Annotated in this window: 32 protein-coding genes and 5 pseudogenes (2 of these 37 only partly in view); 13 read left to right on the top strand and 24 right to left on the bottom strand. The window is 65.5% G+C overall.

From position 1 onward, the window contains the following. Positions 1–343, bottom strand: the 5' end (the start) of a protein-coding gene (locus MPSD_RS12530; RefSeq protein WP_420811907.1) for an ISAs1-like element IS2404/ISMul1 family transposase. Its footprint begins 860 nt before the window's first position; only the first 343 of its 1,203 coding nucleotides appear in the window; it begins with the start codon at positions 341–343; its stop codon lies off the left edge, out of view. A 196-nt stretch (positions 344–539) separates the two neighbouring features. Here MPSD_RS12530 and MPSD_RS12520 point away from each other — a divergent pair, with 196 nt between their 5' ends. The 4 genes from MPSD_RS12520 (at position 540) to MPSD_RS12490 (ending at position 6,342) form a co-directional block, all read left to right on the top strand. Next, complete coding sequence (locus MPSD_RS12520; RefSeq protein ID WP_020787629.1) at positions 540–716, top strand: hypothetical protein; 177 nt, start codon at positions 540–542, stop codon at positions 714–716. A 342-nt stretch (positions 717–1,058) separates the two neighbouring features. After that, positions 1,059–2,894 carry a PE family protein gene (locus tag MPSD_RS12515; protein WP_086085909.1) on the top strand — a complete coding sequence of 612 codons (1,836 nt, stop codon included), beginning with the start codon at positions 1,059–1,061 and terminating at the stop codon, positions 2,892–2,894. A 155-nt stretch (positions 2,895–3,049) separates the two neighbouring features. Then, a complete protein-coding gene (locus MPSD_RS12505) occupies positions 3,050–4,252 on the top strand; it encodes an ISAs1-like element IS2404/ISMul1 family transposase (RefSeq protein WP_420811906.1) in 1,203 nt (400 codons plus the stop codon). A gap of 887 nt (positions 4,253–5,139) precedes the next feature. Next, entirely contained in the window at positions 5,140–6,342 is a 1,203-nt protein-coding gene (locus tag MPSD_RS12490) for an ISAs1-like element IS2404/ISMul1 family transposase (protein ID WP_420811871.1), read from the top strand. Positions 6,343–6,491: 149 nt separating this feature from the next. On the opposite strand, the gene tyrS is transcribed toward MPSD_RS12490, so the two are convergent. Then, a complete protein-coding gene (tyrS, locus tag MPSD_RS12485) occupies positions 6,492–7,784 on the bottom strand; it encodes a tyrosine--tRNA ligase (protein ID WP_020787630.1) in 1,293 nt (430 codons plus the stop codon). A gap of 11 nt (positions 7,785–7,795) precedes the next feature. Beyond that, positions 7,796–8,407, bottom strand: coding sequence for a DNA-3-methyladenine glycosylase (locus MPSD_RS12480; RefSeq protein WP_015355943.1), 612 nt, complete (start codon positions 8,405–8,407; stop codon positions 7,796–7,798). A gap of 59 nt (positions 8,408–8,466) precedes the next feature. Here MPSD_RS12480 and MPSD_RS12475 point away from each other — a divergent pair, with 59 nt between their 5' ends. The 6 genes and pseudogenes from MPSD_RS12475 (at position 8,467) to MPSD_RS30240 (ending at position 14,623) form a co-directional block, all read left to right on the top strand. Continuing rightward, positions 8,467–9,234, top strand: a complete 768-nt coding sequence (locus tag MPSD_RS12475; RefSeq protein WP_020787631.1) for an ABC transporter ATP-binding protein — start codon at positions 8,467–8,469, stop codon at positions 9,232–9,234. 2 nt (positions 9,235–9,236) lie between these two features. Next, positions 9,237–9,986, top strand: coding sequence for an ABC transporter permease (locus tag MPSD_RS12470; protein ID WP_232022877.1), 750 nt, complete (start codon positions 9,237–9,239; stop codon positions 9,984–9,986). A gap of 1 nt (position 9,987) precedes the next feature. Further along, positions 9,988–10,611 (top strand): TetR/AcrR family transcriptional regulator, encoded by a 624-nt coding sequence (locus MPSD_RS12465; RefSeq protein WP_119571727.1) that lies wholly within the window; start codon positions 9,988–9,990, stop codon positions 10,609–10,611. Positions 10,612–11,281: 670 nt separating this feature from the next. Beyond that, positions 11,282–11,521, top strand: a pseudogene (locus MPSD_RS12460) (antibiotic resistance ABC transporter efflux protein); the annotation flags it as partial. A 1-nt stretch (position 11,522) separates the two neighbouring features. Then, entirely contained in the window at positions 11,523–12,146 is a 624-nt protein-coding gene (locus tag MPSD_RS12455; RefSeq protein WP_036426655.1) for a TetR/AcrR family transcriptional regulator, read from the top strand. Between the two features lie 395 nt (positions 12,147–12,541). After that, positions 12,542–14,623: pseudogene (locus MPSD_RS30240) on the top strand (PE family protein). Between the two features lie 185 nt (positions 14,624–14,808). Here MPSD_RS30240 and MPSD_RS12445 read toward each other — a convergent pair. From MPSD_RS12445 to lpqS, 5 genes are all read right to left on the bottom strand, one after another. Beyond that, a complete protein-coding gene (locus MPSD_RS12445) occupies positions 14,809–15,246 on the bottom strand; it encodes a VOC family protein (protein WP_015355946.1) in 438 nt (145 codons plus the stop codon). A 109-nt stretch (positions 15,247–15,355) separates the two neighbouring features. Continuing rightward, the gene (locus tag MPSD_RS12440) at positions 15,356–15,589 is read right to left on the bottom strand and encodes a Trm112 family protein (protein ID WP_011739775.1); all 234 of its coding nucleotides are present in this window, start codon (positions 15,587–15,589) and stop codon (positions 15,356–15,358) included. Then, positions 15,582–18,566, bottom strand: coding sequence for an acyl-CoA synthetase (locus MPSD_RS12435; protein ID WP_086085345.1), 2,985 nt, complete (start codon positions 18,564–18,566; stop codon positions 15,582–15,584). Before MPSD_RS12435 ends, MPSD_RS12440 begins: the two co-directional genes overlap by 8 nt. A gap of 146 nt (positions 18,567–18,712) precedes the next feature. Continuing rightward, positions 18,713–19,825, bottom strand: coding sequence for an FAD-dependent oxidoreductase (locus tag MPSD_RS12430; protein ID WP_086085346.1), 1,113 nt, complete (start codon positions 19,823–19,825; stop codon positions 18,713–18,715). A 161-nt stretch (positions 19,826–19,986) separates the two neighbouring features. Continuing rightward, positions 19,987–20,415, bottom strand: coding sequence for a putative copper homeostasis (lipo)protein LpqS (lpqS, locus tag MPSD_RS31040; protein WP_036426656.1), 429 nt, complete (start codon positions 20,413–20,415; stop codon positions 19,987–19,989). Between the two features lie 450 nt (positions 20,416–20,865). Between lpqS and MPSD_RS12420 the strand changes: the two genes are divergently transcribed. After that, complete coding sequence (locus MPSD_RS12420) at positions 20,866–22,635, top strand: ABC-F family ATP-binding cassette domain-containing protein (RefSeq protein ID WP_086085347.1); 1,770 nt, start codon at positions 20,866–20,868, stop codon at positions 22,633–22,635. A gap of 14 nt (positions 22,636–22,649) precedes the next feature. Then, the gene (locus MPSD_RS12415) at positions 22,650–23,933 is read left to right on the top strand and encodes a cytochrome P450 (protein ID WP_086085350.1); all 1,284 of its coding nucleotides are present in this window, start codon (positions 22,650–22,652) and stop codon (positions 23,931–23,933) included. Here the strand turns inward: MPSD_RS12415 and MPSD_RS12410 are convergent. From MPSD_RS12410 to MPSD_RS12325, 16 genes and pseudogenes are all read right to left on the bottom strand, one after another. Then, positions 23,916–24,977, bottom strand: coding sequence for a type III polyketide synthase (locus MPSD_RS12410; RefSeq protein ID WP_015355952.1), 1,062 nt, complete (start codon positions 24,975–24,977; stop codon positions 23,916–23,918). The two genes, MPSD_RS12415 and MPSD_RS12410, sit on opposite strands and share 18 nt — an antisense overlap. A 154-nt stretch (positions 24,978–25,131) precedes the next feature. Next, complete coding sequence (locus MPSD_RS12405; RefSeq protein WP_086085351.1) at positions 25,132–28,221, bottom strand: type I polyketide synthase; 3,090 nt, start codon at positions 28,219–28,221, stop codon at positions 25,132–25,134. A 5-nt stretch (positions 28,222–28,226) separates the two neighbouring features. Further along, positions 28,227–34,572, bottom strand: a pseudogene (locus tag MPSD_RS12400) (SDR family NAD(P)-dependent oxidoreductase). A 20-nt stretch (positions 34,573–34,592) separates the two neighbouring features. Further along, a pseudogene (locus MPSD_RS12395) lies at positions 34,593–40,955 on the bottom strand (SDR family NAD(P)-dependent oxidoreductase). A 134-nt stretch (positions 40,956–41,089) separates the two neighbouring features. Further along, positions 41,090–42,151: pseudogene (locus MPSD_RS12390) on the bottom strand (type III polyketide synthase). 103 nt (positions 42,152–42,254) lie between these two features. Continuing rightward, the gene (argH, locus tag MPSD_RS12385; RefSeq protein ID WP_015355957.1) at positions 42,255–43,667 is read right to left on the bottom strand and encodes an argininosuccinate lyase; all 1,413 of its coding nucleotides are present in this window, start codon (positions 43,665–43,667) and stop codon (positions 42,255–42,257) included. A 94-nt stretch (positions 43,668–43,761) separates the two neighbouring features. Then, entirely contained in the window at positions 43,762–44,958 is a 1,197-nt protein-coding gene (locus tag MPSD_RS12380; RefSeq protein WP_020787650.1) for an argininosuccinate synthase, read from the bottom strand. A gap of 48 nt (positions 44,959–45,006) precedes the next feature. After that, on the bottom strand, positions 45,007–45,507 hold the full coding sequence (locus MPSD_RS12375; RefSeq protein ID WP_011739767.1) for an arginine repressor: 501 nt from the start codon (positions 45,505–45,507) through the stop codon (positions 45,007–45,009). Next, positions 45,504–46,430 (bottom strand): ornithine carbamoyltransferase, encoded by a 927-nt coding sequence (argF, locus tag MPSD_RS12370; RefSeq protein WP_015355959.1) that lies wholly within the window; start codon positions 46,428–46,430, stop codon positions 45,504–45,506. Before argF ends, MPSD_RS12375 begins: the two co-directional genes overlap by 4 nt. Next, complete coding sequence (locus MPSD_RS12365; protein WP_020787651.1) at positions 46,427–47,617, bottom strand: acetylornithine transaminase; 1,191 nt, start codon at positions 47,615–47,617, stop codon at positions 46,427–46,429. The genes argF and MPSD_RS12365 overlap by 4 nt, the downstream gene beginning before the upstream one ends. Beyond that, positions 47,614–48,495: an acetylglutamate kinase gene (argB, locus tag MPSD_RS12360; RefSeq protein WP_086085348.1), complete on the bottom strand. Its 882-nt coding sequence runs from the start codon at positions 48,493–48,495 to the stop codon at positions 47,614–47,616. The genes MPSD_RS12365 and argB overlap by 4 nt, the downstream gene beginning before the upstream one ends. Continuing rightward, positions 48,492–49,706, bottom strand: a complete 1,215-nt coding sequence (gene argJ, locus MPSD_RS12355; protein WP_086085349.1) for a bifunctional glutamate N-acetyltransferase/amino-acid acetyltransferase ArgJ — start codon at positions 49,704–49,706, stop codon at positions 48,492–48,494. Before argJ ends, argB begins: the two co-directional genes overlap by 4 nt. 72 nt (positions 49,707–49,778) lie before the next feature. Beyond that, positions 49,779–50,831, bottom strand: a complete 1,053-nt coding sequence (argC, locus tag MPSD_RS12350) for an N-acetyl-gamma-glutamyl-phosphate reductase (protein ID WP_012394204.1) — start codon at positions 50,829–50,831, stop codon at positions 49,779–49,781. A gap of 91 nt (positions 50,832–50,922) precedes the next feature. Next, entirely contained in the window at positions 50,923–53,757 is a 2,835-nt protein-coding gene (locus MPSD_RS29255; protein WP_232022827.1) for a beta strand repeat-containing protein, read from the bottom strand. 12 nt (positions 53,758–53,769) lie between these two features. Continuing rightward, complete coding sequence (locus tag MPSD_RS12335) at positions 53,770–54,828, bottom strand: PE family protein (RefSeq protein WP_232022826.1); 1,059 nt, start codon at positions 54,826–54,828, stop codon at positions 53,770–53,772. 807 nt (positions 54,829–55,635) lie between these two features. Continuing rightward, the gene (locus tag MPSD_RS12325) at positions 55,636–57,480 is read right to left on the bottom strand and encodes a PE family protein (RefSeq protein ID WP_020787656.1); all 1,845 of its coding nucleotides are present in this window, start codon (positions 57,478–57,480) and stop codon (positions 55,636–55,638) included. Between the two features lie 64 nt (positions 57,481–57,544). On the opposite strand from MPSD_RS12325, the gene MPSD_RS30785 reads away from it, so the two are divergent. Continuing rightward, positions 57,545–57,671: the 5' end (the start) of a transposase family protein gene (locus MPSD_RS30785; protein ID WP_420811849.1), read on the top strand. It continues 380 nt past the right edge of the window; 127 of the gene's 507 nt are visible here — the first part of the coding sequence; it begins with the start codon at positions 57,545–57,547; its stop codon lies off the right edge, out of view.

The following is a 57,671-nucleotide window of genomic DNA, read 5'->3' as shown; positions in this document are numbered from 1 at the left end:
TGGCGTTGAGGTCGGCGGGGTCTAGCCGAGACAAAACAGCGCGGAAGGTCTTCTCACTGGGCCGCCGGAACCGGACCCCTAATTGGGCCAACACATCATCGGGAGCGGTGGCCGCCCATGTGGCAAAACCAGCATAGCCGCGCATCCCCGCGGCAGTGGCCAGAACCGCGATCGCCAACAAAGCCATCAGCGAATACCTCCGACCGCGTGGGCCCCTCGGGTCTGGCATCGAGGCCAACACATCGAGAAACTCCGATCCGATGAGCTCGCTGCGCTCACCAGGACTCCAGCGGTCGAACACCTCTGGAACCGACGACACACGCAATACTGAAACGGTAGGCACGGGCAACTCCAGACCAACGACGAACAGTAACCAACTCGATCGTTCTCCAGATAGCCCGTGCCTACACTCCGGCCCCAATAGCGCGGCACCAAAGATCATCAACCCAGCTCACAAGCCTGCTAATCAACAACGCCGGAGCCCTGGGGCACCCACGACCAAGACCCTGCAGAGTGAGAAATTCCAGCAGGCAGCGTCGATGAACTACACCGCGGATTTCTCGGCACAGCTGGGCATTACCCACCTCATCGGAGTGTTCATGGAGTTGTTGAACACCTCGAACCATCAGTCGGCGTTCATCGACTACCGGGAGACCAGCGACGTGAGCGCCAGCTATGTGGGTGCGGCCCAGATGATGATTGACTCCATGCTCTGAACGCGCGAAGGCAACCCAGACTGTCGAAGTGCGACGCAGTGCCAATGACCGGCCATGCCCGGAAACACGCCGCGATGTGCGCGCGATAACCAAAAAAAACAAATTCATCCGATGGTGGTTTTAGAAAATGTGTGCACATGAACACAAGAAAAGGCCGTGAGCAATTCATCATAGGGTGAATTCGAGAGGCCCGCCCGGTTGGTCTAAATTGACCATTGCGCTGAAATCGCAGCAATAGAGCGCGTATCTTTATATCGTGTTGCAGTCGGCTGTCGTGGCCATTCTCGAGGGCGCCGTCGGCAATTTTTTTCCTGGGGCGTCATGAACCGATGGGAGCGCACTGTGTCGTTTGTCATCACAGCGCCGGAGCTGATTTCGGCGGCAGCAACCGATCTGGCCGGGATCGGTTCGACGATCAGCGCCGCCAATGCGGCGGCGTCGGCGTCGACCACCGCGGTCGCCGCCGCGGCCGCCGACGAAGTGTCGACCGCCGTGGCCACGTTGTTCGGGGCACACGCCCAGCAATGCCAATCGCTGGGTTCCCAGATGGCCGCATTTCACGACGACTTCGTGCGGATTCTGGCCAGCGGTTCAAACCTGTACGCGACGGCCGAAGCCACCAATGCCTCGCCACTGCAACCACTGCTCGACCTCATCAATGCGCCCACCCAGGCCATCCTTGGGCGTCCGCTGATCGGCAACGGCTCCAACGGCACCTACCCCGGACAAGACGGCCGAGACGGCGGACTCTTGATCGGCAACGGCGGCAACGGCGCGGCCGGCGATTTCGGCCAAGCCGGCGGCGGCGGTGGGTCCGCGGGGCTATTCGGCGATGGCGGTAACGGTGGAACCGGCGGCGCCGGTTCGGCCGGGGGCAATGGCGGCACCGGCGGGCTGCTGTTCGGCAACGGCGGCAACGGCGGAATGGGCGGCACCGCCACACTCGGCTTCAACGGCGGCATGGCCGGAGCTGGAGGCAACGGTGGTAGCGCCTTGCTGTTCGGCAGCGGCGGCGCCGGCGGACAAGGCGGCACCGGTGTGGCCGGAACGAACGGCTCCAACCCCCTGGTCTTCGACACCGCAAACTCCGGCGCAGCCGGCCAAGATGTGACCACCACCGACGATCCCGCCGCCAACCCCCTCACCGGGGGCAACGGGTCGGAAGGCGCCGCGGGCAGCACCATCCAAAACGGCGGCGTTGGCGGGCAGGGTGGCGGCGCAACCTCCACCAACCAGAACAGCGCCTTGGGCGGAGAGGGCGGCAAGGGCGGCGACGGCGCCAATGGCGGCATGGGCGGCAACGGCGGCAGCGGGGACACCTCCGGTCAGACCGATGCGCCGCAGCCGTCGGCCACCGGCGGAAATGGCGGCAACGGGGGCGATGCCCAGGTTGCCGGTGGTGCCGGCGGCGCGGGCGGCTGGGGTGGCGACGGACATGCCAACCAGAGTGACGCCGTCGGTGGGGTCGGCGGGCGCGGCGGCGCCGGATTCGCCAGCAGTGCCGCCGGCGGCGCCGGCGGCACGGGAGGGACCGGCGGCCAGGGCGGCAATGGCGGCCTACTGTTCGGCAACGGTGGTACCGGAGGCGTCGGGGGCACCGGAGGCATGGGTGGCGCCGGCGCCGCCGGCGGAACCGGAGGCGATGGGGGTAACGCCGGATTCGCCATCGGCGGTAGCGATGGCACCGCCACCGGACAACAAGGCGGCGATGGCGGCTATGGAGCAGACTCGACCGCGGTCGGCGGAACGGGCGGGGCCGGCGGCACTGGCGGTAACGGCGGAAACGGCGGGTGGTTGATCGGTTCCGGTGGCGCGGGTGGAGTCTCGGGCACCGGCGGGGTCGGCGGCACCGGCGGTGCCGGCGGGATTGGCGGCAACACCTCATCGTCCTCGACGGCATCCGTTGCCGGCGAGGGTGGTCACGGCGGCGACGGCGGCGACGGCGGTAATGGCGGCGCGGCCGGCGCGGTTGCCGGTGCGGGCGGTCGCGGTGGTTTGATCGGTGCGGCTGGCGGGACCGGCTCGATCGGGGCCGGCGGCGCAGCCGGGACGGGAGGCGCCGGCGGCGCGGGCGGCGCCGGAGGTGCCGGAGGTACCGCCCAAGGATCCGGGGCCAGCGGGGGTACGGGCGCAAACGGCCACACCGGTCTCGATGGGGCGCCGGGCCAGCCGGGTTGATTCCGGCCCGCCCAGGGCTCCGGCGTTGTTGATTAGCAGGCTTGTGAGCTGGGTTGATGATCTTTGGTGCCGCGCTATTGGGGCCGGAGTGTAGGCACGGGCTATCTGGAGAACGATCGAGTTGGTTACTGTTCGTCGTTGGTCTGGAGTTGCCCGTGCCTACCGTTTCAGTATTGCGTGTGTCGTCGGTTCCAGAGGTGTTCGACCGCTGGAGTCCTGGTGAGCGCAGCGAGCTCATCGGATCGGAGTTTCTCGATGTGTTGGCCTCGGTGCCAGACCCGAGGGGCCCACGCGGTCGGAGGTATTCGCTGATGGCTTTGTTGGCGATCGCGGTTCTGGCCACTGCCGCGGGGATGCGCGGCTATGCTGGTTTTGCCACATGGGCGGCCACCGCTCCCGATGATGTGTTGGCCCAATTAGGGGTCCGGTTCCGGAGGCCCAGTGAGAAGACCTTCCGCGCTGTTTTGTCTCGGCTAGACCCCGCCGACCTCAACGCCAGGATGGGCAGTTACTTCACTGCACACGTGGCCAGCAGCGACCCCAGTGGATTGGTGCCGATCGCGTTGGACGGCAAGATGCTGCGTGGTGCTTTACGCGCCAAAGCGACAGCCACGCATCTCGTGTCGGTGTTCGCCCACCGTGCCCGATTGGTGCTCGGTCAACTCGCTGTCGCCGAGAAAAGCAATGAAATTCCCTGCGTACGCGCCCTGCTCACGCTGCTGCCGGGTAGCTTGCGGTGGCTGGTCACCGTGGATGCGATGCATACCCAGGTCGTCACCGCGAAGTTGATCTGCGCCACCTTGAAGTCGCACTACCTGATGATCGTCAAGTCCAACCAAGCCAAAATATTTGCGCGTATCACCGCGCTGCCCTGGGCCGAGGTGCCCGCAGCCGCTACCGACGACTCCCGCGGCCACGGCCGTGTCGAGACCCGCACCCTGCAAATCATCACCGCTGCACGAGGAATCGGCTTCCCCTACGCAAAACAAATCATCCGGATCACTCGTGAACGCTTGATCACCGCCACCGACCAGCGCAGCGTGGAGGTGGTCTATGCCATCTGCAGCCTGCCGTTCGAGCACGCCCGCCCTACCGCGATCATGACCTGGATGCGTCAACACTGGGGAATCGAGAACAGCCTGCACTGGATACGCGACGTCACCTTCGACGAAGACCGTCAAAGGGCACATACCGGAAACGGCGCACAGGTCCTAGCAACGCTACGCAACACCGCGATCAATCTGCACCGCCTCAACGGCGCCGACAACATCGCCGAAGCCTGCCGGATCACCGCTTTGACCGCCAACCGCCGCCTAGACCTCCTCAATCCACAATTCCCCAGCTCACAAGCCTGCTAATCAACAACGCCGGAGCCCTGCCGGCCCGCCCTAGTCCGGCTTTCCGGGCTCCGACGACTGCTGCGCAGTTACCGGCTACTCATCGGACACTTCCTTGACGGCCAAATCCATTGGGCCCCTGCGCCTTCACGGTAGACGGCCGAGGCGTGCATGGCTAGTCAAAATCAGTGGAAACCCATTGATAAGGCCACCGAATCACGTCCCACAATTGGGGGACAACGACTTCCCACAACCGGCGGATTGATTTCATATATCACAAATATTGTTTTAAACTATCCGCGTCCATAAAGATATCTGGAACAGAATACTAAAATACGATTCTGTTTTAGGCAATTCACACCGAAGATTGGGAATTTTGACGTGGCCATTGAACTGCTTTTCCGCGAGACCGAGACCACCTACTCGGCCTTCTATGCCGGCCTGAGCGCCGACGAGGTCGTTGAGTGAGCTGATCGCTCGAGACGCGCTGTCACGGTGGGGATCGGTTGATCGAGGGGTATTGATCCCCACCAAGGCACGGCCCGCCACCCCTCGGAAATGCCTGCCAGCCAACATCATTGCCGCGTGCCATGGAGTACGGACCCGGGCGGGCGGCAACGAAGTTCTATCCGCTGGACACACCGGCGCCGTTGCGCGGCACCGACGCGACAGCCGGGCTTCGAATTACCACGAGGCGCGCCGCGCGGTTATCAGTCAATTATCGGGTGTCCACCGCGCTGGGCGCCCCCGGCTTGGTCCCCCACCCAGGGCTCCGGCGTTGTTGATTAGCAGGCTTGTGAGCTGGGTTGATGATCTTTGGTGCCGCGCTATTGGGGCCGGAGTGTAGGCACGGGCTATCTGGAGAACGATCGAGTTGGTTACTGTTCGTCGTTGGTCTGGAGTTGCCCGTGCCTACCGTTTCAGTATTGCCTGTGTCGTCGGTTCCAGAGGTGTTCGACCGCTGGAGTCCTGGTGAGCGCAGCGAGCTCATCGGATCGGAGTTTCTCGATGTGTTGGCCTCGATGCCAGACCCGAGGGACCCACGCGGTCGGAGGTATTCGCTGATGGCTTTGTTGGCGATCGCGGTTCTGGCCACTGCCGCGGGGATGCGCGGCTATGCTGGTTTTGCCACATGGGCGGCCACCGCTCCCGATGATGTGTTGGCCCAATTAGGGGTCCGGTTCCGGCGGCCCAGTGAGAAGACCTTCCGCGCTGTTTTGTCTCGGCTAGACCCCGCCGACCTCAACGCCAGGATAGGCAGTTACTTCACTGCACACGTGGCCAGCAGCGACCCCAGTGGATTGGTGCCGATCGCGTTGGACGGCAAGATGCTGCGTGGTGCTTTACGCGCCAAAGCGACAGCCACGCATCTCGTGTCGGTGTTCGCCCACCGTGCCCGATTGGTGCTCGGTCAACTCGCTGTCGCCGAGAAAAGCAATGAAATTCCCTGCGTACGTGCCCTGCTCACGCTGCTGCCGGGTAGCTTGCGGTGGCTGGTCACCGTGGATGCGATGCATACCCAGGTCGTCACCGCGAAGTTGATCTGCGCCACCTTGAAGTCGCACTACCTGATGATCGTCAAGTCCAACCAAGCCAAAATACTTGCGCGTATCACCGCGCTGCCCTGGGCCGAGGTGCCCACAGCCGCTACCGACGACTCCCGCGGCCACGGCCGTGTCGAGACCCGCACCCCGCAAATCATCACCGCTGCACGAGGAATCGGCTTCCCCTACGCAAAACAAATCATCCGGATCACTCGTGAACGCTTGATCACCGCCACCGACCAGCGCAGCGTGGAGGTGGTCTATGCCATCTGCAGCCTGCCCTTCGAGCACGCCCGCCCTACCGCGATCATGACCTGGATGCGTCAACACTGGAGAATCGAGAACAGCCTGCACTGGATACGCGACGTCACCTTCGACGAAGACCGTCAAAGGGCACATACCGGAAACGGCGCACAGGTCCTAGCAACGCTACGCAACACCGCGATCAATCTGCACCGCCTCAACGGCGCCGACAACATCGCCGAAGCCTGCCGGATCACCGCTTTGACCGCCAACCGCCGCCTAGACCTCCTCAATCCACAATCCCCCAGCTCACAAGCCCGCTAATCAACAACGCCGGAGCCCTGGTCCCCCACCAAGCCGCTCTCCAATCAATTCCAGTTTGCATTCACGGTAAGCCGCGAATAGCCGAGCCGCAGCGCCCAGTGCTTTGAGAAATGCTGGACTATGCATTTCATTCACCGGGAAAGAGCGGCTCAGCCGACGCGTTCCACTCCGGCGATGTTCCGCTTGCCACGGCGCAGCACTAGCCAGCGGCCGTGCAGGAAGTCCGATGTCTGCGGTACCCACTCATCGGTCTCGACCCGAATGTTGTTGACCGACACCCCACCTTCGCCGATGGTGCGCCGCGCCGCGCCCTTGCTGGCCGAAAGCCCGGTGGCCACCAGCAAATCCACGATGCCGTCCGGGGTGCCCGGTTCGAGTTCGGCGATGCTCGTCTCGCGCAGTGCCGCCCCCAGAGTCGCCTCGTCGAGCCGGCTCAACTCGCCATGGCCGAAAAGCGCTCGGCTGGCGTGCTCGACGGCCTCGGTGGCCGCCTCCCCATGCACCAGGGTGGTGAGTTCGGCCGCCAGCCGGCGTTGGGCGGCGCGCTGGTGGGGCCGCTCGGCGGTGGCCTGCTCCAGCTCGGTCAGTTCCTCGGCAACCAGGAACGTGAACCACCGCAGGTAGCGGATCACATCCGCGTCGGCGGTGTTTACGAAGTACTGGTACCAGGCGTACGGGCTGGTCATCTCGGGGTCCAGCCAAAGGCTGCCGCCGCCGGTCGATTTGCCGAACTTGGTGCCATCGGCGGCGGTCACCAGCGGGACCGTGAGGACGTGCACCGCCGCACCCGACTTTTGGCGCACCAGGCGGACTCCGGCGATGATGTTGCCCCACTGATCCGATCCGCCGATCTGCAGCGTGCAGCCGTGGCGCCGGTGCAGTTCGACGTAGTCGTTGGCCTGCAGCAGCATGTAGCTGAACTCGGTGTAGGAGATCCCCTCGCCCTCCAGCCGCCGCCGGATCGTGTCCCGATCCAGCATCACGTTCACCGAGAAGTGTTTGCCGACGTCACGCAGAAACTCGACGGTCGACATGGCGGCGGTCCATTCGAGGTTGTTCTCGACGATCGCGCCGGTGGGAGATCCGTCGAAGTCGACGAAGCGTTCCAGCTGGCCGCGGATCCGCTCGGTCCAGTTGGCCACGGTATCGGCGTCGTTGAGACTGCGCTCACCGATGTCGCGAGGGTCGCCGATCATCCCGGTGGCCCCACCCGCCAACACGATGGGACGATGGCCCGCTCGCTGAAATCGCCGCAACGCCAATAGCGGCACGAGGTGTCCGGCGTGAAGGCTTGCCGCGGTGGGGTCGAAACCGGCATAAACCGTCAGCGGCGGGCGCTGTGCGTCGGCGGCCAGCGCGTCAAGGTCGGTGGACTGGGCGATCAAGCCGCGCCAGCCCAGCTCGTCGAGGATCCCAGCTGACCCAGAAGAGTTTGAAGACATCGCGCAAGACTCTAGTCGCTGGCCCCGAGGGCGGGTGCTCGTGGACTTCGTCGATACGCCGACACCTCCGGACGGTCGGCCGACCACAACCGCCAGGGCCTGTCGGCGGCGCGGCTGACTCCCACCCGCGGCCCCGAGACCGCCGCGATCGGTTCGTGCAGCTGAAGCGTCACCGGACTGGCCGGGTCAAACAAATCAATCCCGTTGTCATCCATGGTGATCCCTAGCGCCGAACACAGGTTTCCCGGACCACGCCCGAGCGCGGCGGTGGCAACCAGCCCACCCCGGCGGGACCGGGCGACATCGGTACCGCGACCAATGGCGCACGCCCTGAGCAGCACCGCCGCGGCCGTACCGTCGGGACCACACGCGACGTTGGCGCATACGTGGATTCCGTGGCTGCGGTAAGTGTAGAGCCGACCGGGTGGACCGAACATGACGCGGTTGCGCGCACTGGGTCCGCGATAGGAATGGGCCGCCGCGTCGGGCCACGGGCCGTCGGGAACCCCGCCGTAGGCCTCGACCTCGACGATGACGCCGCACACCCCCCGCGCGGCGATGGTCGCCCCGAGCAGTCGATGTGCGGCAGGTACCGGGTCGACCAGCAGTTGCTCAGCGCTCATCGCAGCGATTGTGCCCTTCCTCTTGACAAACCCCCACTTCTAGGTCGACTATTCATCGCATGGTGACTTCAACACGCGTTGAATCGCTAACAGGTGGGTCACAGCCGGCTGTCAGCATCAAGCACCTACGGGTCATCCGCGGCAAACACTCCGCGCTGCACGACTTCTCGGTCGACATTGCGCGCGGCACCATCACCGGCCTGCTCGGGCCATCCGGGTGCGGTAAGACCACCCTGATGCGCAGCATCGTCGGCACCCAGATCGTGACGTCGGGAACCGTCACCGTGCTGGGTCATCCGGCCGGTTCTGCCGTGCTGCGCCGCCAGGTCGGATATCTGCCACAAGATCCAGCGATCTACCACGACCTGCGAATCATTGACAACGTCCGTTACTTCGCCGCCCTCTACGGCTACAACAGGCAAGCCGCCGATGATGCGATCGCGCGAGTGGGCCTGACCGATCACCGCACCGACTACTGCGCCAACCTGTCCGGCGGACAGCGAACCCGGGTGTCGCTGGCGTGCGCGCTGGTGTGCCACCCCACCTTGCTTGTCCTCGACGAACCTACGGTGGGCCTGGATCCCGTTTTGCGCGTAGATCTTTGGCAGCAGTTTGCCGAGCTAGCCCGCGCCCGAACGACATTGCTGATTTCCAGTCATGTCATGAATGAAGCCGAGCACTGCGGCGATCTGCTGCTGATGCGTGCCGGCCGCCTAGTGGCGCAGACCACCCCGACCCAACTACGGAAGGACACCGGATGCATGTCGCTGGAGGAGGCGTTTCTCTCCATGATCCGCCGCCACACCACCACGCACCAGGCCCAATAGGCCTGCGCGCCTACACCGCTACCACCACGCGAATCCTGCGTCAGCTCGCCGCCGATCACCGCAGCGTTGCGATGATCCTGCTGGTGCCGGTGCTGGTGATCACGCTGATGTATTTCATGTTCGAAAATGCCCCGCACCGCCCCGGCGCGCAAACGCCGTTCAACAACGCGTGTTTGATCCTGTTGGGCCTGTTCCCGCTATTCGTGATGTTCATCATCACCTCGATCACGATGCAGCGAGAGCGGGCATCCGGGACGTTGGAGCGGGTACTGACCACGCCGCTGCGGCGGCTGGACATGCTGGCCGGTTACGGCACAGCATTTTCGCTCGCGGCCGCGGCACAGGCCACGGTGGCTTGCATCGTCTCGTTTTGGCTGCTCGGGTTCGACACCGCGGGCAGTCCCGTGTGGGTCTTCGTAATCGCAGTCGTCAACGCCATTCTGGGAGTCGGTTTGGGATTGTTGTTCAGTGCCTTCGCCCGCACGGAGTTTCAGGCCGTGCAGTTCATCCCCTTGGTGATGGTGCCGCAGTTGCTGCTGGCCGGCATCATCGTCCCTCGTGCGGTCATGCCTACCTGGCTCGAGTGGGTCAGCAACGCCATGCCCGCAAGCTATGCTCTGGAAGCCTTGCAGCAGGTGGGAGCTCATCCCGAGCTCACCTACATCGCTCTTCGCGACATCGTCGTCGTGGTGGTTTTCGCGGTCGCATCCCTTTGCCTGGCCGCCGCAACCCTACGCCGACGGACACCCTAGCGTGGAAACGACAAACACCGGACGCCGGCGACCTGGACGCCCCACCGGCACCTCAAACACCAGGGAACACATCCTGACCTGTGCGCGAGAACTCTTTGCGCTCAATGGTCTTGACCGAACCTCGGTCCGGTCGGTGGCTGCGGCCGCCGGCGTGGATGCCGCTCTTGTGCATCACTACTACGGCACCAAACAACAGCTGTTCGCTGCCGCCATCCAAATCCCCATCGATCCGACCGTGGTGCTCGAGCAGATTGTCGAAACCCCCGTTGACGAACTCGGGCTCAAGCTGCCGTCCGTGTTACTGCCACTGTGGGATTCGGAGCTGGGCACCGGGCTCGTCTCGACCCTGCGGGCGTTGATGGCAGGCACCGAGTCGAATCTGGCGCGTTCTTTCCTGCAGGAGGTGGTGACAAGCGAAGTAGGTTCGCGAGTCGACTCCCCCACCGGAACCGGCAGGATCCGCGCCCAGTTCGTGGCCTCTCAGCTGCTGGGAGTGGTGATGGCTCGCCACATCGTCAAGATCGAGCCCTTCGCCTCACTGCCGGCCGACCAGGTCGCACAGGCCATCGCTCCCACCCTGCAGCGCCACCTCACCGGTGAGCTGCCAGAGGAGATTGCGTCATGAAACGAGCGCACTCGTCACCGATGACGCCGACGACAGCGATGAGGCTGTGGGACCGCTCGACCAACAACACCGGGCCCTCGCCCGCGCTGCAGTAGGCACCGCTTAGCCATGGGCGGCCAGGCAAAACCTACCGCCACCCAGATGCGACAGCCGACACCGGCCAGCCCGGCACACCAAAACTCTCAGCACTTCTTCTGGGCGCTCGGCGTGCCGGGCCAAGGCTGGACCAGGAACCCATGCCGCGCCGAGAACCGTTGCGGCGTTTACCTTTGCCGCGACTTTTTGACAGTCGATGTCACCGAATGCGGACACCCGACCTGGGGAACGGCACACCCCGGGCGGCCGGCTCACGACATCGGCCGTCGACCGCAACGAATTCCAGAACTGCCGGACGCTGTTACCGACGTCACTATACTAAATAGTATTCTTCGCCTATACCATCTGGTAGGTAGATATGGCTGCCGAATTGCGGATTTCCAGCCATCCCCTGGATGAAGCCGAGCACTGCGCCGATGCGTGCTGGCCGCCTAGTGGCGCACACCACCCCGAACCAAGTACGGAAGGACACTGGATGCATGTCGTTGAAGGAGGCGTATCTCTCCATGCCGATCACCGCAGCGTTGCAATGGTCCTGCCGGCACTGACCACGCCGCTGCGGCGGCTGGACATGCTGGCCGGTTTGCCGCAATTGCTGCTGGCCGGCAGCATCGTCGCTGCTGCAGTCGTGCCGACCTTGCTCGAGCGGGTTTGCAACGCCATGCCCGCAAGCTATGCTCTGGAAGCCTTGCAGCAGGTGGGAGCTCATCCCGAGCTCACCTACATCGCTCTTCGCGACATCGTCGTCGTGGTGGTTTTCGCGGTCGCATCCCTTTGCCTGGCCGCCGCAGCCCTACGCCGACGGACGCCCTAGCGTGGAAACGACAAACACCGGACGCCGGCGACCTGGACGCCCCATCGGCACGTCAAACACCAGGGAACACATCCTGACCTGTGCGCGAGAACTCTTTGCGCTCAATGGTCTTGACCGAACCTCGGTCCGGTCGGTGGCTGCGGCCGCCGGCGTGGATGCCGCTCTTGTGCATCACTACTACGGCACCAAACAACAGCTGTTCGCTGCCGCCATCCAAATCCCCATCGATCCGACTGCGGTGCTCGAGCAGATTGTCGAAACCCCCGTTGACGAACTCGGGCTCAAGCTGCCGTCCGTGTTACTGCCACTGTGGGATTCGGAGCTGGGCACCGGGCTCGTCTCGACCCTGCGGGCGTTGATGGCAGGCACCGAGTCGAATCTGGCGCGTTCTTTCCTGCAGGAGGTGGTGACAAGCGAAGTAGGTTCGCGAGTCGACTCCCCCACCGGAACCGGCAGGATCCGCGCCCAGTTCGTGGCCTCTCAGCTGCTGGGAGTGGTGATGGCTCGCCACATCGTCAAGATCGAGCCCTTCGCCTCACTGCCGGCCGACCAGGTCGCACAGGCCATCGCTCCCACCCTGCAGCGCCACCTCACCGGTGAGCTGCCAGAGGAGATTGCGTCATGAAACGAGCGCACTCGTCACCGATGACGCCGACGACAGCGATGAGGCTGTGGGACCGCTCGACCAACAACACCGGGCCCTCGCCCGCGCTGCAGTAGGCACCGCTTAGCTATGGGCGGCCAGGCAAAACCTACCGCCACCCAGATGCGACAGCCGACACCGGCCAGCCCGGCACACCAAGACTCTCAGCACTTCTTCTGGGCGCTCGGTGTGCCGGGCCGAGGCTGGACTCGAGACCGAACGCCGCGCCGCTTCTCGGCGCGGTGCTTACCCGTTGCCGCTACTTTCATACCTTTCGGTATGCATTCCTATACCATTTGGTATGCAGATGTGGCTGCCGATGGCCAGGACGAGTACCACTGGGTGGCCGCCGCTCGCGAGCGTAGAGGAGCCAACCAATGTCATTTTTGATCGCAGCACCCGAGATGCTTACGGCGGCGGCAGCGGACATCGCGACGATAGGGTCGACGATCAGCGCCGCCGATGCCATAGCGGCCGCCCCCACGACCTCGGTGCTGGCGGCCGCCGCCGACTAGGTCTCGCTAGCGATCGCTGGCCTGTTCAGCGCGCACGCCAAGCAGTATCAGGCATTCAGCGTGCAAGCGGCGACGTTCCATGAGCAACTCGTTCGCTCCCTTGCCGCCGGCGGCTTCTCCTATGCGACCGCCGAGGCCGCCAATGCATCACCGTTGGAGTTCCTGCTGGACGCCGTGAATGCACCCGCCCAAACGCTGTTCGGACGCGACCTGATCGGCAACGGTACCGACGGAGCTGCCGGTACCGGAGCGAACGGCGGAGATGGCGGGCTGCTGTGGGGCAACGGCGGCAACGGCGGGTCCGGCGCGACCGGGCAGGTCGGCGGTTCCGGCGGAGCGGCCGGGCTGATCGGCACCGGTGGCACCGGAGGGGCGGGCGGCACCGGCGCGGCCGGTGGCACCGGCGGCGCCGGCGGGTGGCTATTCGGGGACGGGGGCATCGGTGGGACCGGTGGCGCCGGCGGTTCCGGCGGCGCCGGTGGGGTGGGATTCGGCAGCGGAGGCACCGGCGGATTCGGCGGTGCCGGCGCGGCCGGCGGTACCGGCGGCGATGGTGCCCTGCTGTGGGGCAACGGCGGCGCAGGCGGGCAAGGCGGCACCGGAATAACGGGCATAAACGGGGGCTCCGCCGGCCACGGTGGTAGCGGCGGCAACGCGGTTGGGCTATTGGGCTCCGGAGGCGCAGGCGGGCAAGGCGGTACCGGTCTGGCCGGGATCGACGGCGTCAGTTCCCACGGCTCGGGGACGGCATCCACCGGCGCTGCCGGAACCAATGTGGAACATTCGACCGCGCCGCCCCCGACCGAGATCTATGGCGGTGCGGGAGGTCCGGGCGGTGGCGGCAGCCTCGACAGTCTCAACGGCGGCACCGGCGGTGCCGGCGGGAGCGCGACGGTGCACAACACCCAGAACGCAATCGGCGGCAACGGGGGTGACGGGGGTGCCGCCGGCCTCTTCGCCATCGGTGGCAACGGGGGCGACGGTGGGCGCGGGGGCGATGCGCTAAACGACTACTCCACCGTGACCGGCCCCTCCGCGACAGGCGGTAATGGAGGCGCCGGTCATGATGGCCACATCGGTGGCGGCGCCGGTGGCACTGGCGGGGCCGGCGGCAACGGCACGTCCGCCGACGGTGTGGGCCACGGCGGCAATGGTGGTATCGGCGGCAACGGAAACTCGGCCTCCAACGGCGGCGGTGATGGCGGCAACGGCGGTGCGGGCGGTACCGGCGGCCACGGTGGGCTGCTGATCGGCAACGGGGGTGCCGGCGGTATCGGTGGCACGGGAGGGTCCGGCGGAGCCGGCGCACCGGGCGGCATCGGAGGTGGCGGCGGCGGGGGCGGCATCGGCACTGCGACCAATTTGGGCATCGCTGCCGAGGGTAGGCTCGGCGGCGACGGCGGCGATACCACTACCGTCGGCGTCAATGGCGGCACCGGTGGCGTCGGCGGCAACGGCGGTAATGCCAGCTCGGTATTCGGATTCGGCGGCAACGGTGGCGCCGCCGGTACCGGTGGCGCCGGAGGTGCCGGCGGGGCCGGAGGTGCCGGCGGGGCCGGAGGTGCCGGCGGGGCCGGAGGTGCCGGCGGGGCCGGAGGTGCCGGCGGGGCCGGAGGTGCCGGCGGGGCCGGAGGTGCCGGCGGGGCTGGAGGTGCCGGCGGAACCCCCAGCGTCAGCGGCAATATCGGCGCTGTCGGAGGCGACGGCGGCGACGGCGGCGATGGCGGGGCCGCGGGCGCTGCCGGCGGCGCGGGGGGCCAGGGAGGTTTTCTCGGCAGCGCTGGTGGCTCCGGTGTTGGCGGTGCCGGGGGCGCGGCCGGCAACGGCGGTAGCGCCGGTGCCGGCGGCGACGGTGGTGTCGCGGCGGGAACCTTTGGCGTGAATGGCAGCGACGGTGCCGACGGTAACCAGGGCGCACCCGGCACCGCCGGTCAGGATGGGTAGCCGACTGGATAGGCCGACGATAGGTCGCAGCGTTGTCGCCGACGCCTAGTGCGCGTCTGACACTCCCGGCTGCCAGACGATCGGTGCGGTGCGGCCGGCAACGGCGCGACAGTCGATCCCCTACTGGACGAACTCAGAGCCCCGAATGGGTAAGCGGCACAGCCAAAGTGGGCCGATTTCGGATGTCAGCGCGCCGTCAGCTCCTCGGCGAGCATCACAATGATGCCGCTGGGACCGCGTAAGTAAGTGAGCTTATAGATGTCCTGATAGGTCGCCACGCCGCGTAGTGGACGGCATCCGTGCCTCGCGGCAATCTCGAGAGCCTGGTCGATATCGTCGACCGAGAAGGCAACCCGATGCATTCCAATCTCGTTGGGCAGCATGGGCTTCGACTCGATCACCGGTGGGTGGATGTACTCGAAGAGCTCGAGACGACCGTGCCCGTCTGGCGTCTGGAGCATCGCAATGTTGGCGTGGTTGCCATCAAGGCCGACGGCAGTGTCGGCCCATTCACCACTGACCGTGTCACGACCGACGACCGTGAGACCGAGGTCGGTGAAGAAGGAGATCGTTGCTTCGAGGTCGCGAACGGCGATGCCGACATTCTCGAGTTTGATGGCCATGCGTGGCACGCTACCGGGCCGGACCCAGCCACGAATCCTCGTCGCGTTCGTTGTGGCCGTAGGGACGTTCTCCGATAGTCACGCCCCGCCGCATTGTCGGGTTGCGACGTCAGCCCGCCGGCGAATCTGTCGGTAAGCCCGCTGCCGTGAAGCGAGCGTGCTCATCGTCGGTGACGTCGCGGGCCTGATCGATCAGCAAGACCGGAATGTCGTCGTCGATCCGATATGCGCGCCGTAGCCGCGGGTTGTAGAGCAGCCGGCCCCGTTCGCCGTCCTCGACGAGCAGCAGCGGACCCCGGTCGGCCGGGCATACCAGGATCTTGAGCAGCTTCTCGTCAAGCATCGGCGGGCGCCTCGCCGCTGAGTTCGGCACGTACCGCCGGCGTCAACCGCCGGAACTCGCTGGTGTCGGCATCGAAATACCACGCCTGGCGTCCCGGCTTGGGAAGCCCGGCCGCCCGCAGGGCGCTGACCGTTGGACGGTAAGTCGCGCTGAGCGAGAGCGTCGGCACCACGTGCACGAGGTCGGGGCCCAGGCCGATCGGCATGCCGGCCACGGCATCGGTCAGATCGGCTCCCGTGATGGTCGCGCCCGGGCGCAGTGTCACTGCCAATACCGCGAGCTGATGCTCGCCGACCGAGACTTCGTAGGTGACCGCAAGGTCGACGGCGTCGATGAGGCCGAGCGCGTCGGTGACGGGTTCGGCATAGATCATCCCGCGCGCGGTGCGCGCCACCGAGCCGCGCCGGCCCACCAGCCAGAAGTCTCCGTCCTCGTCGCGGCGGAACAGGTATTCGGTGGATATCCAGGTGTCGGCGGGGGCAAAAACCCCGCGTTTGACCGAGGCCGTCGGATCGATGGGCCCTCTGGATTGGGCCAGCAGCACCCCGACCTGGTTTGCCTCGGCGATCTGCACGAAGCCACGCTCGTTCTCCAGAATCAGGTCGTGTTCGGCATCGTAGGCACCGAGCTCAACACGTCCGGCCCCGGGCAACGGCCGACCTTTGCTGCCGATCTTGGCGCCGGACACGTTGGCCAGCACCGCCTGTCCGTCGGTAGTAGCAAAGAATTCGACGACGTGAGCGGGTGCGAACGTCTCGACGACGCGCTCCCAGAGTCCGGTCGGCATCCCAGAGCCGATGAACAGCCGCACCGGGTGGTTACCGTGCAACGCAAACTCGGGATTGTCGACCACGTCACGCAGCATCGCCCAGGTGTAGGACACCACCGTCACGCCGTATCGCCGCACTTCGTTGAGGAACCGATCGGGCCGCAATCCGCGGGACAGTGCAATGCGGGCGCCTCCAACAACCGCACCGCCCAAGCTGACCAGCAGCGCGGACTCGTGGTGCAGCGGCGTCAACGCATAGACCGTGTCCTTGCGGTCCAGCGAGGCCGTGGAAGCGGTTCCAAAAGCCGACACCGCCCAGCGATAGTTGGTGATCTGCTTCGCCACCAGCTCACCGCCGATTCCGCTGAACGCGATAAAGGCCAGATCCCTTGCTAGACCAGGGTTCTGCCGATACCAGGCGGGCAGTTCGACGGCGTCCGGGTCGATCTGTTCCATGTCGATGACGTCGGTGTCCTCGGGCAGGTCCAGATCGCGCGCCTCGCCACCGCCCAGCACCAATATCTGCCCCGGCAGTTGCCGCGCAGCAGCGAGATTGGTTGGGTCAGCCAAGATCTCGGTCGCTCCCCCGAGCCGAACCTGGGCGGCCAGGTCGACGTCCTGGCGCATCAGCACCGCCACCGCCCCCAACCGGGACAGCGCCGCGATCGCGACCAGGGCGCTGGGCCGTGTCTCCATCAGCACGCCCACCCGGTCACCTTGTCGCACACCGACTTCGATCAGACCCCGAACGACGTTGTTGATGCGCCGGTTCACGGCCTCGTAGGTGTGCACGCGATCGTCGAACAACAGGAATTCGCCCTGCCGTGCGTCACGTGCTTGCTCATCGATGATGCGGCCCAGCGAAATTCGGGTGTGGTCATTGAGTTGGCCCAGTCGAGCCAGGCGCGGCAGCGTGCGGACCGTTTCGACGGCCAGGGTGCGTACCGATCTATTGGCCGCAAAGACCGCCTCAGCCGCACCGCGAGCCACGGCCAGCGCCGCCTCCGAGACCTCCCCGAGGCCGTGCGCGACGCGGGAGCTGAACGCGACACCGCTGTCGGTGTGTTCGGCCGGCTGCTCGACCATCAGGCTGATGTTGGCCGGCTTGTCTGCGTCGCGAGACAGCCAATTCACCCAGTCAGCGACGGTCGGCCAGCTCTGCTGGGCAGCCCTGGATCCCACGACGAGGCCGAAATGGCCCGTCCGGATCAGGCATTCGTAGACATCGGTGTTGGGTGCCGCGCGCCGGATACCGCGCACCGACGCCGGCTGCCCGATGTCGTCGACTTCGCCGACGAACGCCAGTACCGGGCAGGTGATATCGGTGAGTGTCACCATCTGCCCGTTGATGGCGAAACCACCGGTCATCATTCGGTTGTGCGCAATGAACTGCTTGAGCAGCTCCGAGATCGCCGGACCCGACCAGGCGATCCACCCCTCGCGCTCGAGGAATTTGCGCTGCTGCTCGCGCGGCAGCAGCGCTTCACGGTCGTGCAGCTGACGCACGAAATCCACCCGGGCCTTGGCGGTCTTGAGCGGGTCCATCATCTGAAAACCGGCGCGCGCCATCCAACTTGGGATATCCAGCCGGTTGAAGACGTGATCGGCCATGAAGTCTGCGATGGCGGCCCCATAGTTGGCCGGAATGCCCATCGGCAGAGCCGCCAAGGTGTCCACCGGGGAGCCGAACGCCACGATGCTGGCGATGTTCTTGGAACGCCGATACGCGGCGGCCTGATAGCAGAACATGCCCCCTTGCGAATACCCGACGATGTGCACGTCGCTGCCGGTGGTGTCCTTGACCGTGTCGATGACTTCACTGAGCGCCACGATATGGTCGGCGAGGTTGCGGCGCATGCCGCCCTCGACTTTGTCGGGTGAGCCGAAGTCGATGACCCAGGGGTCCAGTCCCCGGGCATGCAAGATTCCGACGGCGCCTTCTTCTCGGGTGACGTCCCACATGTCGGCCGACATCATCATCGGGTGCACCATCAACACCGGCGGTCCGACCGGCGGCTGACCCGGCCGGTTGTCCGGCGGAAAGTATCGTCGCAGCTTGTACATGGGTACGCTCTCGACGATCTGCGAAGGCGATGGGACGCTGCCCGTTTCCAGGCCTCCCAGCCGTAGCACTTCCAAACCATTCTGGGCGGTGGCCACCAGACGCTCGACCGGACGTGTGACCATCGACAAATTGAGATCCACCACTGCTCCTGAGTGCTCCCTGCATAGGCCTTAGGCGTGGCCATCATGGCACATACGCGCGCTGCGCGGTTTTGGTCACGCTGTTTGTCGGCCGAAAGACCCCGCAGACCCCGTCCCGGCGGTGCCGGACACACGTGCGCGGATCCGGGTCAGGCAACGCCCTGTCTGGCGAATATTCGGTAGGCCAGATCGGCAACCTCCTGGGCACATCCCCAGGAGAGGCTGATGCCGGCGCCACCATGACCGTAGTTGTGCACGATCCGAGTGCCGCGCTGGGCTTCCAGCCGCACTCCGTCGCGGCGGAAGGGGCGCAACCCGACCCGTACCGGATGAATCACGTCTGGTGCAGCGCTGCGCAATGCCGGCAAGAACTCGACGCAGCGATCGAACATCATGCGCAACGGCGGATAGTCAGCCAGGTTCAATTCGGTGTGGTATCGGTCCGGCTCGACGAGCCCGCCCAGCACCAGCTGATCCGATCCGCGAGGCGCGATCGAGATCAGGTTCTGCTGGTCGGTAGCGGCATCGTTTGCCACCACGTGAGCTGCGGTTACCCGCGAGGTCGCGGTACGTTCCTGCAGCACCCGCAGCAGCGCGCCGCGGTGCGGAACCACGGTCGTGTCCTCGGCCAGCTCTCGCGCGCCCAGTCCCGCGCAGTTGATGATCAATTCGGCACGATATTCGGTCAGCAGCCGATTTTCCTGATTGATCAGCGGGCCGAAGATCCGTCGGCGGTCGACGCAGACGCCCGCATTCTTGGCCTCGCGAGCAAGCCAGGCCAGATACCAGTCGGTATCAATGGTGGGTGCCAGGTAGGAATAGACGTCGATCACACCGGAGTCCCGGTTGACGCCGTGCCTATCGATCAGCGCCGGGTCGTGGACGAACCCGGGGACAAATCGCTTCACCTCGGACATCTTCGCGAACTCGATCGGGTCGTCCTCGATGCGGCGGCCGAAGTAGTACACCGCCGGCCTCAGGCCCACCCCGGTACCCGGATCCGAGGCGAGCTGGGTGAAGCGCAGGTAGGAACGCATCGCCCAACCCGCGTATCGAGCCAATACCGCCTGGTCGTGGTAGCGGCCGCACCGCGACGGCGGCCACTCCCACATCGCCCCGGACGCCGAGGACACCGCGTCAATGCCGAACCCGTCGGCCGCGACGACGACCTGCCAACCCCGCTTGGCCAGCACCATCGCGGTGGTCCATCCGCTCACACCGGCCCCGATGACCACGACCCGTGGCCGGTCCCCGGGCGTCATGACCACACCCGCTTCGCGTTGGCACAACGCACCGACCCAGTGGGGCCGGCATTTGTCTGGTGGCACCTTCGGTCCACAACACGATTCACGACATTCTCTTTCCTGCATCAAGTGCCGCGAACACGCGGCGTCGGACCTGGACAGCGGCGAACGCTGACCGGTCAGCGGCGAGAGATGCAGTTCCGGGCCAGGATGCTCCGGCCCGTAACGGTCATGACAAGGCGAATGGACCCAGGCGATCCCGGCGGCCCTCGGGTGGCCGAGAACACCGTTACAGCCAGCCAAGCGACCAGCGCGACCTCGGTCACCAGGACGCCCGGTCCAACCGCGCCGGTTATCCAGCCGTGCTGTATCGCGTCGGGGCAAGCTTGCGCCTGCCGCACGCAGTGGCAATCGCGGGCGGCCCGCACACCGGGCGATCCAGCAAACAGTTGACCGGACGCGGCGATCAGGTTTGGCAGTGCCCGACCAGCGGCACTCTCGGCCTGTCGCCCGTGGCGCGCAATGAGGCTCCCGAGCAACCAAACGACGGCGACCGCGGCGATCAGGTAACGCGGCCACGGTTTCAGGAGAGTCCTCTCAAAGCACATGGCAGCGATCAGACTAGCACCCCTAGGGGGTATATCCCAGCACGAAATCGGCCAGCCCGGACTAGCGCGGCAGCATGCCCCGAATACGAGCTGTTGACGTGGTTCTTTCGAGCGAACACCGGAGGCGCCACGGCGCGGCGCCACAACTCGGCTATACCAAGTACCCGTACTGGGTATAACGGGAAGGCGGCCGCTCCCCCGTCGCCACCGCCGAGCATCCCTTCGACCTAGTCACCCAACCACCCCGACGCAACAGGTCGCCGTCTCGGCGAAGAAGCGACGTTCACTCCCCCACCCACACCCATCGGTCGGCGTGTCGCGCAAGACCCACCCAGCAAATCTCCGACGACCGCCTTCTCGGCGAGCACATCCCCCGGTCGGCGGGGAGACCGATGTTGGGTCGGCGACCGAACGCACGCCACCGGCATCCTCGCCGGTAGTTTTGGGCCGGTGGCACACCTACTCGGGGCCGAGTGCGTACACCTGGCATATCCGACTCAGGTGATATTCGACTCGGTGACATTGGGCATCAACGATGGCGCACGCATCGGGATCGTCGGTCGAAATGGGGACGGCAAGTCCAGTCTGCTGGGGCTGCTCACTGGAGAGCTGCAACCGGACTCCGGCCGGGTGACCCGCCGCAGTGGCTTGCGTATCGGCGCGGTCAGCCAAAGCGACACCCTGGACCCGAGCCATACCGTCGGTTGGACACTTGTCGGGGACCAGCCCGAACACCAGTGGGCCGGCAATGCGCGCATCCGCGAGGTGGTCAGCGGCCTGGTATCCGACATTGGCTGGCACGCCAAGGTTGGCACGCTCAGCGGCGGCCAGCGCCGGCGTGTGCAGCTGGCCCGCCTCCTGATCGGCGACTGGGATGTGATCGCCCTGGACGAGCCCACCAACCACCTCGACATCGAAGGAATCACCTGGCTGGCCAGCCACCTCCAACAACGCTGGGCGCGCAACACCGGCGGACTGCTACTGGTCACCCACGACCGCTGGTTTCTCGACGAGATCGCCACCACCACCTGGGAAGTTCACGACGGAATCGTGGAGCCCTTTGAAGGCGGTTACGCGGCCTACGTGCTGCAGCGAGTGGAACGCGACCGGCTGGCGGCCACGGCCGAAGCCAAGCGGCAGAACCTGATGCGCAAAGAGTTGGCCTGGTTGCGGCGCGGCCCGCCAGCGCGAACCTCTAAACCGAAGTTCCGGATCGAGGCCGCAAATCAACTGATCGCCGACGTGCCGCCGCTGCGCAACACCGTCGAACTGGCCAAGCTCGCCACCGCCAGGCTGGGCAAGGACGTCATCGATCTACTCGACGTGTCGGTATCCTACGGTGACCGCCCGGTGCTGCGTGAGGTCGAGTGGCGGATCGGCCCGGGTGAGCGCACCGGCATCGTCGGCGCCAACGGCGCCGGAAAATCCACCCTGCTGGGGCTGATCGCCGGGACCATCCAACCCGACTCGGGTCGCGTCAAGCGCGGCAAGACCGTCCGGCTCGCCGTGCTTGATCAGCAGGGCGACGCGCTGGCCTCGGCCGCCGAAGACCGGATCGCCGATGTGTTGGGCCGGCTGCGCGCCGACTACCAGGTCGACGGGCGCGAAGTCACCCCGACACAGTTGCTGGAGCGCCTGGGCTTCGCCAAGGGGCAACTGTCCGCGCGAGTCAGCGAACTCTCCGGCGGGCAGCGGCGGCGGTTGCAGCTGATGCTCACCCTGCTGTCGGAACCCAACGTGCTACTTCTCGACGAGCCGACCAACGACGTCGACACCGACATGCTGACCGCCGCCGAGGACCTACTCGACTCCTGGGCCGGCACCATGATCGTCGTCTCGCACGACCGCTATCTGCTCGAACGAGTCACCGATCAGCAGTACGCGATCCTGGACGGCCAGCTGCGCCATCTGCCGGGCGGCATCGACGAATACCTGCAACTCGCGGCACGTCCGGCGGCCAAGGCCAGCCAGGAACCGGCCGCGCCAGCACAGGCGATGTCGGGCGCTCAGCGCCGGGCCGCCGAGAAAGAGTTGACCGCACTCGACCGCCAACTCGCCCGTCTGGCCGAACGCATCGCGGCAAAGCACACCGAGCTCGCCGAATACGACCAGTCCGATCACGTCGGGATCACCGAGCTGACCCAGCAGTTGCGGGCGCTCGAAGACGAGGTTGTCGCGACCGAGGAGCGTTGGCTCAAACTCTCCGAGACACTTGAATGAGCACCTACCGGACGGTGCCTTACCGTCCCGGGGAGGCACTGTTGGCGCTATATCGGCGCCGTGGCGCATTCATCGACGCGGGAGTCGGGCGCCACGGTTTCGTCTATCTGCTGGGCCCCGAGGCGAACAGGTTCGTGTTCGCCAATGCCGACGCGTTCAGCTGGCGCGAGACGTTCGAGAGCCTGGTGCCCGTCGATGGACCGACCGCACTGATCGTCAGCGACGGCGAGGATCACCGCCGTCGCCGCAGCATCGTGGCGCCCGGACTGCGGCACCGAAGCGTGCAGGACTATGTCGCCACCATGGTGTCCACCATCGACAACGTCATCGACAGCTGGCGGCCAGGGCAACCACTGGACATTTACCAGGAGTTTCGTTGCGCGGTGCGCCGCAGCACGACCGAGAGCCTGTTCGGCCCACGGCTGGCCTCCCATTCGGACTATCTGGGCCGACAACTGCAGCCTCTGATCGACCTGACCCACCGGTTGCCCCAGGTGATGCAACTACAGCAGCGGCTCAACTCACCGGGTTGGCGGCGCGCGATGGCCGCGCGCACCCGCATCGACGAACTGATCGATGCCGAAATCGCCAACGCTCGCGCGGAGCCCAGCCCCGACGACCGCATGCTGACCGCACTGATCAACGGCCGTTCCGAAGAAGGCTGCGCGTTGAGCGACAACGAGATTCGCGACTCCATCGTTTCGCTCATCGCGGCCGGCTACGAGACCACCAGCGGAGCGCTGGCGTGGGCCACCTACACCTTGCTCACGTTGCCCGGCGCCTGGGAGACGGCGGCCCGCGAGGTTGCCCGGGTGCTCGGCGGCACCGCGCCCAGCGCCGAGACCCTCGGCGCTCTCACCTACCTGAATGGCGTTGTGCACGAAACGCTTCGGCTCTACTCACCGGGAGTGGTCTCGGCGCGCCGGCTGATCCGCGACCTCTGGTTCGACGGGCACCGGATCAACTCGGGACGGCTGCTGATCTTCAGCGCATACGTAACCCATCGAATCCCCGAAGTATGGCCGAATCCCACACAGTTTCTCCCGCAGCGCTGGGATCCCGCCGCACCGGACTACCGCAAGCCCGCACCTCATGAGTTCATCCCGTTCAGCGGCGGACTGCACCGCTGTATCGGGGCGGTGATGGCCACCACCGAGCTGGTGGTGCTGCTCGCCCGGCTAGTCGCGCGCACCAGGCTTAGGTTGCCCGCTCAACGCATCCGCGCGGCCAATTTTGCGGCGCTGGCCCCCAAACCGGGCTTGAGAGTCGAATTCGTCGACTCAGTGCCAGCGCAGTAACACCAGCTCCGCGCAGAATCCGGGGCCCATGGCCAGCATCAGACCCGGGCTGCCGCTGGGCGGAACTTTGGCGATGGTGTCGCGCAGAATGTGCAACACCGACGCCGAGGAAAGGTTGCCGATTTCGCCCAATGAGCGCCACGTCAGCTCGAGGGCATCCGAGGGCAACCCGAGGCTGTTGGCGATCGCGTCGAGGACCTTGGGACCGCCCGGGTGACTCACCCATGCACCGATGTCGTTCTTGGTCAGATCGTGCATGGCCAAGAAGGCATCAACGTCGTCTGGCAGGTATTCCTCGATCAGATTCGTCAATTCCGGAGCCAGCCTCAGCTGCAGCCCGTGAGACCCAACATCCCAGCCCATGATGTCCAGCGACTCCGGGTACAGGCGGCTGCGCGAGTCGAGGATGTCAGGGCCGCCGGCACGAATCTGTTCCGCACGCCGGTCGCCGACGGCGACCACGGCCGCTGCGCCGTCGCCAAACAACGCCGTCCCCACGATGCCCGATACGGTGGGTTTGACGGCCGGATAAGTGAGCGAGCACAACTCGACAGCGATCAACACCGCGACGCCGTCGGGCGCACCCCGCAGGTAGTCATGCAGGCGCGCCACCCCGGCCGCACCCGCCACACACCCCAGGCCGAAAAGCGGCATCCGGCGTACGTCGGGGCGAAGTCCGAGGCGGCCGGCAATCCGGGCATCCAGCGACGGGACCGCGACTCCGGTGACCGTCGTGGTGATGATCAGGTCGATGTCCTGAGGCGTCAATCCCGCCTCGTCAAGCGCGCCCATCAGGGCCTCAATGCCAAGATCCACGGCTTTTTCGATGAAGATCTCGTTTGCATCGCCGAAGTCGGTCAGCGCCGGGTATTGCTCGATCGGCAAAACAAATTGGCGGCTGTTGACCTTCGCCGCGGCATGCATGCGCCGAACAATCTCTTCATGTTCCTGCAGACCGGGGAACTCGAGAAACGACTCGGTGATCTCACTTTGGCTATAACGATGCGGTGGTAACGCACCAAACACACCTGCGATAACGCTCATTGCTCTGCCCTCAATTACTTATCGGCCAGCCCACCCGTAGCGATACTGAAGTTTAGGCGGATCTTCGGGGTCTCGCAAAGTCGCACGTATTCAACACATGTCACATATGCGACCAGTAATGCCGGCGTAATCTGTGCTGTGCAGCGCAAATTCGTCAGTCAGGGTCGTCGTCTTCGGAGTCGAGCGCCATCGCAACAAGCGCCTCAGGACTCAGCGAGTCGATGACATCGTCGCTGACAGCTGCATCGGGTGCCGGGCTTTCGTCCTGGCCGGCCAACAGCAATAACTTGTCCAGCATTCCGCTTCGCCTGAGCTCACGAACGGGAATGGTTCCCAGGACCGACCAGATCTTGTCGTCGTCTGATTCTTCGTGATTGCCACCGGACAGCTGTTCATCAAGGTGCCGGGCCAGCGCCATTGGCGTCGGATAGTCAAAAATGATGGTTCGCGACAGCGCTAAGCCGGTTACGGCACGCAACCGATTGCGCAGTTCCACCCCGGTCATCGACTCAAACCCAAGATCTTGGAAGGCACGTTCCGCGTCGATCTGGTGGCTGTTCGAGTGGCCGGTGGCGATCGCCGCGTGTAGGCACACCAGATCAACCAGTTGACGAAAGCGCTCCTTGGAATCCACGCTGTCCAAACGCGGCCGCAGCCCTGACTCGTCGCTGCTATCGGCCTTCCTGCCAGCGCCTTCACCTAGCCAAAACCGCTGCCGCGCGAAGCTATATGTGGGCAGAGTAACCGTCCGGGCGCGCAGACCGGCGAACGCCGCCCGCCAGTCCAGGTCCGCACCGTCGACGTACAACTGGCCCATCGCGGTGAGTAGTGATTCGACTTCCGGACGACCCTTGGCCAGCAACGCAACTGATGTGCCCAGGCCGGCGCTCGGCCCGGTTTCGAGGAATGTCGCGGCGCCCAATGATTCGGCCAAGGCCACGCCGTCGGCGAACCGGACGGGTTTGCGCACATGCTCGACCCAGTAGCTGGCGGTTCCGTATCCCGCCGCAGCCAGCTGCCCAGTCATGTTGGACACCAGGGCAATCCGCGGCTCGTGGGCGACGATACCGCTGATCGTGGCGCCGAACTGCGCCATCATCGGCTCCATCAATGCCGAATGGAATGCATGTGAGACCGCCAACCGGTGCGCCCGACAACCCTGGCCCGTCAGCCGATCCGCTACCACGGCTGTCGCGGCCTCCGGGCCCGAAATCACCACCGAATCCGGCCCGTTGACCGCGGCGATGCTGACGCCTTCCTCCAGCATCGGCGCCACCTGTGCCGCGCTGGCCGCTACCGCCACCATCACCCCGCCGGGCGGCAGCTGCGCCATCAACCGACCCCGCGCCGACACCAGTCGCGCCGCGTCCGTCAGCGATAGCACCCCGGCCACGTGAGCCGCCGAGATCTCTCCGACCAAATGGCCCATGACGAGATCGGCGACCACGCGGCAGGCCTGCAACAACGCAGCCAACGCGACTTCCAGGGCGAATAGCGCGGGTTGAGCGAATTCGGTGCCCTCGAGCAGCGACGCATCCGCACCCCAGATCACTTCTCGCCACGGAAGGCGAAGGTGTTCGTCCAACGCGTCAGCCACCGTGTCAAAAGCCTTGGCGAACGCGGGGAACCGGCCATAGAGATCCCGTCCCATGCCCAACCACTGCGCCCCCTGTCCCGGGAAGACCAGAACGGTCTTGCCCCCCGAGCCGGCACGTCCGGCAACCAGGTTGACCCCCGGTTCGCCTGAGGCTAAGGCCGCTAACCCCGCCATGAACCCACCGCGATCACCGCCCACCAGCACCGCCCGATGCTCGAACACGGACCGCGTCGACAGCAGCGACCAGCCGACATCGGCCACATCGATCGAGGGCAGCTCGGCCACCCACGCAGCCAACCGCTGCGCCTGCCCCGCCAACGCCGCCCGAGAACGCGCCGAAACCAGCCACGGCACGGTCGCTTCCGTACCGTCGGGGTCCGCCACGGCCTCTTGCGGGATCGGAGCCTGTTGCACGATCACATGCGCATTGGTGCCGCCCATGCCGAACGACGACACCCCGGCCCGGCGGGGCCCGGCTCCGCGCGGCCAAGGTGTGAGTGTGGTACTGACATGCAGGCCATGGCTTTCCATGTCTGTCCCGGCGCTGTCGCCAACGTAGTTGAGACTGGCCGGTATTGCGCCATTCTCTAGCGAGAGCACCGTCTTGATCAGGCCCGCGGCTCCGGCGGCAGCGCCGGTGTGGCCGATATTGGACTTCACCGAACCCAGCCACACCGGGGTCTCGCGTGTGGCAAAGACCTCGCTCAGCGCCTGGGCCTCTGTGGTGTCGCCGATTCGCGTGCCGGTTCCATGTGCCTCGATGTAGTCGATCTGGTTGGGATCGACGCCGGCGCTGGCCATCGCCCGCCGCATTACGTCGGCTTCCGCGGCGGCCGAGGGAGCTGCCAGTCCACCCGCCGTGTGCCCAGCGCTGCCCACGGCGGCGCCCAGAATTACTGCGCGGATACTGTTTCCGTCCTCGAGCGCGGCGCGCAATGGCTTGAGCAGCACCAGGCCGCCACCCTCGCTGCGCACGTAGCCGTCGGCTCGTGCGTCGAATGCGTAGGTGCGGCCAGAGGCCGACACAGCTCCGAACTCTGTTTCCAGCCGGCCGGTTTCGCTCGCCAAGTTGAGGTGAATGCCGCCCGCGATCGCCATCGTGGCATCACCTGCGCCGCGCAGGTATTCGCGGGCCAGGTGCACCGCGACCAGCGAGGACGATTGGCCACAATCGACGGTCATGCTGGGACCGTGCAGGGCGAAACCGTAGGAAACCCGGTTGGCGATCAGCCCCCGACTGGCCCCGGCGAACGAGTAGTGATCGAGCTTGTCCGGGGCCTGGTCCAGCGTCAGCAACGCATAGTCGTCGTTCATTGCCCCGAGGTAGACGGCGATGGGCTCGCCGCGCACGGATTCCGCAACGATGCGGGCGTCTTCGAATAGTTCCCATGCCAGTTCCAGGGCGAGTCGCTGCCGTGGGTCCATCGCCGCCGCCTCGCGCGGTGACACATTGAAAAATTCGGCATCGAAGTCGCCGACATGGTCAATGGGTTTGGCGACTTCGTGCCCCTCAGACACCAGTTCCCAGAACTCACCGGGGTTGGCCGCACCGGGAAACCTGCATGCCACTCCGATGATCGCCAAAGCCGATGCGAACTCTTGATCGCCGTCGCCATGCTGCCGGCGCAGACTCGTCGCCCGCGACATCACGCCTACGGTCCTAGTTCCTCGTCCAGGATGGCAAAGAGTTCGCTTTCGCTGGCGGAGCTGATGTCATCATCGTGGCTGTGGTCTTCCCCCCTCGACTGCGGGGATGTCAAGTCGGCCAGCAGGCCGTGGAGCCGATTCGACACCCGTTCCCTGTCTTCGGCAGTCCAGTCGGGCTCGTTGATCATGCTGTCGAGTTCGCGGGCCACCGCATCGAACCGAGCCAGCCGGTTCGGCTGTTCATCGGGGGCAGCGGGTGACAGCGAGCTGAGTTGGGTGCTGAGGTGTTCGGCCAGTGCCGCCGGGGTTGGGTAGTCGAAGATCAACGTGGGCGAAAGTGTCAGTCCGGTCGAGCTTTTGAGGCGGTTCCGTAGCTCCACGGCAGTCAGCGAGTCGAAGCCAAGGTCCTGGAACGGCTTGTTGGCATCGATATCGACGCTGGCGTTCCCGAGAACGGTGGCGGCGTTGGTGCAGATCATGTCGACAAGTTCGCGGCTACGTTGTTCGGGGCTCAGGGTGTGCAGGCGGCTGATCAGAGCCGTCATCGAGGCACTGTTGTCGTTGGCGTCGACGACGCGGCGCACCGAGCGAGTGCCCAAGTCACGCCAGATCGGGGGAACCTCCGGGTTGGCGCTCAGCGCAGCGACATTGAGCTGGGCAGCCACCACGCCGGGGCGCTCGCCGAGCAGCGCGGCATCCAGCAGGTGCAAGGCATGTTCGGTGCTCAGCGGATCGAGTCCGACCTGCCTCATCCGGGCCAGGTCCCGATCCCCCAGGTGTTGCGTCATGGTGCTGGGTTGTTCCCACAGTCCCCAAGCGATCGAGACAGCGGGTAGGTCCTGGCCGCGCCGGTAGGCGGCGAGACCGTCCAAGAACGCGTTGGCGGCGGCGTAGTTGCCCTGACCCGGGGCCCCTGCGATGCCGGCCAGCGACGAGAACATGACAAATGCCACCAGATCCATGCCGTGGGTCAGTTCATGCAGATTCCAGGCTCCGGCTGCCTTGGCCCGCAGCACCGGCTCCACCCGATCCGGTGTCAAGGAGGCGAGCACCGCGTCGTCGAGCACACCCGCCGCATGGAATATCCCCTTGAGCGGGTAGCGGTCCGGCAGCTGCGCCAGCAGCGCCGCGACCGCATCGCGGTCAGCCACATCGCAGGCGGTCACCGACACCTGGGCGCCGCCCTGCTGCAGTTCGGCAACCAGATCCGCGATTCCCGGCGCCTGCGTTCCAGCCCGGCTGACCAGCACGACGTGGCCCACGCCATAGCGCTGCACCAGATGCCGGGCCACTGCTGCCCCGGCCATCCCGGTGCCGCCGGTGATCAACACGGTCCCTCCGGACAACACCGATTGCGCGGCCGGTCCCTGCGGCAGGGTCAAGACCACCTTTCCGATGTGGCGGGCCTGACTGACGTAGCGGTAGGCCTGCTGTGCCGACCGAACATCAAACAGCTTGAGCGGCGGTGCTTTTAGAATTCCTTCCTGAAGCAGTCCGACGACCTCGGAAAGCATCCGCGCGATCGCGTCCGGACCCGCCTCCATCAGGTCGAACGCCCGGTAGCTCACCCCCGGGTACTCGTCGGCAACGGCTTGTGGGTCGCGCAGGTCGGTCTTGCCCATCTCGATGAATCGCCCGCCGGAAACCAACAATCGCAGTGACGCGTCGGTGAACTCACCGGCCAGCGAGTTGAGCACCACATCCACCCCGGCGCCGCCGCTGGTCTTGCGGAACTTCTCCTCGAACTCCAGCGAGCGTGAATCACCAATGTGTTCGTCATCAAAGCCCATTGCCCGCAACGTATCCCATTTGCCACGGCTAGCAGTCACGAAAATCTCGGCGCCCCAATACTTTGCCAGCGCCACCGCGGCCACACCGACTCCGCCGGCGCCTGCGTGTATCAGTACCCGCTCGCCGGCTTTGAGACCGGCCAACACCGACAACCCGTAGAACGCTGTGAGGAACACCACCGGTACACCTGCGGCCTGGGCCAACGACCATCCAGCAGGAACCGTCGTCACCAACCGCTCATCCACCACCGCTTCAGAGCCCACGACACCCACCAAACCCATCACCGCATCGCCAACGGCCAGGCCCTCCACTCCGGGGCCAACCTCGACGACCATGCCGGCGCCCTCGGCACCCAACGCCCCACCGCCGGGATACATCCCCAACGCCACCAGCACGTCCCGGAAATTCACCCCGGCCGCACCGACCGCGACCCGCACCTGGCCGGCGGCCAGGTCCACTCGAGGACACGGCTGCACCAGCACATCCTCGAGCGTTCCCCCACCGCCAACGGCCAACCGCCACGGCCCTTCCGGCAGTTCCAGCCCTGATCCGGAATCGATGAATCTCAACCGGGCCCCCATGTACGACACCGGAGCGCACCACCAATTGCGGATCCCCACAAGCGACGGCATCGGCAATGTCCACCGAATCATCGGTGTCCACCAGTACCACGCGCCCCGGATGCTCCGCCTGCGCCGAGCGCGTCAGACCCCACACCGCCGCGCCCGCCAAATCGGTAACACCTTCGCCGGCCAGGCCCACCGCGCCCCGGGTCAGCACAACCAGAACACCGGGATCATCGCCTGCCAACCACGACTGCAGCTTCGCCAGCGCCTCGTTCACCCGCTGGCCGACCGCGACGTCACCGTCGGCAGAGCCGGACTCCCACAACACCACATCCCGAGCCGAGTCGCTCGCGCTGAGTTCCGGTGATGTCGGAGACCACGCAACCTCGAGCAGCCGGCCGCTGATGGTGCCTCCGGCCGCAATCACGGCCGCCGACAACGCCTCACCAGAAACGGCGCGAACTACCAACTGTTTGACCGATAGCACCGGCAGTCCGCGCGGGTCGGCCAGCTCCACCGACACCAACCCCGCATCCGCCGGGGTGATGCGTACCCGCAGCCGCGCCGCCCCCGCCGCATGCAGCGACACCCCCTGCCAGGAGAACGGCAGCATCAATTGATCGGTCGCGGTGGCGAACCCCCAGGCATGCAGGGCGGCATCCAGGACCGCCGGATGGATCCCGAAGCCCTGCACCGTCGCATCCTCGGGAGCGACCACCTCCGCATAGATTTCGCGCCCCCGCCGCCACACCGAGCGCAACCCGCGAAATGCCGGTCCGTAGCCATAACCACGGGCAGCGAATCGGTCGTAGACGTCACTCACATCCACAGCGGATGCGCCCACCGGCGGCCACACCGACAGGTCGACACCATGGCCGACGCCGCTGGCGCGCAGCACGCCTTCGGCATGCAGCACCCACGAATCGCCATCCGCAGTCGACGAAAACACCGACACGGTCCGCCGGCCCGATTCATCGGCGCCGCCGACGACCAACTGCATCCGCACCGTGCCGGTCTGCGGCAGCGCCAGCGGTGCCAGCAAGGTCAACTCCTGTACCAGCGGGCAGCCGACCTCATCGCCCGCCCGCAGCGCCAGCTCCACGAATCCGGCGCCCGGAAACAGCACCACCCCGTCCACCGTGTGATCGCGTAGCCACGGGTGCAGTTCTGGTGACAACACGCCAGTCAGCACCAGTCCCCCCACATCGGGACGCTCCACCACCGCCCCCAGTAGCGGGTGACCGACACCTGTCAGACCAGCGCCGGTGAGCTTGGTCTGGTCAACGCCCAGCTCCTTGAGCCAGTAGCGACGCCGCACAAAGCCATAGGTGGGTAGGTCCGTGCGCTGTGCGCCCAAGCCCGCAAACACCTCACGCCAGTCCAAAGCTCGACCATCGGCGAACAATTGACCTAGCCCGAGGAGCAGCGCGTCGTTCTCGGGGCGGTCCTTGATCAGCAGCGGGACCGCTGGCGTCTCACGAGTCAACGACTGCTCGACCAACGCCGTCAAGCCGCCGCTAGGCCCCACCTCGACGAAGGCGGCGGCTCCCAATGACTCGGCCAACGCCACACTGTCTGCGAAGCGCACCGGCTTGCGTACATGCTCTACCCAGTACGCTGCCGATCCGTAGCCTGCCTCGGCCAGCTGGCCTGTAACGTTGGATACCAGGCTGATCCGCGGCTGGCTCGCCGAGACACCCTTCAACACCTCGGCGAAGTCCGGCAGCATCGGGTCCATCAACTCCGAGTGAAACGCGTGCGAGACGGCCAGCCGATGCGTCCGTCGTCCCAGTGCCGCAATCCGATCCACCACCTCGCCGACGGCGCCTTCCGGGCCTGAAATCACCACCGAGTCAGGCCCATTGACCGCCGCCGCCGCAACCCCGGACCCCAGCAGCGGCGTCACCTCCTGTTCGGACGCGGCAACCGCGACCATTGCCCCACCCGCCGCTAGCCCAGCCATCAGCCGGCCCCTGGCCGCCACCAGCCGTGCCGCATCGGGTAGGGACAGGACACCCGCAACATGGGCCGCCGAGATCTCGCCAACCGAATGCCCGAGCACTAGATCGGGCACGACTCCCAGCTGTGACAGCAAGGCAGCGAGCGCGACCTCCACCGCGAACAGCGCAGGCTGCGCGAACTCTGTACTTTCCAGCAACCCCTCATCGGTGCCCCACATGACCTGCCGTAGAGGTAGCCGCAAGTGCGCATCCAACTCCGCCGCAACCGCGTCGAATGCCGTGCGGAACGCCGAAAACCGCTCATACAGAACGCGTCCCATGCCCAGGTATTGGGCGCCTTGGCCGGGGAACACGAACACCGTCTTGCCGGTCGATCGCGCGCGGCCCACCACGGCGCCCGCGCCGTGCTCGCCGGCGACCACACCGGCAAGCCCGTCCATCAACTGCGTGCGGTCGGTGCCCACCACCACCGCCCGATGCTCGAACAGCGAGCGGGTTGCGGCCAGCGACCAGCCCACATCCACCGGGTCGAGATCTGGATGCTCTTCGGCCCAGGACAGCAACCGTTGCGCTTGGTTCGCCAACGCCGGTGCTGAACGCGCCGACAACACCCACGGCACGGTTGGGGCGCCGCGATCAGGCTCGGCGAGATCGTGTTCGGCGGTGGGGGCTTGTTCGAGGATCACATGCGCATTGGTTCCGCTGATCCCGAAGGAGGAAACCCCCGCGCGCCTGGGGCGCCCCAGATCCGGCCACGGCCGTGACTCGGTCAGCAGTGAAACCGCCCCCGCCGACCAATCCACCTGCGGCGTCGGCACATCCACGTGCAGCGTCTGGGGCAGCACACCATGCTGCATCGCCAACACCATCTTGATCAGCCCGGCCACGCCCGCCGCCGCGGAGGTGTGCCCGATATTGGATTTGATCGAGCCCAGCCACAGGGGCTCTGTGCGGTCCTGTCCATAGGTGGCCAAAATCGCCTCGGCCTCAATCGGATCCCCCAGAACGGTTCCGGTGCCGTGGCCTTCGACCACGTCCACGTCGGCCACCCCCAGCCGAGCGCTGGCCAGCGCCGCCCTAATCACCCGTTGCTGTGACGGCCCATTCGGTGCTGTCAAACCGTTGGAGGCGCCGTCCTGATTGACCGCCGAGCCCCGCACGACTGCCAGCACCGGGTGACCCAACCGCTGTGCGTCGGCCAGTCGCTCCACCACCAGCACCCCGGCCCCCTCCGACCAGGTGGTGCCGTCGGCGGCACCCGCATACGCCTTACACAACCCGTCGGCGGCCAGCGCTCGCTGCCGGCTGAACTCCACAAATGCCGCGGGGGTCGCCATCACTGTCACCCCGCCGACCAGCGCGAGATCGCACTCTCGCGAACGCAATGACTGCGCCGCCAGATGCAGCGCCACCAAGGACGAGGAACACGCGGTATCCACCGACACCGCCAGCCCCTCCAACCCCAGCACATACGCCACCCGGCCCGAGGCGACACTCAATGTCGAACCGGTGAGCCCGTATCCTTCCAGCTCACCTTTGACTTCGCCGCCATAACCGGCGTGAATCACTCCCACGAATACCCCGGTCGCGGAGCCACGCAACGTGGTCGGATCAATCCCGCTGCGCTCCAAAGCCTCCCACGAGACTTCCAGCATCAGCCGCTGCTGCGGATCCATCGCCAAGGCCTCGTTGGGACCAACGCCGAAAAAGCCGGCGTCGAAGTCTCCGGCATCCGCCAGGAATCCGCCCCGCCGTGTGTAGGTCTTGCCACGCGCGTCCGGGTCCGGATCGAACATTGCGTCGATATCCCAGCCCCGATCGGAGGGAAACTCCGAGACGGCATCGCGGCCTTGGGTCAGCATCTCCCACAACGATTCCGGAGAATCCGCTCCCCCGGGATACCGGCAGCCCATGCCAACCAGCGCCACCGGCTCGGAGAGCTTGTCCTCCAACTCCGCGACCCGCCGGCGGGTGCGCCGCAGATTCGCGGTCAGGCGTTTGAGGTAATCAACATGCTTGGTGGTTTCCGTCAAGATTGCTCCTCGTAGAGGCTTCAGGAGCCGAGTTCTTCGTCGAGAATGGCGAAGAGCTGGCTTTCGCTGGCAGTGGTGATGTCGTCATCGGCGGACAGGTCGGCCAGGATGTCGTGTAGGCGGCCGGACAACTTGCCCTTGTCCTCGTGGGTCCAGTCGGGTCGGTTGATCAGCTTGTCGAGTTCGCGGGCGAGGTCGTCGAATCGGCGCATCAGATCGGGTTGCGCCGTGGCGGTGGCCAAACGGATGCCGAGATGTTCGGCCAGGGCTGCGGGGCTTGGGTAGTCGAAGATCAGCGTGGGCGAAAGAGCCAGCCCGGTCGCGGTTTTGAGCCGGTTGCGCAGCTAGACGGCCGTCAGTGAGTCAAAACCCAACTCCTGGAAGGCGCGGTGGGCGTTGATGTCGGCGGTGCTGGAGCGCCCCAGCACGGTAGCGGCGTTGCTGCACACGACATCGACGAGTTCGCGTTGACGCTGCTCGGCACTGAGCCCGTGCAGTCTGGCCACCAGGCCCGTTGCCGCCGCGATGTTATCGCCGGCATCGGCGTCGCTGATCACTCGTCTCTTGGGGCGAGCGGCCAACTCGCCCAACAGCGGCGGTAGTGCAGCGCTGTTGGACTTGAGCGCGTTGGCGTCCAGCCGGGTGGCCACCACAACGGCTCGGTCGGCCACCACCGCGGCGTCGAAAAGCTCGAGGGCATGTTCGGTTGACAACGTTGCCAGCCCCACCCGGCTCATGCGCGCTTTGTCGCGCGCACCAAGATGGCGAGTCATCGCGCTGGCTTGTTCCCAAAGGCCCCAAGCCACCGACACACCCGGCAGGCCGAGCGCGCGCCGGTGAACGGCCAGCCCGTCCAGGAAGCTGTTGGCCGCCGCATAGTTACCTTGTCCGGCGGTGCCGATGATCCCGGCCATCGAGGAGAACAGCACAAAGGCCGACAAGTTGAGGCCGCGGGTCAGCTCATGCAGATTCCAGGCGCCGTCGATCTTGGCCCGCAGCACCGTATCGACCCGCTGCGGGGTCAGTGAAGCGATCAACCCGTCGTCGAGCACTCCCGCCGCGTGAATCACGCCCCGCAGCGGATAGCGTGCCGGCACTTGCGCTAGTAGCTCCGCGACCGCGTCCCGATCGGAGACATCGCAAGCCACCACCGCCGCCTCTGCTCCGGCATCCTGCAATTGGCCGAGCAGCTCGCTGGCCCCTTCGGCCTGCGCGCCGGACCGACTGACCAGGATGACGTTGGCCACCCGATGACGGGACACAACATGGCGGGCCAAGGCCGTCCCGGCCATGCCCGTCCCGCCGGTGATGATCACCGTGCCTCCGGCCAGGGCACCAGCGGGTACCGCACCGGTTTCGTCGGGAAGTGTCAACACCACCTTGCCGATGTGACGAGCCTGGCTGACAAAGCGATACGCCTGCCGAGCCAGCCGCACGTCGAAAGTCTTGATCGGCAACGGTGTCAGGGTTTCGGCGCAAAGCAGTCGGCTCAGCTCGGCCAGCATCCGCGCGATCAGGTCCGGGCCGGCCTCGATGAGATCAAATGCCCGATACCCAACGCCGCGATGCTGTTCGGCCATCGTCTGTGGGTCACGAAGATCGGTCTTACCCATCTCGATGAAGCGACCGCCGGGGACCAACAGCCGAAGCGATGCGTCGACAAATTCGCCGGCCAGCGAGTTGAGCACCGCGTCCACTCCGGCTCCACCGGTGCCGGCACGGAACTTCTCTTCGAACTCCAGAGTGCGCGAGTTGGCGATGTGGTCATCATCAAAACCCATTGCCCGCAACGTATCCCATTTTCCTGGGCTGGCCGTTGCGAACACTTCCAGGCCCCAAAGCTGAGCCAGCTGCACCGCGGCCATGCCCACCCCGCCGGTGGCCGCGTGCACCAACAGCTTCTGCCCAGACCGCACCTCGGCCAGGACACGCAAGCCGTAGAACGCCGTCAAGAACACCACCGGGACACTGGCGGCCGTCTGCAGCGACCAGCCCGGCGGAACTGCGGTCACCAAGCGGTGATCCACCACCGCCTCGGGCCCCACCACGCCGAGCAGCCCCATGACCGCATCGCCGACGGCCACCCCGGAAACGCCGGGCCCGACCTCGGTGACAATCCCGGCGCCCTCAACCCCTAGCTCGCCTCCACCGGGATACATACCCAACGCCACCAGCACATCCCGGAAATTGACGCCCACGGCGGCCACTGCGACCCGCAGCTGTCCGGTCATCAGCCCCGACGGCGCACAGCCGCCCACCTTCACGTCATCCAACGTGCCACCGCCGCCGGTGACCAATCGCCAATTCTCGCCCGGTGGCGGCAACCGCAGCAGTGACTCGGCCGGCTTCAACCGCGCCTGGTAGGCCACGCCCGCACGCACCACCAGCTGCGGCTCACCGGAATTCAGCACCGCGCCCAGTTCGACCGAGCCATCGGTATCGACCAGTACGACGCGACCAGGATGCTCGGCCTGCGCCGAACTCACCAGCCCCCACACCGCCGAACCCGCCAGATCGGTCACGTCTTCGTCCGCCAGTCCTACCGCGCCGTGCGTCACCACCGCCAAGACCCCGGGTTGGTCGCTGGCCAGCCACGACTGCAATGCGCCCAACGCGCCATCGGTGGCCACATATGTCGACTCCACCGCACCCGCGGACAGCTCGACCTGGGAGGCCAAGTCCCACAACGTCACCGGTATATCGGCGGTGTCGTCGCCGGGCCTGCCCAGCGGTGACCACGCGACCTCTAGCAAGCCACCGCCACCGGCCGTGCCCGCCGATGACGTCTGGTCGGACACCGGACGAAACGCTAGGTCCCGCACCGTCAAAACCGGCAGACCTACCGAGTCGGCGAGTTCCATGGCCACCGAGCCGGACCGAGATTGCGCTATCCGGACTCGACAGCGCGAGGCTCCGGCAGCGTGCAACGACACCCCTTGCCACGCGAACGGCAACACCGTTTGGTTCTGCTCCGCGGTCAGCACCAACGCATGCAGTGCCGCATCGAGAAGCGCTGGGTGGATGCCGAAACCGCCGATCTGCGCGCCGGCGTCTTCGGGGAGGGCCACCTCAGCGAAGATTTCGTCCCCCGACTCCCACACGGCCTGCAGACCGCGAAACGCCGGACCGTATTCGTAGCCCCGGGCTGCCAGCCGGTCGTACACACCGCCGAGGTCCAGCGCCGTCGCGCCCTCCGGTGGCCATGCCGTCAACTGCCCCACTGAAGCAACCGCCGCCGGCGCCAGTACGCCTTCGGCATGTAATGACCATTCCGAAAGTGACTGGTCGCCGCGGGAATACACTTCTACTGTCCGGCGATCCGACTGGTCGGCGGGGCCCACCACCACCTGTAGTTGCACTCCGCCGACGGTCGGCAGAACCAACGGCGCTGACAGGGTCAGTTCTTCCACTGCCGCGCATCCGACCTCATCGCCGGCGCGGATCGCCAACTCGACAAAGCCCGCACCCGGGAACAACACCGTGCCGGCCACCGCATGACCCGCCAGCCATGGCTGCAATGCCACCGATAGCTGACCAGTCAAGACCACCCCACCCGAATCGGGTCGCTCCACCACCGCGCCCAGTAGGCCATGCGCGGCACCGGCCTGCCCCAGACCGCCCACGTCGGTACGACCGGCATCGAGCTGCCCCAGCCAGAAGCGGCGATGCTGGAACCCGTAGGTGGGCAGGGCCACCCGGCGGCCGGCGCCGATGATCGAGGCCCAGTCCACCCGCACCCCCGCGACATGGGCTTGAGCGACCGATAGCCAGAATCTTTGCAGCCCGCCGTCGTCGCGCCCCAGCGATGGAATGACGATCGCTTCGCCGGAGTCTTGCTGGCCAGCCAGGGTTTCTTCGATGCCCGCCATCAAAACCGGGTGCGGGCTGGACTCGATGAAGACTTGGCACCCGCTGTTGAAGGCGGTACGGATAGCCCGTTCGAACTGCACCGTCTGGCGGATGCTGCGATACCAGTAGTCGGCGTCCAAGCCCGCGGTATCGGTGAATTCGCCGGTGACCGTGGAGATGAAGGCCGTCGATGTCGATTGGGGCGCGATACCGTCCAGCGCCTCGGCCAACTCGGCACGGATCGCCTCCACCTGAGCGGAATGGGACGCGTAGTCGACGTCGATTCTGCGGGCCCGAATATCGTCCGCCTCACAGCGCCCAATCAGGGCATCGAGAGCATCCACCTCGCCGGACACCACGATCGCTGAAACGCCTTTTACCGCAGCAATACTCAAGCGGTCGCTCCACGACGCCACTAGCTGGCGGGCGCGTTCCAGTCCGCACGCGAGCGACACCATCCCGCCGGCACCGGAGAGCTGCACCAGCAGCTGGCTGCGCCGCGCGACCACCCGCGCCGCATCCTCGAGGGACAGCGCCCCCGCCACGTAGGCGGCCGCAATCTCGCCTTGCGAATGGCCAATCACCGCGTCGGGAAGCACCCCTGCGGAACGCCATAATTCGGCGAGCGACACCATGATCGCCCACAACACCGGCTGCACGACGTCCACCCGATTCAGCCCCGGAGCACCCGGCACCGCCCGCACGACATCGAGCAGCGACCAGGACACGTACTCGGCAAGAGCCTTCTCGCACGGATGCATCTGATCGGCGAACACCGTCGAGGTGTCCAGCAGATCGACGCCCATCCCGACCCACTGCGACCCCTGGCCGGGAAACACGAACACCGTCTTGCCTACTGGCCGGGCACGACCCACGACAACACCGGCGCCTGGCTCACCGTCGACAAAGCCCGCGAGCCCCTGAATCAGCTGCGTCCGGTCGGCGCCCACCACCACCGCCCGATGTTCGAACACCGACCTGGTGGTAGCCAACGACCAGCCCACATCGGCTACATCGAGATCCGGGCGATCACTCACCCACTGCGCCAGGCGCCGTGCCTGATTGACTAACGCCGGAGCTGACCGCGCAGCCAGTATCCACGGGGTGAGATCGGTTCTGTGCTGTGCGGCAACCTCTTCTGCTGCCGGCGCCTGCTCGAGAATGACGTGAGCGTTGGTGCCGCTGATCCCGAACGAAGATATCCCTGCCCTACGCGCACGCCCGGTTTCCGGCCACGGACGCGCCTCGGTCAGCAACGACACTAACCCCGCTGACCATTCCACATGCGGCGTCGGCACATCCACATGCAGCGTCTGGGGCAGCACCCCATGCTGCATCGCCAGCGTCATCTTGATGACTCCGGCTACCCCGGCCGCGGCAGAGGTATGCCCCATGTTCGATTTGATCGAGCCCAGCCACAGGGGCTCTTTGCCGGGCCCGGTACGGTCCTGCCCATAGGTGGCCAAAATCGCCTGGGCCTCAATGGGATCGCCCAAGGTGGTCCCGGTGCCGTGGCCTTCGACCACATCCACATCGGCCACGCCCAGCCGGGCACTGGCCAGCGCCGCGCGAATCACTCGCTGCTGTGAGGGCCCATTCGGGGTCGCGAGCCCGTTGGAGGCACCATCCTGGTTGACCGCCGAACCCCGCACCACGGCCAACACCGGATGTCCCAACCGCTGTGCATCGGTCAGCCGCTCCAGCACCAGCGCCCCGGCGCCCTCGGAGAACGCGGTCCCGTCGGCGGCACCCGCGTACGCCTTGCACCGCCCGTCGGCCGATAGCGCCCGTTGCCGGCTGAATTCGATGAACATCGCCGGGGTGGCCATCACGGTTACCCCACCCACCAGGGCCAAATCGCACTCACGCGACCGCAGTGACTGCACCGCCAGGTGCAAGGCGACCAGTGAGGACGAACACGCGGTATCCACCGACACCGCCGGGCCCTCCAACCCCAGCACATAGGCCACTCGGCCCGACGCCACACTCAACGTCGACCCGCGCAGCCCATATCTCTCGAGGTCGCCGGGCACCCGGCCCTGTCCCCCATACGAGCCGTGGAAGACCCCGACGAACACACCGGTCGGCGATCCGCGCAACGTGGTCGGGTCGATTCCGGTGCGCTCCAACGCCTCCCAGGACACTTCCAGCAACAGTCGCTGCTGGGGATCCATCGCCATCACTTCGCTGGGCGCTATCCCGAAGAATTCGGCGTCAAAACCAGCGACGTCGGTCAGGAATCCACCGCTGCGGGTGTATGACTTACCCACCGCGTCCGGATCGGGGTCGAACAGACTCGCCCCATCCCAGCCGCGATCCGTCGGGAAATCCGACACCACGTCACGTCCGGCGGCCACCATCTCCCACAAGCCCTCGGGAGTCGCGATGCCACCCGGGTAACGACATCCCATCCCGACCACCGCGACGGGCTCTGTGGCTTGGGCAAGGTGGTCACGGTTTTCCCGCTTGAGCCGCTCGTTCTCTTTGAGTGTCTTGCGCAGTGCCGTGATGAGTTCGTCTGGGGTGCTGTCCATACAACGCGCCTTTCCAGCTACTCAGCGAATCGGCGCGAGGGGCGCGCGGCGGCTGGCGTTGTTCCTTTCCGGCTCCTGGCCAAGCACCGGTAGCCCCGTCCTAGATCCCCGATCGAGCAGAAATTCACGTTTGTTCAGTGCCAACGCAGCAGTACTAGTTCGGAACAGAACCCAGGGCCCATCGCCATCATCAGGCCGGGACTCCCGCTGGGCGGCGGTTTGGCAATGGTGTCCCGCAGCACATGCAACACCGATGCCGACGAAAGATTGCCGATCTCGCCGAGCGAACGTCAGGTCAGCTCCAGCGCCTCCGGAGGCAGGTTGAGGCTCTCGGTGATCGCGTTGATGATCTTGGGGCCACCGGGATGGGTGACCCAGGCGCCGATGTCGGTGACGCTGAGGCCGTGGCCGGCCAGGAAGGTGGTGACGTCCTCGGCCACATATTCCTCGACCACATCCGCGATGTCCTTGGACAGCACCAGCTCGAACCCGGCGGAGCCCACGTCGTAGCCCATGGTGCGCAACGAATCGGGATACAGGTGGCTGCACGAATCCAGGATGTCGGGTCCGCTGGCGCCAACCTCTTCGGCCCGTCCGTCTCCGACCGCCACCACCGCGGCGGCACCGTCTGCAAACAGTGCACTGCCGACCAGACCCGCAGCCGAAGGCTTGTATCCCGGGAAAGTCAGTGAACACAGCTCGACGGAGATCAAGGCGGCGATGCCGTTGGGAGCACCGCGCAGATAGTCGTGGAGACGGGCCACACCGGCGGCACCGGCCACACATCCCAGCCCGAACAGCGGTACCCGTCGCACGTCCAGCCGCAGTCCAACGCGTCCGGCGATGCGGGCATCCAACGATGGCACCGCCAGGCCGGTGACCGTGGTGGTGATGAGGACATCGAGGTCTTCGGGCTGCAGGCCGGCCTCGTCGAGTGCCCCCATCAAGGCTTCGACGCCGAGGTCCACGGCCTTGTCGATGAAAATCCCATTGGCCTCACCGAAGTCATTCAGCTTGGGGTACGTCTCCAGCGGCAGCGCCAAATGGCGGCTGTTGACCTTTGCGTTTGCGTGTATCTGCCGGACGAGTTCTTCGTAGCCCTCAAAGTCCGGGATGTTGACGAACGTCTCGGTGAGTTCGCGCTGACTGTAGCGATGCGGGGGCAACGCACCAAACACACCTGCGATGACGCTCATCGGTCCCACCCCTTCAACACGAACATCAACGCCGAAACGTTCAATGCATTCCCTAGGACACGAAGTTTAGTTCGCGATCGAGGGCCGCAGCGGCAAAATCCGCTCAGCGCATCAGCTCATGGCCCAGCCGAGCAGTGATTTCCCGCACAATTTGAAGCTGCTCGGCGACCCGCTTAGGCGCCGTGCCTCCGCGGGAATCACGTGCGGACACCGATCCCTCAATCGTCAATACGTCGCGTACCTGCGGTGTCAGCTCCGGGCTGATGGCGGCAAGTTCGTCGTCGGTCAACTCCTCGAGGCCGACGCTGCGTTCCTCGGCGGTGCGCACGGCGGCACCGGCGGCCTCATGCGCGGACCTAAAGGGGACGCCTTGTCGTACCAACCACTCTGCGACATCGGTGGCCAACGTGTAGCCCGCAGGCGCCAGCGCGGCCATCCGCTCGACATCGAAGGTCAGGCTCCCCACCAGGCCCGCCATCGCCGGCAGCAGCAGCTCGAGCTGAACCACCGAGTCAAACACCGGCTCCTTGTCTTCCTGCAGGTCGCGGTTGTAGGCCAGGGGCTGGGCTTTCAGGGTCGCCAGCAACCCGGTGAGGTTGCCAATCAGCCGCCCGGACTTGCCGCGGGCCAGCTCCGCGATATCCGGGTTTTTCTTCTGCGGCATGATCGAGCTGCCGGTGGACCACGAGTCGTGCAAGGTGACATAGCCGAACTCGGTCGAGCTCCAGATGATGATGTCCTCGGCCAGCCGGGACAGGTCGACGGCGATCATGGCGAATACGAACGCCGCCTCGGCCGCGAAATCGCGCGAGGCGGTCGCATCGACGGAGTTGTCGGCGGCGGTGGTGAAACCCAGATCCGCCGCGATCGCATCGGGGTCCAAGCCGAGCGAGGATCCGGCCAGCGCACCCGAGCCGTATGGGGAAACCGCCGCTCGTTTGTCGAAGTCCACGATCCGCTCCACGTCGCGCAGCAGCGGATGGGCGTGGGCGAGCAGATGGTGCGCCAGCAAGATGGGTTGGGCGGACTGCAGGTGCGTCTTGCCGGGCATGATGGCCGTCGGGTGCGCGGCCGCCTGATCGCCGAGCGCCGCCACCACCTCGAGTACACCCGTGGCCACCCGGCGCACCGCGTCGCGCAGCCACATCCGGAACAGGGTGGCGACTTGATCGTTGCGGGATCGGCCGGCCCGCAGGCGGCCGCCGAGGTCCGGGCCGACCCGCTCGATCAATCCGCGTTCCAGCGCGGCATGCACGTCCTCATCGGAGACCAGGGGGCCGAAGCTGCCGTCGGCGACGTCGCTGGCCAGGCTGTCCAGGCCAGCCAATAGACCGTCGCGCTGCTCCTCGGTGAGCAGCCCAGCGCGGAAGAGCACCACAGCGTGGGCCCGCGATGCGGTGACGTCGTAGGGGGCCAGGGCCCAGTCGAAATGGGTGGATTTGCTCAGCGCCGCCAGCGCGTCGGAAGGCCCGCCGGCGAACCGCCCACCCCACAGCGATCCCTGATTGGTACTCACTTTTCCTCCGCGAGCTTTTCCTCCGCGAGCAGACACAGAATCGCACCAACGCGCCGGTGCATCTGCGATTTCGCGTCTGCTCGGCAGTAGCGGCTCACTGCAGATCCCGGCGGGCGGAGAGTTTGGACGACAAGCCGTGCACGTAGACGAACCCCTTGGCAGCCGACTGGTCGAAGGTGTCGCCCTCGTCGTAGGTGGCCAGGTTGAAGTCGTAAAGCGACTCCGCGCTGCGCCGGCCGTTGACGGCGATGTGACCGCCGTGCAACACCAGCCGGATCTCACCAGACACGTGCTCCTGGGTCTTGGCGACAAAGCTCTCCAGCGCGGTCTTCAACGGCGAATACCACAGTCCGTCGTACACCAGCTCGGCCCAGCGCTGATCGGTGTGCCGCTTGAATCGGGCCAGCTCACGCTCGAGGGTGACGTGCTCGAGCTCGGCGTGGGCCGTGATGAGCACCATGGCCCCGGGCGCCTCGTAGATCTCCCGGCTCTTGATGCCCACCAAGCGGTCCTCGACGACATCGAGGCGCCCGACACCCTGGGCCCCGGCCCGGCGGTTGAGCTCCTCGATGGCCTGCAGCATCGTGACCGCGTTGCCGTCGATCGACACCGGCATGCCGCGTTCGAAGCCGACGATCACCTCATCGGGGGTGTTCCAGTTGACGGTCGGATCTTCGGTGTAGGAGTAGACGTCCTTGGTGGGCGCGTTCCACAGGTGCTCGAGGAGGCCGGTTTCGACAGCTCGGCCCCACACGTTTTGGTCGATCGAGAACGGCGAGCGCTTGGTGACGTTGATCGGGATCGCGTTCTCTTCGGCGAATGCGATCGCCTTCTCCCGGGTCCAGGCGTAGTCGCGAACCGGTGCCAACACCTCTAGATCGGGAGCCAGCGACGCGAACCCGACCTCAAATCGCACCTGGTCATTGCCCTTGCCCGTGCACCCGTGCGCGACGATCCCACCGCCGTGCTCGCGTGCCGCCTCCACCAGATGCTTGACGATCAGCGGCCGGCTGATGGCCGACACCAGCGGATAGCGGTCCATGTAGAGGGCATTGTTCAAGATGGTGGGCAGGCAGTAGCCCTCCGCGAACTCGTCGCGAGCATCGACCACGACCGCCTCGACGGCACCGCAATCGAGCGCTCGCTGACGCACGACCTCCATGTCCTCGCCACCCTGGCCGAGGTCAATCGCAACAGCCACGACCTCACGGCCGGTCTCCTTGCCTATCCAGCTGATGGCGACCGAGGTGTCCAGACCGCCGGAATACGCCAGGATGACGCGTTCTGACATGAACTAACTCCTTCATTTCGCAGAACCGGCAGCAGTGTATTTCAGGTCCTACTTCAATTTTTCCAAGGCGATTGCCAACTCGGCCCCGGTCATCGGCTCACGAGCAGCCACGAACACAGTGTCATCGCCGGCAATGGTGCCGACCACGTACGGTAGCGCCGCACGATCGATTGCGCTGGCCAAGTAGTGCGCCCCGCCGGGCGGGGTGCGCAGCACCGCGAGGTTGGCGCTGGCATCGGAGGACACCAGCAGCTCACCCAGCAGCCGCGCCAGCCGTCCGGTGCCCCCAGTCACCCCGCGCACCGGGCTACCGTCTTCTGGCACCACGTAGACACCCACCCCACCATCGGCGCCGCGCAGCTTCACCGCGCCGAGCTCTTCGAGATCACGAGACAACGTAGCCTGGGTCGCCTCGATCCCCTGGACCGCTAGCAACGCGGCCAATTCACTTTGACTGCTCACCGACTCCGTGGACAAAATCGCCACGATTCGGGCCTGCCGACCAGCGCGATTGACACTGATCTCGGGTGCTTGTTTGGCGCCGTTCATCGCCCCCGCTCCAACAACCACACCAGCAGCGCCTTCTGCGCATGCAGCCGATTCTCCGCCTCGTCCCACACCGCGCTGGCCGGACCGTCCATCACCTGGTCGGTGATCTCGTCGCCTCGATGCGCCGGAAGACAGTGCAGCACAACGACTTCGGAATCGGCCGCCGCCAGCAGCTGCTCGTTCACCTGGAATGGACGGAAGGGCTTGACGCGGTCGAGCCCGTCGTCTTCCTGGCCCATCGACGTCCAGGTATCGGTGACCAGGACATCGGCGCCGGCCGCGGCCACGTGGGCGTCAGCGGTGAGCCGCACCGAGGCACCGGTCGTCTCGGCACGCTGCTCCGCGGCGCCAACGACCGACGGGTCGGGGTGAAATCCGTCGGGAGCGGCAACTGTCACATGCATGCCCGCGGTGACCCCGCCCAACATCAGTGAATGCGCCATGTTGTTGGCGCCGTCACCAAAGTAGGACAACCGCAAGCCTTTCAAGGAGCCCCGACGTTCCGTGATGGTCTGCAAATCGGCCAGCACCTGGCAGGGGTGGAACTCGTCGGACAGCGCATTGACCACGGGCACCGTCGCGGTGGAAGCCATGGCCTGCAGGCGATCCTGGCCGAAGGTGCGCCAAACAATGGCATCAACAAAGCGAGACAACACTTTTGCGGTGTCTGGCAGGGTCTCCTCGCGGCCCAGCTGGGTGCTGCGACCGTCGACAACCACTGCATGCCCACCCAACTGGGCGATACCCATCTCAAAGGAGAAGCGGGTGCGGGTGGAATTCTTGTCGAAGATCACCGCCACTCCCCGCGGCCCGTCCAGGGGACGGCGGCTGAACGGTTCCCGCTTCAATTCGGCCGCCAGCTGCAGAACTTCGGCCTGCTCGGCAGGCGACAAGTCGTCATCACGCAGAAAGTGTCGGATCATGCTGATGCTCCCGCGTTGTCCAAGATTCCCGGCAGCGCGGCGACAAAGCCTTCGAGCTGGGGTTCGGTAATGACCAATGGTGGCGCGAGCCGGACAACGTTGGGCGCAGCGCCATTTACCAGGTAGCCGACTTCGCGCGCGGCCCAGTCCGCCGCCTTGGCGTGCGGGCCTGCCAGCACAATGCCCAAGAGCAATCCGCGCCCGCGCACATGGTCGATCAACGGATGGCTCAACGACTCGACGCCCTGTTTGAATGTTTTGCCTAGCGTTTCGGCGCGGCGCACCAGACCTTCGGAGGCCACTACCCGCAGCACCGCCAACGCCGCCGCGGCACAAACCGGGTTGCCGCCGAACGTACTGCCGTGCAACCCCGGTGTCAGCAACTCCGCCGCTGGGCCAATGGCCAGACACGCCCCAATGGGCAATCCTCCCCCTAGCCCCTTGGCCAGTGTCACGACATCGGGAGTAATGCCGTCATGCTGGTGCGCGTAGAAGGCTCCGGTGCGGCCGATTCCGGTCTGCACCTCGTCGAGCACCAACAGCGCGCCGTGGCGTGCGGTGATCTCGCGAGCCGCCAGCAGGTAGCCCTCCGGCGGCACGACGACACCACTCTCCCCCATGATGGGCTCGAGGAACACGGCGGCAGTCTCGTCGTCGACGGCGGCGGCCAACGCGTCGATATCCCCATAGGGGACGTGAGTAACGTAGCCGGGCAACGGCTCGAACGGCGCTTGCTTGGCCGGCTGTCCGGTGAGCGCCAACGATCCCATCGTCCTGCCGTGAAAACCCTCTTGCGCAGCAACAAGTTTCGTACGACCGGTAAGCCGAGACAGCTTGAACGCAGCCTCGTTGGCCTCGGTCCCAGAGTTGCAGAAGAACACCCGCGCCGGCGCTTCAGCGCCCAGCAGCGTGACCAATTCTTCGGCGAGCGCGATGGTGGGCTCGGTGGCATACAAGTTGGAGGTGTGGCCCAACGTCGACATCTGCTGAGTCACCGCCTCAATGACGGCGGGGTGGCGATGGCCGAGTATGTTGACCGCGATGCCGCCCAGCAGGTCGACGTAGTTCTTACCGTCGACGTCGGTAACTACCGCGCCTTCGCCACTGGCCAATGCCACGGGCGGGGTGCCGTAGTTGTTCATCATCACGGCTTCCCATCGGGCCCGCGTGTCTTCGGTATGCGTCATGCGGACACCACCTTGGTGCCGGTCCCCGCATTGGTGAACAGCTCGACCAGCACGCAATGTTCAACACGCCCGTCGATGACGTGCGCGCTGGGCACCCCACCGGTGACCGCCCGCAGACATGCTTCGACCTTGGGGATCATGCCCGCCTCCAGCCTGGGCAATAACTGTTCCAAAGCCGCCGTGTCGATTTCTCTGATCAATGAATCCCGTTCGGGCCAGCTGGTATAGAGGCCTTCCACATCGGTAAGCATCAGAAGTTTCTCGGCTCCAAGGGCTTCCGCGAGGGCGGCGGCGGCGGTGTCCGCGTTGATGTTATGCACCACGCCTTCGGCGTCCGGAGCCAGTGTTGAAATGACCGGAATCCTATGTGCGGCGATGAGATCCATCAGCGCCGCGGCATTGACATGGTCGACGTCACCGACCAGGCCGATGCCGGTAGCGACACCGTCGACGTTCACACTGCGCCGCACTGCGGTGAACAGCTGTGCGTCTTCACCGGTGACCCCCACCGCATAGGGCCCGTGCGCGTTGATCAAGTTGACCAATTCGCGACCGACCTGTCCGAACAACACCATCCGCGCCACGTCGAGGACTTCCGGTGTGGTGACACGGAATCCGCCTTTGAAGTCACCCTCGATGCCGAGCTTGCCAAGCATGGCGGTGATCTGTGGCCCACCACCGTGCACCACCACCGGATGAATTCCGCAGTTTCGCAGGAAAGCCATGTCGGCAGCGAATGCTTGCCGCAATGTGTCGTCGGTCATCGCGTTGCCGCCGTACTTGATAACGACAACCCTGCCGTGCAACTGCTTGAGCCAGGGCAACGCTTCGGCCAGCACTTGGGCCTTGGCCTGGTTGGACAACGTTTCAATCGTCATGAGCTGTATGCCGAATTCTCTTCGACGTAGGCGTGGGACAGATCGGTGGTTCGGATTGCCGCGTGAGCATCGCCGACGCCAAGTTCGACGGTGACATAGGTATCGGTGGCCGAGAGGTCCACCTCACGCGCGCCCGGGGCACCAACGCCGTCGATGCAGACGGCAGAGCCATTGAATAGCAAGCTGATTCGATTGGGGTCGAGGGTGATGGGGGCCATCCCGACCGCTGCCAGAACTCTCCCCCAGTTCGGGTCGGATCCGAACAGCGCGGTCTTGACCAAGCTGTCACGAGCGATCACCCGCGCGGCGATCAGTGCGTCCTCTTCTGTGGCGGCGCCCTTCACGGTGACGGTGACGCGCTTGGTGACGCCTTCGGCATCAGCCTGCAGTTGAGCACAGAGGTCATCGCAAACTCGTAGTACCGCCTCATCGAGATCTGCTTGCGACGACGCTATTTCGCTGGCACCCGATGCCAGCAAGAGCACCGTGTCATTGGTCGAGCAGCTGCCGTCGATGTCGAGCCGGTCGAACGTACGCGCGGTTGCCCTACGCAGCGCCTGCTCGAGTGCCGCCGAACTCGCGACCGCGTCGGTGGTGAGCACACAAAGCATGGTCGCAAGCGAGGGGGCCAGCATGCCCGCTCCTTTGACCATCCCACCGACAGTCCATTTGCTCTGATGATGTAGCGCAACTTGTTTGGCGACGGTGTCAGTGGTCATGATGGCGTGGGCAGCGTCGTCGCCGCCGTGCAGGCCGCCATGCAGCTCATGCACGATGTGTTCGACACCGGCAAGCACCTTGTCCATCGGCAGGCGGTCGCCGATCAGCCCGGTCGAGCAGACCGCGACCTCAACTGCGCCGGTCTCTGTTCCCCAGTCCGACAACGCGGCCGCGACGGCCTCTGCCGTGGCGTGCGTGTCCTGGAAGCCGCCGGGGCCAGTACAGGCGTTTGCACCACCGGAATTGAGGATCACCGCACGTAGCTGCCCAGTCGTTAGCGCCTGCTGCGTCCATAACACCGGTGCGGCCTTGACCTGGTTCCGGGTGAACACGCCGGCGGCTGAGTAGTCGGGGCCTTCATTGAATACCAGCGCGAGGTCACGAGCACCCGACGCCTTGATCCCAGCCGCGATGCCTGCAGCCCGGAAACCCGCCGGGGCAGTAATGCCTTGACTACGCAACAGCCGCCCGGCGCTGACAACTTCAGTCATGTGTGTCACTCTCCCCGCTGCCAGGCGGTAGTCCTTGCTCCCGGTCACTCGGCAACTGGTCGTCGAAGCCGTTCATGGCGCCACCCCGACCACTGAGAGCCCTTCTGTCTCCGGCCAGCCCAGCGCCAGGTTCATCGACTGCACGGCGGCCCCGGCAGTGCCCTTGACCAGGTTGTCGATTGCGGCAATCGCAACAAAGGTCTCGGCTTCTTCATCCACAGCGACCGCTATGTGCGCCGCGTTGCTGCCAATCACGGCACCAGTGCGGGGCAACTGACCCTCCGGCATCAAATAGATAAAAGGTTCTGCCTCATAGGCTTTTTCGTAGGCTGACCGTAACCGAGCGATCGGCGAGCGGGTACGCGCGGTACAGGTTGCCAGAATGCCACGTGAGGTCGGGATAAGAACCGGTGTAAACGAAACGGTGACGTCTCGGTCGGTGACCGCGCGCAAGCCTTGTGCGATCTCGGGAGTATGCCGGTGCGCACCCGCGATGTTGTAGGCCCGGGCCGACCCGATGACTTCCGAGCCGAGCAGGTCGGTCTTGGCGGCCCGGCCAGCCCCCGAGGTACCGCTAACGGCGACCACCGTCACGGCCGGATCGATGAGGCCCTCGGCCACCGCGGGCAGCAGTGCGAGCAGCGCCGCGGTCGGGTAGCAACCCGGAACCGCTATGCGGCGGGTGTCACGCAACCGCTCCCGAGCACCCGGCAATTCGGGTAGTCCGTAGGGCCAGCTGCCGGAATGCGCTGACCCATAGAACCGCTCCCAAGCCGCCGCATCGGTGAGCCGAAAATCGGCCCCACAGTCGATGATCAGAGTTTCTGGGCCGAGTTGATCGGCCAGCGCCGCCGAATGCCCGTGCGGCAAAGCGAGGAATACCACGTCATGTCCGCGGAGCACCTCGAGCTCGGTGGGCTCGAGGATCCGCTGGGCCAGCGGCAACAGATGCGGATGGTGCTCCGCGAGGACGCTTCCCGCGCTGGCCGCTGCGGTCACCGCCCCGATCGTCAGCCGTCCCGAGGTGTAGGCGGGATGCCCCAGCAGAAGGCGAAGGATCTCACCGCCTGCATAGCCGCTGGCACCCGCTACGGCCACCCTGATTGCATCGGTCGCGTGGGCCATTTCGAGGATTTTGCATGGTTATGCAATATTTCGCAAATCCATTCTGGCCTGTGTCGCGACCACGACTTAGCTCAAGGGTAGTCAGCACCAGCTAGGCAGCGACCTGAACTCCGAAACTCGCGTTCAACGCCGCCTGGATGGCGAGTTGAAGATTGGCCAATGCAGCACTGATGTCTCCGGTGATTCCAAGAGCTGCGTTATCCAGGGCACTCACGATGACGCCTCCGGTCTGGGTCAGGCCAACGCTGGCGTTGGCGATGCCTGTCGACAGGGTGACCGCGGCCTGTGACAGCCCGGGCAGACCAACACCGATGCTGGCAACCACAGCATCGCTGAGCGCACCGGTCACCTCTGCCGTAGCGTTTTGCCAGATCATCAGCAGCGATTCGCCCGTGCCCAGCAAGCCGGAAACACCTCCTGCGAGGCTGCGCGCCAAGGTTTCGCCGGTGCCAATCAGACCTAACAGTCCTCCCCCGATCCCCCCTGCCAGGTTTGCACCGGTCTGCGCCAGGCCTGACAACAGCCCCGACGCCGTGTTGGCAAGGCTCGCCGTCAGCGCGGCGCTCAACTCCGCCGACAGGTCACCGCTTAGGCTGGCCGACAACGCAGCCGACAGCTGGGTAGCAAGCTCCGGCAGGCCTGCACCAAAGGCTCCCGCCAGGTTCCCAGCCAGCGACGCGCCGGTCTGGACTAGTCCGTTCAACCCGCTATTCAATCCGGCTAGCAGTGCCGGTGCGTTGAAGGCGCCGACAAGATTGGCCGCGACGTTCTGACCTGTCTGGATTAGCGCATCCAGTCCGCCGCCAAAGCTATCCACGAGGTTTCCCGCCAGAGATTGTCCAGTTTGGAGCAAGCCGGTGAAGCCACCGGTGAATCCGGCCATCAGCTCGGGGAATGAGGTGCCAAGACTGGCCTGCAACGCCGCGCTGATCTGGGCCGCCAGCGTCGGCAAGCTGAAACCGCCAACCAGGTTGGCAGCCAACGCCTGACCCACTTCAATCAACGCGTTAAACCCGCCACCAAGGCTGCCCGCCAGGTTGGCCGCTAACGTTTGGCCCGCCTGCACCAGCCCGTTCAGCCCACCGGTGAATGCGGCCACCGCCTCCGGGAACGAGGCACCGAAGCTGGCCTGCAACGCCGCACTAATCTGAGCCGCCAACGCCGGCAAACTAAACCCGCCAACCAGGTTGGCGGCCAACGCCTGACCAACTTCAATCAACGCGTTAAACCCGCCACCAAGGCTGCCCGCCAGGTTGGCCGCCAACGTTTGGCCCGCCTGCACCAGCCCGTTCAACCCACCGGTAAACGCCGCCACCACCTCCGGGAACGACGCACCGAAGCTCGCCTGCAACGCCGCCGACAACTCAGCGGCCAGCGTCGGGAGACTGAACCCGCCAACCAGGTTGGCAGCCAAGGCCTGGCCAACTTCAATCAACGCGTTAAACCCGCCACCAAGGCTGCCGGCCAGGTTGGCCGCTAACGTTTGGCCGGCCTGCACCAGCCCGTTCAAGCCACCGGTGAACGCGGCCACCGCCTCCGGGAACGAGGCACCGAAGCTGGCCTGCAACGCCGCCGACAACTCAGCGGCCAGTGTCGGCAGACTGAACCCGCCAACCAGGTTGGCCATCAACACCTGCCCGGCCTCCAACAACCCACTCAGGCCACCGCCAAAACTGCCCGCCAGGTTGGCCGCCAACGTTTGGCCCGCCTGCACCAGCCCGTTCAACCCACCGGTAAACGCCGCCACCGCCTCCGGGAACGACGCACCGAAGCTAGCCTGCAACGCCGCGCTAATCTGGGCCGCCAGTGTCGGGAGACTGAACCCGCCAACCAGGTTGGCAGTCAACGCCTGACCAACTTCAATCAACGCGTTAAACCCGCCACCAAGGCTGCCCGCCCGATTCGCCGCCAGGCTTTGGCCCGCCTGCACCAGCCCGTTCAACCCACCGGTAAACGCCGCCACCGCCTCCGGCAACGACGCACCGAAGCTAGCCTGCAACGCCGCGCTAATCTGGGCCGCCAGTGTCGGGAGACTGAACCCGCCAACCAGGTTGGCAGCCATCGCCTGACCAACTTCAATCAACGCGTTAAACCCGCCACCAAGGCTGCCCGCCCGATTCGCCGCCAGGCTTTGGCCCGCCTGCACCAGCCCGTTCAACCCACCGGTAAACGCCGCCACCGCCTCCGGCAACGACGCACCGAAGCTAGCCTGCAACGCCGCACTAATCTGGGCCGCCAACGCCGGCAGACTAAACCCACCAACCAGGTTGGCAGCCAACGCCTGACCCACTTCGACCAACGCGTTAAACCCGCCACCAAGGCTGCCCGCCAGATTCGCCGCCAGGCTTTGTCCCGCCTGCACCAGCCCGTTCAACCCACCGGTAAACGCCGCCACCACCTCCGGCAACGACGCACCGAAGCTCGCCTGCAACGCCGCCGACAACTCAGCGGCCAGCGTCGGCAAGCTAAACCCGCCAACCAAGTTGGCCGCCAACGTTTGCCCCGCCTGCACCAACCCGTTCAACCCACCCGTGAACGCCGCCACCGCCTCCGGCAACGACGCACCGAAGCTAGCCTGCAACGCCGCACTAATCTGGGCCGCCAACGCCGGCAGACTAAACCCACCTGCCAGGTTGGCCATCAACACCTGCCCGGCCTCCAACAACCCACTCAGGCCGCCACCAAAGTTGCCCGCCACATTCGCGGCCAACGTTTGACCCGCCTGCACCAGCCCGTTCAATCCACCGGTAAATACAGCAACCAACTCTGGCAGCGACGTACCGAAGCTAGCCTGCAACGCCGCCGACAACTGGGCCGCCAATACGGGAGCGCTAAGGCTGGCCGTCAAGCCGCCTGCCAGGGTCTCTCCGGTCTGGATGAGCGCATCCAGACCGCCGCCCACACTGCCGGCCAGGTTTGTCGCCAAGGACTGGCCCGCCTAGACCAGGCCGGTGAATCCGCTATCGAACGCACCGACGAGGCCGGGCAGGCTGCTGCCAACGGTCGCCGAGATCGCACCGCTTAGCTGAGCGGCGAATTCGGGCAAGGCGCTCCCGAAGTTGGTAAGCACGGTTCCGCCGGTTTGGAAAAGCGCACCAAGGCCGCTGCCGGCGCTACCGATCAGGCTGGTCGTGATGGTCTGGCCGGTTTGAATCAGCCCAGTCAGCCCATTATTGAATCCCGCGATCAGTTCCGGCAGAGCGAGGTTGAAGTTGCCCGACAGGGAAGCCCCAAGCTGTGCACTCAGTGAGCCACCCAAATTCATTGCCTGGGTGAGGGCCGCACTGGCTTGAGCGCTCAACCCAGCACCAGCGCCCGCCATGAACGAACCGAGGTTCTGCAAGGCCTGGCCAGCCGACACGATGACCTCGCCGGTTTGAACCAGACCGGTCCCAAGACCGGACACAAGCGCACCACCGGTCTGCAGCGCAAGACCGGAAACTCCGGAGCCGAAAGCTGTCGCGAGGGAGTTCGCCGCTTGAAGAGCCAACTCCGCGCTAAGTCCGGCCGTCAGCCCACCACTAAATCCGCCGCTGACTGCAGCGGCGGCACTTTCGCCCGCGAGCAGGGCAGCACCGTTGGCTACCTCAGCTTCCACGTACGAGGCCGCAGCACCGCTCAACACCCTGACGAAAGACTCGTGGAACGACGCCGCTTGTGCACTGACTGCTTGATATTCCTGGCCAAAAGTGCCGAATAGCGCTGCTATTGCAGCGGATACCTCATCTTCTCCCGCGGCCGCCAGTGCGGTGGTCGGCACTGCTACTGCCTGAGCGGCCTCCACCAGTGCTGAACGGATTCCTGCCAAGTCCTGGGCTGCCGACTCGACGAGCTCGGGCACAGCGGTCACAAAAGACATGTTCATCATCCCCACGCAGAATGAACGGTCTGTGATCCGAAGAGGCCCGATCTCATCGGCAGAAGAAACGTAATCCGCTGTGGCAGAACTACACAAGAAAACCATCGTTTTCACCTGTCCGAATCCAACCCCAGGCAATCTGATTGACGAAACGACTTCACCCCGGGCCAGATTTCACCGGAAGCCGGGTATCGACTTCTGTTGCCTGCCGTCAGGAGTTTTATCAAGATCTGGATGCCGCAGCCCCAACACATAGTTTGGCCGCCGCTAATTAATTGCAGCAGAGTAAATTTCGCGAATGTTCAGCGACACCGACTTCACCCGACAAAGCCTTCACCGGGCGACCAGGCGATGAGTTCGTAAGCCGCCCACCCGGACGCCTACCCCGCCGCCCAGGGCTCCCGACCACGCCCATGTCAGATGTTCTACCGTTGCAGCGGAACATTTTTGGGCGCCCCAACGGAGCCCTCGTACCAACAAGCGGCCGTCACGAGGCCTTGGCCGTTGCCACGGAAGATCACCCCGAAGGTCGAAAAGTCTATGGGGAATACCCTTTCCGCAAGCTCCCCAATCCTCCTTCGGATTTGCACCGCAAGGCCGTTATTCCACACATGACGAAGGCGGGCATCAATCCGCTAGCCAGCCCTTCGGCAACCCGATGAATCGGCGGCGAACATTATGCATCTTTTCCCGGCTTGCAGCGGCGCGGGACACGCCAAAACGACCCACGATTTCTGTGGCCCCAAATGATCGGCCGCTATCCCACAATTGCGCGCAAAGCAGGCAGGTCACCCAGGTTCGCTGGGACACATCAAGCCATTGCCAAGTGACCCACGACTGCACACCCTGTGAGATTGGAATGAGCAGAATCATTTGCTCCGAGCGACTTACGCGCCAGTGACGATCACCGGCAAGCACCTGCAGGTTTCGACGGCGCCGGGGGCACTACGCGGCGGGCGTTATTGCGTTGGCCAGGTGCCGGGACGTGTAGTTCACCAGCGTGGGCACCAGCCCCCCGAATTGGGTGCCACCGAGCGTCAGGTTGATTGGGATGTCGACCCCAAGAATCTCCAGCGGCACCGTCGCTGTAAACGGATGCGGCGGAACCAAAAGCCCTTGGAAGGGAAGGTGAATGACGACCGGTATGTTTAGCGGCCCGAGGACTGGCACATCGAAGGTCACCGGCAACGACATGTCGACAATCGTTTCGCCATTGAGGAAGCCGTCCAAGACGACCGCCGGCGCGTCGATTAGGCCACCGACCACCATGAACGGGTTCCCGGTTGCTACGCCAGTGCCAATCGTTGTCCCGGCGGTGGCCAGTCCGTCGAGACCCGCAACCGGCGCGCCCGCGACACCGAAGAGGATCGACAACGGCAGACCGAAGTTGGCGTCGAGTACAAGTGCGGGCGGATCCAAGGTTCCGGAGATCGTCGTCGAAATGCTGGTATCGGTAAGCGCATTGAGCACGTTGGCGAGGTTGTGAGTCATCTGCGCGGGAATCGAGCCGGCAGGCAACAGGTTGCTGAAGCCCTGAACATCCTGCCCGGGGAGGGCCAGGATCGGGAACAGGTCCGCTACCGGCCCCAGCAATCTGATGTCGTTCAAGTTGCTGGTATCGAATCCGGTGATGAAGACATTGAGCAAGGCCTTCGTCGCGTCGTTGACCGCCAGGTTGTAGTTGCCGGCCGCGAACGCCTCGTAGGCTGGCTGCATGTCGGCCGGGAAGCCGGCCAGCCCGATCTGAAGGTCCTGACCCGCTTCCGAGAGCGACGTGCCGATCGTGTGGAAGTCGTTCATCGTGCCGGCGACGAACTGCTGAGCGTAGAGGCCGGGGTTGAAAGCTAGAAATCCCTGGATCCCGGTCTCGATGTTTTCCGGCAGGTGTGCCAGCTCAGTGGGTAGGTTCTGGATCGCGAGGCTGAGATCCTGCCCGAGCGTGTACGCATAGCCCTGCTGATTGGCGATCACCTGACGCAGCAACGGGAATGGGTCTTCAGACCATGCTGTGCCGAGGGCATTCAGGTTCGAGCTGGTGTTCTCAAAGAGTTGCTGCCAGGCACCGCCAGGCGCAGGTGTTGTGGTTGTGTCCCCGGAGGACGGGAACAGACCCGGTAGCAATGTCTGCAGGCCGCTCAATCCGGGCAGACTAGTGAGGGCGCCCGTGATGCCGCCGATCTGATCAGACAGCAACACGGCGCCGTCGCCGCCGATCAGAGCGGATGTGACGACGCCGATCTCCCCTCCGACACCGTTGAAGAACGGGCCCAAAGGTCCGGAGCCGACGAGCGAAGTCAGCACGCCATTGCCCCCCACCAGCGGGCCAAGGAGCCCACCAGTGCCCCCGAACAGGATCGGGTCCAACAGCCCCCCGCTACCACCGAGGATCCCGCCAACGCTTCCGCTACCTCCTGAGCTAGTGCCGAGGATCGATCCCAGAAGCCCGCTGAGAGGATCGGCGGCAGCGGCCGCACCGCCGTTCAGCGATTGGCCGAGCAATGCTTCGACGTTGACGACCTCGGCACTCAGATAGCTTGCAGCGCCACCGTTCAACAAGCGCACGAGCTCGGCATGAAACGCTGCCGCTCGGCCGTTGAGAGCCTGAAATTCCTGCCCATACGCACCGAAGAGGTGCGCGATGGCCGCCGATACCTCATCGGCGGCCGCAGCCGCCACGCCGGTTGTTGGCCCTGCGGCCGCCTCTGCGGCCGCCCCGAGCGTCGAGCGGATGCCCGCCAAATCTGCCGCCGCTGCCGTCACCATCTCCGGATCAGCGATCACGAACGACATAGTCAGCTCCCCTCGTTGCCCAGGGCTCCGGCGTTGTTGATTAGCAGGCTTGTGAGCTGGGTTGATGATCTTTGGTGCCGCGCTATTGGGGCCGGAGTGTAGGCACGGGCTATCTGGAGAACGATCGAGTTGGTTACTGTTCGTCGTTGGTCTGGAGTTGCCCGTGCCTACCGTTTCAGTATTGCCTGTGT

The sequence above is a fragment of the Mycobacterium pseudoshottsii JCM 15466 genome, assembly GCF_003584745.1.
GTDB classification, from domain to species: domain Bacteria; phylum Actinomycetota; class Actinomycetes; order Mycobacteriales; family Mycobacteriaceae; genus Mycobacterium; species Mycobacterium marinum.
Note: the sequence above shows the minus strand (reverse complement) of the source record. Positions and strands in the feature narration are given on the sequence as shown.

Bases quoted from the DNA above. Each gene is read 5' to 3' on its own strand.
- MPSD_RS12520 (WP_020787629.1), top strand. From the start codon at position 540: ATGAACTACACCGCGGATTTCTCGGCACAGCTGGGCATTACCCACCTC.
- tyrS (WP_020787630.1), bottom strand. From the start codon at position 7,784: ATGTCTTCAAACTCTTCTGGGTCAGCTGGGATCCTCGACGAGCTGGGC.
- MPSD_RS12480 (WP_015355943.1), bottom strand. From the start codon at position 8,407: ATGAGCGCTGAGCAACTGCTGGTCGACCCGGTACCTGCCGCACATCGA.
- MPSD_RS12475 (WP_020787631.1), top strand. From the start codon at position 8,467: ATGGTGACTTCAACACGCGTTGAATCGCTAACAGGTGGGTCACAGCCG.
- MPSD_RS12445 (WP_015355946.1), bottom strand. From the start codon at position 15,246: ATGGCCATCAAACTCGAGAATGTCGGCATCGCCGTTCGCGACCTCGAA.
- MPSD_RS12440 (WP_011739775.1), bottom strand. From the start codon at position 15,589: ATGCTTGACGAGAAGCTGCTCAAGATCCTGGTATGCCCGGCCGACCGG.
- MPSD_RS12430 (WP_086085346.1), bottom strand. From the start codon at position 19,825: ATGACGCCCGGGGACCGGCCACGGGTCGTGGTCATCGGGGCCGGTGTG.
- lpqS (WP_036426656.1), bottom strand. From the start codon at position 20,415: ATGTGCTTTGAGAGGACTCTCCTGAAACCGTGGCCGCGTTACCTGATC.
- MPSD_RS12410 (WP_015355952.1), bottom strand. From the start codon at position 24,977: ATGAGCGTTATCGCAGGTGTGTTTGGTGCGTTACCACCGCATCGTTAT.
- MPSD_RS12405 (WP_086085351.1), bottom strand. From the start codon at position 28,221: ATGTCGCGGGCGACGAGTCTGCGCCGGCAGCATGGCGACGGCGATCAA.
- MPSD_RS12380 (WP_020787650.1), bottom strand. From the start codon at position 44,958: ATGTCAGAACGCGTCATCCTGGCGTATTCCGGCGGTCTGGACACCTCG.
- MPSD_RS12375 (WP_011739767.1), bottom strand. From the start codon at position 45,507: ATGAACGGCGCCAAACAAGCACCCGAGATCAGTGTCAATCGCGCTGGT.
- argF (WP_015355959.1), bottom strand. From the start codon at position 46,430: ATGATCCGACACTTTCTGCGTGATGACGACTTGTCGCCTGCCGAGCAG.
- MPSD_RS12365 (WP_020787651.1), bottom strand. From the start codon at position 47,617: ATGACGCATACCGAAGACACGCGGGCCCGATGGGAAGCCGTGATGATG.
- argB (WP_086085348.1), bottom strand. From the start codon at position 48,495: ATGACGATTGAAACGTTGTCCAACCAGGCCAAGGCCCAAGTGCTGGCC.
- argJ (WP_086085349.1), bottom strand. From the start codon at position 49,706: ATGACTGAAGTTGTCAGCGCCGGGCGGCTGTTGCGTAGTCAAGGCATT.
- argC (WP_012394204.1), bottom strand. From the start codon at position 50,831: ATGGCCCACGCGACCGATGCAATCAGGGTGGCCGTAGCGGGTGCCAGC.
- MPSD_RS12325 (WP_020787656.1), bottom strand. From the start codon at position 57,480: ATGTCGTTCGTGATCGCTGATCCGGAGATGGTGACGGCAGCGGCGGCA.